The organism is Bradyrhizobium sp. SZCCHNR1051, assembly GCF_032489615.1.
Lineage (GTDB): Bacteria > Pseudomonadota > Alphaproteobacteria > Rhizobiales > Xanthobacteraceae > Bradyrhizobium.
Window position 1 is genome coordinate 57,121 of record NZ_JAUEYJ010000005.1, and the last position, 56,888, is coordinate 114,008.

Here is a 56,888-nt window from a genome sequence, read left to right on the forward strand (position 1 = left end):
CCCTCGGCCGGAGCCGTCCCGGCAGGCGCCTGCCCGCCGCCGGCACCCTGCCCGCGCTCGTGCTGCGGACGGTTGGGCCGGCCGCGATGATGATGGTCGTGGCGCGGCCTGCGCTCCTCCGAGCGCCCGCCCGGCCGCCAGACCTCGACCAGGACGGGCTCGGCGGCAGCAGCGGCCTCGGCCGGAGAAGCCGCGGTCGCGGTAGATCCAGCAGCAGCTTCAGTCCCGGCAGCTTCAGCCGAAGCATCGCCGATGCTTGCTGCAACGGCGGCTTCCGCCTCGGCGACGACGCTTTCGGCAACCGTCTCGGCCACGGACGCCTCGTCCGCCGCATCCGGCGTGACGAAATCGACGGTCGGCAGCGATGCCAGGGCCGACACCGACGCGGTTTCCGCCTGTTCCTCGCCGACCGCCGCGGGCACGGCGACGGCCTGCTCGGTCACCGGAGCGACGGCGGCCTCCGCGACGGTGGGAACCTGCTCGTCGGCCGGCTCGCCGGCGACAAGCGCGAGGTCCTCGCCCGGCACGGCCTGCGCTTCTGCCGGCTCAGCCGGGGCGGTCTCCACAGCAGCGGCCTCGGCAGCAGCAGCCTCGACGGGCTTCTCAGCCGGCTTGGGCGGCAGGGGCGGACGCTTCTCCATGCGATAGCCAAGCGCGCGCAGGATCGAGGCGAAGTCCTCGCCGGCCGAACCGGTGAGCGAGGTCATCGCCTGCGTCACTACGAAGCCGCGGCCGTCGAAGGCGCCGGCGGGCTTTTCGCCCGGTGCATTGTCGCGCCAGGCCAGGGCGGGACGAATCAGGTCGGCCAGCCGCTCCAGGATGTCGACGCGCACCGCGCGCTCGCCCGCCTGCTTGTAGCCGAGCACGCGATAGGCATCGCGCGGCAGCGCCTTGTCGACCGGGAACGAGGTCCGGCCCGAGCTCGCCAGATGCTGCGCGCCGGTCAGCGCGGACATGTCGACATTGCCCTGCTTCTCGGCCCACAGCAGCGCAGCGAGCGCGCGCGCCGCCGGCTTGAGCAGCGCCGGGACGTAGATGTGATAGGCGCCGAAGCGCACGCCATATTTGCGCAACGTGGCGCGCGACGGCTGGTCGAGATCCTTCATCTCGGCCGCGATCTTGGCGCGCTCGATGACGCCGAGCGCCTCCACCAGTTGGAACGCGATGCCGCGGCCGATACCGGTGATGTCCTCGGCCTTGGACAATTCGAACAGCGGGCCGAGCAGCTTCTCGATATGCGTCTTCAGCCAGAGATCGAGCCGCGCCTGCACCTTGTCGCGCGCAGCACCCGTCAGCCGCTCGTCGGCGATGATGCGCAGGCGCGGATGCAGAGCGTCGTCGGCCGCGACCAGCTTCGCGACCGCGTCGCCGGTCCAGCGCACCGTGCCGTCGGCGGTGAGCACGATGTGCTCGTCGGGCGCGCTGGACAGCTTCTCGGCGCGCGCCTCGATCTCGCCGGCCAGCGCCTTCTGGGCAGCAGCCTGCAAGGCCTTGGCCTCCGAGCCGGCTTCGGCGGCGTCGGGCGCGAAGGTGAATCCATCCAGACGGCCGATCGCGTGCCCTTCAACGATCACTTCGCCGGTCTTGCCGATTTCCGTATTCAAAACACTGTTCTCCCGCAGGCGCCGCATCAATACACTGGTACGACGATCAACGAAACGCTCCGTGAGCCGTTCATGAAGGGCGTCTGACAATTTATTTTCGAGCTCGCGGGTAATCCCCTGCCAATAATCAGGGTCGCGCAGCCAGTCTGGCCGGTTGGCCACGAAGGTCCAGGTACGAATCTGTGCAATCCGCCCCGACAGCGTGTCGATGTCGCCATCGACGCGGTCGGCCTGATCGACCTGTGCGGCGTACCAGGCGTCCGGAATACGCCCCTTCTGCATCAGGAAGCCAAACACGGTGGTCACCAGCTCCGCATGGGCGGCCGGCGACAGCCTGCGATAATCGGGGATCTGGCAGGTTTCCCAGAGACGCTCGACCGCGGCCGCGCCATGCGCCATGTCGCGCACCTCGGCGTCGCGCGCGGCATGATCGAGCACGCGCAGATCCTCCGCGATCGGCGCGCGCGTCAGCGCCTCATGCCCCGGCGCGATCGCCAATGAGACCTGAAGCGCGCTCAAGGACGCGAAATCAAGCCTGGAGTTCCGCCATTGCAGCACCTTCACGGTATCGAAGGTGTGGTTCTGGAGCGCATTGACCAGCTCGGGCTCGAACGGCGCACAACGCCCGGTGGTGCCGAACGTGCCGTTGCGCGTCGCCCGTCCGGCACGGCCCGCGATCTGGGCAAACTCCGACGGCGTGAGCCGGCGGAACTGATAGCCGTCATACTTGCGGTCGGACGCGAAGGCGACGTGGTCGACATCGAGGTTGAGCCCCATGCCGATCGCGTCGGTGGCGACGAGATAGTCGACGTCGCCGTTCTGGAACATCGCCACCTGCGCGTTGCGGGTTCGCGGCGACAGCGATCCCAGGACCACAGCGGCGCCGCCATGCTGACGGCGGATCAGCTCGGCGATGGCGTAGACCTCGTCGGCCGAGAAGGCCACGATGGCAGTCCGGCGCGGCTGTCGCGTGATCTTGCGGTCGCCGGCGAATTCGAGCTGCGACAGCCGCGGCCGCGTCACGGTCGATACGCCCGGCAGCAGCCGCTCGATGATGGGGCGCATCGTCGCAGCCCCGAGCAGCAGCGTCTCGTCGCGGCCCCGCCGGTTGAGGATGCGGTCGGTGAAGACGTGGCCGCGCTCGAGATCGGCGGCGATCTGGATCTCGTCGACGGCGAGGAACGACACGTCGAGATCCCTGGGCATCGCCTCGACGGTCGACACCCAGTAGCGCGGGTTCTTCGGCTTGATCTTCTCCTCGCCGGTGATCAGCGCAACGGCCTCGCTGCCGACGCGATCGGCGATCTTGTTGTAGACCTCGCGCGCGAGCAGCCGCAGCGGCAGTCCGATGATGCCGGAGGAATGCGCGAGCATGCGCTCGATCGCCAGATGCGTCTTGCCGGTGTTGGTGGGGCCGAGCACGGCGGTGACGCCGCTTCCGGGAGCACGGTCGGACGCGCGCTCGAAAGGCGAGGCTGCCGAAGAAGACGAAAAAGCCATTCGTTAAATTGGGTCTCGAGGCCGGCGTTGCAGGCGCGCGGGTCAGGCGCGATGGATGCTGGAATTATCGTCGTTCTGAGAGGCTGCGATCCTCACACCTGTGTCACATTGCTACGCATATAGGGACGCAGCTTAAGCTTCGGAACGCCTTGAGAACGAATCACGCCCGAATCGCTGACTCCAGCGCCTTTCCGGCTTCGTTCACCGCAACATCTCGCGCCGCGCGATCAAGGCAGCACTAGATCAAGTTTTCACAGTCTCGACAAGCAACGCTTTCGCGAGGGAACTGGCGCTGTTTTCGAGCAGACCCGAGTCGAATCAGAATCGGCGAAGAGTCAAACGGATTCACGCGAGCCGTCGTTCAGGCCGCGCGCCGGATCACACATGCTGGCTTTCCGGACGGCCTCGCAATGACGGCGCCGGCCGGACAACGAGGATTCCGCCGCGCGCTACTGCGTTTTCGCGACGTGCGGCGAAGCCTGGGTGATGAAGGAGGTCGCCTCGAGCATCGCCTTGCCGAAAGAGGTCGGAATCACGACCCGGAACGGCACCAGGATGCGCGTGCCCGCGAGCGGCACGAAGAAGATCTCCATGTTGCGGGCCTGGGCGAGATATTTGATCACCGGCCGGTCCGGGATGTAGCCCGCAACCGGCGTGAAGTAGACCGCGCAGACCAGCGCCGGACCACGATAGCCTTTGTCCGCCTTGACGTTCTCCATGCGCTTGTAGTCGAGCTTGAGCTCGTAGCGCATGCGGCCGTCGAACACGGGCGCAGCGCCGCGGCACGAGTCCGGCGACAGCAGCTCGCCATTGCCCGGCACCCGCACCAGCGAGGCCGTCATCGGATCGAGCACGCCGCGCTTGTGGGCATCCGTTACCGGAATGCGGTCGGGATCGACCGGCGGCGTCGGCTCGATTGCGAAATCCTTCACGGTGCCGTTCTGCAGATTGATGCGGATCTGCTCGGACTTCTTTCCCGTGGTGGTCGAGGCCTGGTAGCTCTGCCCGACCAGGGCGCCGTTGACGACGCGCCCCTGCACCGACCCGGTGCCCGATCCTTGGGAGAAGCTCTTGAGCAGGCCCGCGGTGCCGCCCTGAGCTGCGGCGCCGTACTGATCATCCCCGATCTCGACCGCCCAGGTGCCCTTGCCGACGGGGATGCCAGCCAGCGAAGCCTCATATTGGGCGTCCAGCCGGGCCTGTGCCCAGGCGCCGTGGGGGGCCAGCAGCAGGAGCGCCGCGATGGAGCCGGCCACCGCCAGGCGCCGGAAACGGAAGAAGGCCGTGCTGTTGGTCACGTCGAAATGGTCCTGCCGATCCGCTTGTCGGGCCCCGGCCCCTGTGCCGCGCCACTGCTGTTACTTACGCCAAAAACGCTCCTGAACAACGCGAACCGGTCACATCCTGGCCGATTGTCCAGCGCTTTACGTCCGGCTCCGCTTCCGGCGAAGCCGCATCGGGCGGCCCAACTCCCCGTGAGCCCCTGCAATCCGCCGGGCTCGACAGGCCGGTTTGACGCGCCATCGCGCGAACGTCCACTCATCACGCCCGAATGCGCCCTTTATGTGGTCTCCGGCGATCGGCTATGATGTTGATTGTACGACGTCTTTCGGAGAAAAACGGCCATGCGGACGCCTATGGCCGGACGCCGTGCCGCGGGCGCAAATACCGCCGCCGTGAAGCGAGGCAGCCCTGCGATTCGGCGCGTGGCTAAGGGGCCACCGGCCCCATCCCTCAAAACCTTGACGAAAAGCCGCATCCCCCCTATAGGACCGCATCTCCCAGAGACGAGCTGGACGAGTTTTGGACCCCCGCGGCCCGCCGACACAGGCGGACGAAGGGTGCGGGGATGAGAGAGGATTTACTGCCATGTCGCGGCGCTGTGAACTGACGGCCAAGGGCCCCCAGGTTGGCCACAAGGTCAGCCACTCCAACATCAAGACCAAGCGGCGCTTCCTGCCGAACCTGTGCAACGTGACCTTCATCTCGGATGTACTCGGCCGCAACGTGCGCCTGCGCGTCTCGACCAACGCGCTCAAGAGCGTCGACCACAATGGCGGCCTCGACGCCTATTTGCTCAAGGCTAACGCTGCGGCGCTGTCGCCGCGCGCGCTGGAGCTGAAGCGCGCCATCGAGAAGAAAGCGGCGGACGCTGCCCCGGTCGCCAAGGCGAGCTGAGAGAGCAAGCCGAAATCCACGATTGATGCAGAAGCCGGACGCGTCACAGGCGGGGCTTCGAGCGAAGCGAGATATCGAAACGGCCGGATCGAGAGATCCGGCCGTTTTGCTTGCGGATGCCGTGACCAGCCGACAACTCTGGACACGGCAGCCGGCGCGGGGCGACCGGACACGTCGAGTGACCATCCGTTCGTACGGCGGCGCCATTCGATCACTTCGCTATGTCCGTCGCGCGGCGCGCAACAGCGACCCAGACGAAGTGCCATAGGAACCGACCTCCCCAACACCAGCCCGATGCTCTACACTCGTTGCGGTAGCATTATCGCGGACATTCCTTTGTCATGAAGAATATTGTCATCTGCTGCGACGGCACCGGCAACGAGATCAGCGAAAACATCTCGAACGTGCTCAAGCTCTATCGCTGCCTGCGCAAGACCGACAAGACGACGCCGCTCCAGGCCGTGTTCTACGATCCCGGCGTCGGCACCCTGACACAGCCGGACAGCTGGCATCGCTTCAGGGCCAATTTCAACATGGTGCTGGGGCTCGCCACCGGGTACGGCCTCGACGACAACATCATCAGGGCCTACTGCTTCCTCGCCACGCATTACCAGCAAGGCGACCGCATCTTCCTGTTCGGCTTCTCACGCGGCGCCTACACCGTGCGCGTGCTTGCCGGACTGATCCACAAGGTCGGGCTGATCTCGCCCGATCAGATCAATCTCGCCGGCTCGGGCGTGATCGCCTACAAGAAGTACTCCTCCGACAATCCGAAGGCCGGACGCGGCATCACCACCGAGGTCGAGAGCACCGAGGACGAAGGGCCGATTCCCGAGAGCCGCGACGATCAGGCCGCGCAATTCGCGCGCATCACCTCGACACGCTGGCCAACGATCCATTTCGTCGGCGTGTGGGACACGGTGGCCAGCGTCATCGTGCCGCGCACCGACCGGTTCCTCGCCCTCCCCAGCCTTGAGGAACTCGCCTTCTCGATCGAGAACCCGAGCGTGAAGATTTTCCGGCAGGCCGCTGCGATCGACGAACGGCGCTGCATGTTCCGGCTGAAGCCGTGGAACATGCCACAGACCTTCACGCCGAACCGCTTCAACAAGGCGCATGCGGGACCGCAGGACGCCAAGCAGGTGTGGTTCGCCGGCGTACATTGCGACGTCGGCGGCGGTTATCCCGAGGCGCAGTCGGCGGTCTCGAAGTATCCGCTGCTGTGGATGATCGACGAGGCGGTTGAGGCGGGGCTGGCGGTCAATCCGCGCACGGTGAACCAGCTCGCCTGGGGCGTGCAGCGCAAGAACAGCCCGTTCTCCTATGTGGCGCCGAGCATCCAGGGCCCCCTGCACGATTCGATGAGGCCGGCCTGGCGGCTGCTCGAATGGCTGCCGAAGAGCGCGACGTACAAGGAGTGGCCGGAGCGCAAGGCGCGTTTCGGATTCTACATTCCGAATTGCGAGCCGCGCTTCATTCCCGAGGGCGCGTTCATCCACGAGAGCGTGCTGATGCGGATCGCGGAATCGCAGGACTACCGGCCCGTCAATCTGCCCGCGTCCTATGAGCGCGTACCGCTTCCGGTCAAACAGAAGGCGGAGTAGCAGCAACAGCGCGTTGCGGGTCGAGCAGCGTCTTCGGAGGCTCGCGCGTGGCGGATCGCCTCAGATCATGCGCAGATGGATGACGCCGTCGGTCACCTCGCCACGGGCGAACTGCTCGCGCGCCATCTGCTCGAACGCCGTGCGGTTTCGCTGCAGATAAGCGAACGCCTGATTGCGTGTGCCGAAGCAGGTCTCGAGATGACAGACCTGCCGCGTAGCGCCGATTGCAAGCGCAAATGCGATCGTCTGGCCTCCACGCTGCGTCTCGTCCTTTGCAATGCGAACGTCTGTAGCTGTCGACTTGGCCACGTCAGCCTCCTCGGTACGAAGGTCGGGTCTGTACGCGGGACGCGGTTGAGGCGTAATGATCAGGCATGGATCGCCCGTCTGTTCGAGCACCAGCAACGGATCTGAAGTTCCGATAGTTCCACCGGGCAACCGACGTCGGAAGGCGAGATGAAGCGGCCCTAGCGAGCGACCTTCTTCCGCCGCTTCGGCGCAGGCGCCGCATCAGAACCCGCTTGCGCAGCTTCCGCTTCCTTGGCGAGCCGCAACACGCGTAGCCGCTCCATGTTCTTGCGGACCGCCGTCGCGCGCTGATCCCATTCGGCGCGCGCCTTCGCCCCGTCCTCGGTGGCGACGCGCTGGCGCTCTGACCGCGCAATGCTTTCGGGGGAGCGTTCTGACATCTTCTTGGTGGCCATCGACTGATCCTTCCGGAGATGCGGGTTACCGTCGAGACGCAGAAAGCCCGCTCAATACAGGATCGAGCGGGCAAACCAGCCATTTCAGTACATCCGTGAAATGGCCCAAGACGTCAGATCAGTACGATCAGACCAGCGCGAGATTTTCTGCGCTGGTTTTACCGCGCATCTTGTCCGTCTTGACCTCAAAACTGACTTTCTGGCCTTCAGCCAAGCCAGCGAGACCAGCGCGTTCAACCGCGCTGATGTGAACGAACACGTCGTTCCCGCCATCCTCCGGCTGAATGAAACCAAAGCCCTTCTGGCCGTTGAACCACTTTACGGTACCCTGCATGTCTATCTCCAAATCATTAATCGCGCGACCATCACGCGATCCTCATTCAACTGAGCGATGACTTTTGGAAATAGCCCACAGGCACATTCAGAAAGGCACAGCGGCTAATCGAACTACCTCAAGGTAGAGATTTTCTGGGGGAATACAAGGCCACGGGGCAAATATAGTTTGCCGAGAGCCGGAACCGTGAGTCGGCTCACGCTGGCAATATCAGCAAATTGCCCTTATCTTCACTGGACCATCGGTAACGGCCTGGCCATCGATGGCTGAGAGACACTCGTGCTCCCGCCTTCCGACGAAGGGGATCATCGTGTCTCGCACGTATTGTGCTCATCACATTGTGAGCAACACGTTTCATTGACGCCGCTCTGCTGAGCGCGCCGCTCCCCCGCCGCAGCGCTGATCGGCTTCGCCAACCTAATTTCATCGATAGAGATGAAGACAAGGAGGACACTTTTGCAGGTTCTTGTTCGTGACAACGACGTCGAGAAGGCGTTGCGCATCCTGAAGCGGAAGATGCAGCGCGAAGGCGTATTCCGCGAGATGAAGCGCCGCAGATCCTACGAGAAGCCATCGGAACGCAAGACGCGCGAGAAATCCGATGCGATCAGGCGCCAACGCAAAGTCGCGCGCAAGCTGGCCATCCGCGAAGGCTTGCTGCCTGCGCCGGTCAAGAAGGTACCTGCGTCGCGGCCGGGCGTGCTGCCCTCCACGACCTCGACGCGCCCCGATCGTGATCGGCCGCGGGATTCACTCACCTCTGCAACGCCGCGCAGCTGAGCGAACGACGGCATGTCCGCCGAAAACGACGGACCCGACGGAAAGAGGCTGGCGTTCACGCCAGCTTTTTCGGTTGTTTACCGGCGTTGTCGGCCGCTTCGCGCGCCAGGCGCTCGGCCTTCAGTCGCTCGCGGTTCTGATCGAACGCGGTCTGAGCCTTTTCATAGTCGCTCCTCGGCGGCTCGGCCGGCTTGAAGGCCTTGTGAGCCTCGCGCACGGCGGCCGTTGGCTTGCGCTCCGACATGATGACAGTCCTCGTTGGAATGGTGAACGCCGCTGCGACATCCTGTCGAGACTGGCATAGCATGGGCACGGTTCAATGACGGCCTCGGGTAGGCGGAGCCCGCTGTCTTGGCGCGGACCGGCTTGGACGACCACCCTGCGGCCTCATCGGGGCCCTTGCTATTATAATCCAAATACGCCGAAGATGTTGCAAGGAATTGAACCCGACCCGGCGCTCCATCGTTCCGACCGGCCGACGGCTTACGCACAATCACGCCATCCCGTGCCTGCGGCCGGGCACGGCAGCGAGCAGCTCGCGCGTATAGGCGTGTTCGGGATTGGCGAACAGCGCCGCGGTCGGCTTCAGCTCGACGATCTCGCCCTTCTGCATGACGGCGATCCGATCGCAGATCTGCGCGGCCACCCGCAGGTCATGCGTGATGAACAGCATCGACAGACCAAGGCGCGCCTTCAAATCTTCCAGCAGCCGCAGCACCTGCGCCTGGACGGACACGTCGAGCGCCGACACCGCTTCATCCGCGACGATGATCTCCGGATCGAGAGCGAGCGCGCGCGCAATGCCGATGCGCTGACGCTGGCCGCCGGAGAATTCGTGCGGGTAGCGGCCGATGGCGCCGGCGTCGAGCCCGACCATGCCGAGCAGTTCCTGCGCGCGTTTCAGCGCTGCGTCGAGCGCGGTGCCGCGGGCGACCATGCCGTCGGCGATGATGCGGCCGACCTTGCGGCGCGGGTTGAGCGAGGCGAACGGATCCTGGAAGATCATCTGGATGCGATGACGCTGCGCGCGCAATGCGCGGCCGTCCAGCGCCGTGAGATCGACATCGCCGATCCGCACCGTGCCGCGATCGGCCTCGATCAGCCGCATCACCAGACGCGCAACGGATGACTTCCCCGAGCCGGACTCGCCGACGAGTCCGAGCGTCTCGCCCTGGTGGATTGCGAAATTGACCGCATGCGCCGCGCGCGTCTCGCGCTTCGGACGGAACCAGCCGGTCAGCGTCACATATGTCTTGTCGAGGCCGATCACCTCCACCGCCCGAGGCGCATCCTCGCGTGATTGCCGTGGCGGCGGATCGAACGACGGCACGGCCGCGAGCAGCGCCTTGGTGTAGTCATGCTGCGGATGACCGAGCACGGCGTCGTCCGTGCCCTCCTCCACCACCTTGCCATGGCGCAGCACCACGACCTGGTCGGCGATATCGGCGACGACGCCGAAATCATGGGTAATGAACATCACCGCCATGTCGTGGCTGGCCTGCAGGTTGCGGATCAGCTTGAGGATCTGCGCCTGGGTCGTGACGTCGAGCGCGGTGGTCGGCTCGTCCGCGACGAGCACGGCCGGCTCGAGCGCGAGTGCCATCGCGATCATCGCCCGCTGGCGCTGGCCGCCGGAGAGCTGATGAGGATAGGCGCGGATGATCCGCTCCGGATCTGGCAGCCCGACCTCACGCGCCAGCTCCAGCACCTTGGCGCGGCGCTCCCGGGGGCTCAGCAGATCATGCGCCTCGAACACCTCCATCAGTTGCTCGCCGATCCGCATCAGCGGATTGAGCGCGGTCATCGGCTCCTGGAACACCATGGCGATGCGGCGGCCGCGCAGATCGCGCCAGCCTTCGGCATCGACGGCAAGCAGGTCGCGTCCCTCGAAGCGGATCTCGCCGCTTTCGACTCTGACAGTATCCGGCAGCAGGCCGAGCAGCGCATGCGCGCACATCGACTTGCCCGAGCCGGATTCGCCGACCACGCAGACGATTTTGCCGGCGGTGAGATCGAACGAGACGCCGTCGACCGCATGGGCGCGCTCTGCGCCCGTCGGCAACGAGATGCGGAGGTTCCTGATGGCAACGACGGGATCGGCCATCTTCTCACCTGCCCTCGCGCGACAGGCGCGGGTTGAGCGCATCGTTCAGCCCCTCGCCGATCAGATTGAGGCCGAGCACCGACAGCAGGATCGCGACGCCAGGAAACACCGTGATCCACCACGCCTGACGAATGACGGTGCGACCGGCGCCGACCATGTAGCCCCAGGAGATCAGGTTGGGATCGCCGAGGCCGAGGAACGACAGCGAGGATTCCAGGAGGATCGCGGTCGCGACCATCAGCGAGGCCAGCACGATCACCGGCGACAGCGCGTTGGGCAGGATCTCGCGCCAGATGATCCAGGCATTGCTCTGTCCGGTGACGATGGCCGCCTGGACATATTCGCGGGTCCGCAAGGACAGCACCTCGCCACGCACCAGCCGCGCCACCGGCGGCCAGCTGACGAGGCCGATGGCGGCGACGATCGAATAGATCGACGGCTGCAGGATCGCGACCAGCACGATGGCGAGCGCGAAGCTCGGGATGGTCTGGAAGAACTCGGTGAAGCGCATCAGCGCATCATCGACGCGGCCGCCGAAATACCCGGCGATGGCGCCGAGCGGCACGCCGACGATCAGCGCAACGAGTGTCGAGACGAGACCGACCAGCAGTGAGACGCGGGCGCCGAAGATCAAGCCGGCGAGCACGTCGCGTCCGAGCGCATCGGTGCCGAGTGGGACCTTCGACAGCGTGAACGGCGGGACGAACGGCCGCTGCACCATGCGCCATGGTGAATTGGGGAAGTACACCGGCCCGGCCACCGCGATCACGATCGCCAGAACGAGAATGATCAGCCCGATGATGCCGCTCGGGCTGCGCAGCATGGTGCGCCAGAACTGCCTCATGAGGCGTACTCGATGCGCGGATCGACCAGTCGGTAGACGAGGTCGGTGACGAGATTGAAGATCAGCACCATGGCGGAGGAGACCACGAACACGCCGAGCAGCAGGTTGTAGTCGCGCTGGATCAGCGCGTCGTACATCAGCCGGCCGATGCCCGGCCAGGCGAAGACCGTCTCGGTCAGCACCGCGCCGCCAACCAGGGTGCCGGCGTGGACGCCGGCGAGAGTCACCACCGGCAGCAGCGCGTTGCGCAGCACGTGGCGGCGCAGGATGACGCCATCGCGCAGGCCCTTGGCGCGCGCGGTCTTGACGAAGTCGAGCCGCTTGACCTCGAGCATCGAAGCGCGGGTCATGCGGGTGTAGGTCGCCATGAAGAACAGGCCGAGCGTGGCAGCCGGCATGGCGAGATGCGCGGCGACGTCGAGCGCGTGGCGGACTCCCGTATAGCCGGCACCGACCGTTTCATAGCCGAAGCTCGGCAACCAATCGACCCAGACCGAGAACAGCAGAATCGCGATCAGCGCGATCCAGAACAGCGGCGTCGCGTAGAAGATCAGCGCGAGCACGGTAATTGCAGTATCGAGGATCGTGCCGGCGAAGCGCGCGGCGAGCGCGCCGAACAGGATGCCGAGACCGAGCGAGATCGCGAACGCGGTGAGCGTCAGCAGCAGGGTCGCTGGCAGCCGCTCGGCGATCAGCCTGGCGACTGGCGCCTGCTGGCGGAACGAGAAGCCGAGATCGAGGCTGGCAATGCCCTTGACGTAGATGAGGAGCTGTTCCGGCAGCGGACGGTCGAGGCCGAATCTTTCGCGCAACTGCGCCACAAAAATCTGGTCGGAGGCGCCGGCTTCGCCGGCCATCACCACGGCCGGATCGCCCGGCGCCAGCCGGATCAGGAAGAAATTCAGCACAATGATGGCGAGAAGGACGATGACGCCCTTCACGACGCGCTGGGCGATGAAGGAGAGCATGAAAGCCCCGTGGAAGTCAGCTCGGCAGAACAGCGAAACACTGGAGTGCGGGGATCATGGCCGCGCCCCGGAGTGCACCGCTATTTGTCGAGCCAGGCATCGCGAAAGCCGTCGTTGACGCCGATGCCAGTGGTGATGAGGTTCTTCACCTTGCACTTGGTGATGGTCGGAAACTGCAGCTCGAGCAGCCAGGCCACGGGCACGTCCTCAGCCAGGATCTTCTGCACCTTGTCGTAGGCCTCCTTGCGCCTGGCATCGGTCGGCGCCGTGGCGCCCTCGGCGAACAGCTTGTCGACCTCCGGGTTCGAATAGCCCTCGACGTTGTTGAACAGCTGGCCCTTGGCGATCGCCGAGGTGATGTAGTTGCGGGAGACGCCGAGCGCGGGATCGCCGTACTGATAGAGATAGGTGAAGGCGATGTCGTAGTCCCACTCCATGATCTTCTGGTTGCCGCCTGGGACGTCGGTCGCGATCGTCTCGATGTTCATGCCGACATCCTGCAAGTTCTGCTTCACCGCCTCGCCCCAGCGCTGCCAGGTCTCGCCATAGGCCAGCGGCAGCATGCGGATCTTCTCGTCCTTGTAGCCGGCCTCCTTGAGCAGCGCCTTCGCCTTGGCCGGGTCATACGGATATTTCGGCACGTCGTCGCTGTAGAACTTGATGGTCGACGCCGACGGGCCGGTGGCCACCTTGCCGAGGCCGTTCCAGATCACGTCCTTGGCGAAGTCGCGGTCGATGGCGTACATGATCGCCTGACGCACCTTCTTGTTGGCCAGGATCGGATTGCGGTTGTTGAGCCACATCCAGGCCAGCGGCGAGAAGAACTCCCAGCCGGCGCCGGTGACGCAGGCGCCGGGCAGCTTGGAGACGCGCGGCACGTCGAAATTCTCGATCGAGCCGCCCGGCAGCACGTCCACCTTGCCGGTCTCGAAGGCGACCGCGCGCGCGGCAGCGTCGGGAATGATCTGCCAGTAGACCTCGTCGAGATAGGGCTTGCTCTTCTCATGGTAGTTCGGATTTTTCACCATCCGGATGAAGGAGCCCTTCTGCCATTCCTTGAACATGAAGGGGCCGGTGCCGACAGGCGCGTTGTTGTTCGGATTGGTCTTGTAGTCGGTGCCCTCATACAGGTGCTTCGGCACCATCGGCATCGAGCCGACCTCGAAGATGCCGATGAAGGGACCGAACGGCTCCTTCAGCGTGAACACCACCGTGAGATCATCCGGCGCCTCGACTTTCTCGACCATCACGAGGTTGTTGCGGGCGCGCGCATGCGTCTGCTTCAGCATCTCGATCGAGAACAGCACGTCGGCCGAGGTGAACGGCTTGCCGTCGTGCCAGGTCACGCCGGGCTTCAGCTTGAAAGTGTAGACCTTGGCATCCGGGCTGATGGTCCAGCTCTCGGCGAGGCCGGGCAGCGGTTCGAGCTTGGGGCTGTAGCGCAGCAGGCCTTCGAAGATGTTGCCGGCGACCATCTGCGTCGGGCCGTTCTGGACCATCGCCAGCATCAGGCCCGGCGGCTCGGGCTGAATCACCGCATTGACCACGCCGCCGACCTTCGGCTCCTCCGCTTGCGCCGCGGACAGTCCGCAGCCAATGACTACACCCAGCAGCACCCGTTTCAACATGATGAACTTCCCAAATGTCATTGCGGGCCGCGATGCATCAAGCGCGCCAAGGTGCGCGATATCGCCATGCGGCTTCTGATGTGATGCCTGCTCTGGGCGCATGGGCTGTTGGATCGTCCGCGCGCAGCGCCGTAGAACGGGCTCCAATACGACCGCGAGCAACGCTTTGGAAACGTCGCCAGGACCTGTGTCAGTCGCGCAATGCGCCCCCGGACGACGCGGCTCACAGGTCGAGCCCCTTGATGCAAAGGCTCACACGATCGCAATCGCGGCCGCAAGATGAAACTCGCGACAGCGTTAGCCCAAAAATTGAACAGGGAAAATCAGCGCCGCAGACGCGCGATCGCGCCGGAAACGATCTGCATGATCACGCCGATGATCCAGCCGACCATGATCAGCGACGTCCAGACGATGTGCGGATCTTCGCGCAGGATGATGATGGCGACGGCGAAGAACGCCGTCAGGGTCGCAAGGAAGGTCCCGACGGCGCTCAGGAATTCGGCCGTATCGATCTTCGTCTCCGCAGGTGAGTCCTCGTCATGCGGATGAAAAGGGAGTTGCGGCGTGTCGATGCCGAGATAGAAGCCCAATGCGCCGGACAGCATCATCACGATCAGGAAGCCCTGCGTGGTCAGCAACGGAACGCTGGAGCCGACATGCGCCCCGACGAAGACGCCGCAGGCGGCCCCCGCCAGAGCCAAACCCGAGCGTTCGAGGATATGGGCAAACTTCCTGACGCGAAACCGCATGACCTGCCCCCAAATGTCAGACCCGCCACGCGCATGCAGCGGATTCGACGCCTGGACCGTCCTAACGGCAAGACCGTCACCCAAACGTCAAATCTGAAGCTGCACTCGCGCGAAAATTTTAGCTACATTTCTTTTGATGCCAGCACTGCCCGAAAGGGAGGGCGAATGCTGGCGCCAACATACTAGGCGGCCCTGGTCAGGTCGGCATTGAGGTGGCTCAACCTCGGCATGACCTCCTGCTTCAAGAGGCGCAGCGAGTTGTGCCAGGCTTCCGGCCTGTGCTTGTAGTCGAAGCCGAACACGCACAGCGTGCCGAAGCCGCCGACCTCATGCCAGATCTTCTCGATCTTCTCGGTCACCGTGGCCGGCGAGCCGACGATCCAGTTGCGCTTGGCGCAATAATCCACCGTCACGTCGGAATCGGGCACATCGGGTGAGTGCTTCAGATAGTCCTTGAAGCCGAAATGACCGAGCAGGGGCAGGAAGTATTCGCCCATCATCCGTCCCATCATGTCGCCAGAGGACAAGCGCCAGGCTTCCTCGTCCGTATCGGCGACGAATACCTCGCGCACCAGCCGCCAATCGCTGCGGCTGGGCTTGCGGCCGGACTTGGCGGCGCCGGCCTCGACCGAGTCCCAGTGCGACGACACATAGGCGGGGTTGAGGTTGAGGCTCATCGGGATGAAGCCGCGCTCGCCGGCGAGCTTCAGCGTGTCGGAGTTCTTCGACAGGCCGGCGACGCCGATCGGCGGATGCGGCGTCTGGATCGGCTTGATGTGTGGCTTGAGGAAGTCGAACATCACATCGGGCTTGGTCACCGTCCAGTACTTGCCCTTGTACGTCCATGGCGCGTCCTCGGACCACATCTTCAGGATGATCTCCAGCGCCTCGCGCGTCATCTCGCGGTTCTGGCCGCTCATGCCGTCGACGTTGAACATCGCCCAGTCGCTCGGCAGGCCGGATGCGGCAATGCCGAAATTGAGGCGGCCGTCGGAGAGGTGATCGAGCATCGCGACGCGATTGGCGAGCTCGGCCGGGTGATGATAGGGCAGCAGGAAGCCGCCGGGCCCGAGCCGGATGTTCTTGGTTTCGCGGAAGGCCTGCGCCAGAATCAGGTCGGGCGCCGGATGCGGCTCCCAGGGCGCGGTGTGATGCTCGCCGATCCAGGCTTCCTGATAGCCGAGCTCGTCGAGCCACCGCAGGACCTGCAGGTCCCACTCCTGCCCCTCCTTCAATCCGCACTCCGGCGGATGCGAGGGCATCGTGAAATATCCGATTTCCATGGCGCTTTCCTCTCGCGTTTATATTGCGGCGCATCTTTGCGATGCGCTCATCGTCACGCGAGACGAAACACGACCAGACGAGTCGGCATCGCCGCACGTGGTCTGCGAAGTCTAGCACTTCGTCCGACAGCGACAATCGTCAGCCGTGTCGCGGGCGGAATGATGACCGCAGAATTTTGCAACGCTGATGCGCAACATTGCGGTCATCAATTGCACGTCAGCGTGCGCCGAACGTCGTCCTGCCGAACAGCTCCTTCTGCGTCGACGGCTGCGAGCGCCAGTATTGCGGAGGTGCTGCGACTTGTCCGCCGAGCTCCGCTGCGGCGTGCCAGCCCCAGCGCGGGTCATAGAGCATGCCGCGGGCCAGCGCGACCATGTCGGCCTTGCCCGAGGCCACGATCTCCTCGGCTTGCTGCGCCTGCGTGATGAGACCGACCGCAATGGTGGGAAGCGCCGTCGCCTGTTTCACGGCCGCGGCGAACGGCACCTGATAGCCGGGTCCGAGCGTGATCTTCTGCAACGGCGACACGCCGCCCGAGGAGACGTCGATCCAATCGGCGCCGCGGCGCTTCAGCTCTTGCGCAAACGTGATGGTCTGATCGAGATCCCAGCCGCCGTCGACCCAATCGGTCGCCGAGACGCGCACGCCGACCGGTCTGTCCGCCGGAAATACCGCCCGCACCGCATCGAACACGTCGAGCGGAAACCGCATGCGGTTTTCGAGCGAGCCGCCATAGGCGTCGCTGCGCTGGTTGGCGATCGGCGACAGAAACTGATGCAGCAGATAGCCATGCGCGCCGTGGAGCTCGATCGCGTCGATGCCGAGGCGCGCGGTTCGTTGGGCTGCGGAAACGAACGCATCGCACACCCGCTTCAGTCCGGCTGCATCGAGCTCCTGCGGCGCGAGCTCGCCATCCTTGTGCGGCAGGGCCGAGGGCGCGACCGTCTGCCATCCGCCGTCCGCGAGCGGAATCTGCTGTCCGCCATCCCACGGCTTGTGGCTGGAGCCCTTGCGGCCGGCATGGGCGAGCTGCATCGCAACCGCAGCCTTCGCATGTTTGCGAACCGAGGCCAGGATCGGCTTCAGCGCAGCTTCCGTCGCATCGTCCCACAGCCCGAGGCAGCCGGGGGTGATGCGCCCGATCGGCTCGACATGCGTCGCCTCGATGCAGAACATCGCCGCGCCCGACAGCGCCAGCGTGTTGATGTGGGTGAAGTGCCAGTCGTTGGCCGCACCATTCTCGGCCGAGTACTGGCACATCGGCGACACCATGATGCGGTTGGCGAGTTCGAGACTGCGCAGCTTGATCGGAGTGAACAGGGCGCTCATGCTGAGTTCCAGGTTGCGACGGTTGACGCGATGATCTGATGGCGGCGAGTGTCGATCATGGACGAGGCGCGGTCAACGCGAGCGGCCGCAGCGGCGCCGCGGCTCACTCCACCAGCGTGAACTGCAGCAGCAGCGTGCGCTGGATCATCGAGAAATTGTCGTCGGACACCAGCGTCAGCACGGTCTCGCCCTCCGGCGTGACATGCGCATCGATGCCCTCGAGATTGTCGATCTCCTGCCCGAGATCAGCGGAGAAGATCGCCGGACCATCGACCAGCGCGCCCGGCGCGATCTGCGCAAGCATCAGCCGGCGGATTCGAATGCCGACCCCGTTGAACAGCGAGAACTTGCGTTCGAGCACCAGCAGATCGCCCGACGGCAGCAGCACGGCATCGCTGACATCGAACTCGTTGCTGCGGACGATGCTGAACTGTCCCGCCGCGGGTCCGCCGATCAGGAAGGCGAGCAGATTGCCGTTCGGGTCCAGACCGCGCTCGGAGAGCGCGATCAGGGCGCCGGCGAGCGGCAGACCCTTCGGCACGACTACCAACGCTTCCAGTCCCTTGTTGTGGGGTAGCCGCTTGGCGGCCGGCGGCAGCGGCACGATCTCGCCGCGCGCGCCGGTTCCGCCCTTGGCGAAATCGTAGCGCAGGAGCTGGTTGACGCGCTCGAGGCCGACATAGACGATGTCGCCATCGCGAGCGAGCGACTCGGAATCATACCAGCCGCGATCGGTGATGGGCCGTCCGTCCGGACCGAGCAGCGGCGCCGCTTCGACATCGGCGAGCCCGGCGATTTCGCGGCCGGAATAGGCAATGCGGCCGGTGAACCAGCCGCCCTTGTCGCTGACCGCGAGGAAGCGTTCACCCTTGGCATCGAGCCGGATGCCGGACAGGCCGCCGAAGCCGGGATAGGACGAGGTCAGCGCCACGCCGCTGCGATACTGCAGCATCCCGAAGCGCAGATGGGTCCTATCGCGGAGGTCGAACGCAGGCAGCGGTCGCGCATTGACCTCGATCTTCACCGGCGACGTGACGGAGTGCTCGTCGGAAGCTGCGCGTCTGCGGACAGGCGTCGGCGCGAGTTGCGCACGAGCCGTCGTGGACCATGCGAATGCCGACACTCCGCCGATGGTCAGCGCGAGAAAGCGCCTGCGGTCGGCAATCGCCTGCAGCGACATCGTCAGCGGAGCCCCCTCCCCCACCTCCTCCGAGGCGGGACGCAGCCGGCCGACGGCCGGTTACGAATGCAGCCTGCGCTTTTGCCCCGGCGCAGGCTGCGGCGCCGCGTGGGTCTCCGTGAACAATTCGGCGAGCTTCTCGGTGATGGCGCCACCGAGCTCCTCGGCGTCGACGATGGTCACCGCGCGACGGTAGTAGCGCGTGACGTCGTGGCCGATGCCGATCGCGATCAGCTCGACCGGCGAGCGAGTCTCGATCTCCTCGATGATGTGGCGCAGATGCCGCTCCAGATAGTTGCCCGGATTGACCGACAGCGTGGAGTCATCGACCGGCGCACCGTCCGAGATCATCATCAGGATCTTGCGCTGCTCGGTACGCCCGAGCAGGCGCTTGTGCGCCCAGTCGAGCGCCTCGCCGTCGATGTTCTCCTTCAGCAGCCCCTCGCGCATCATCAGGCCGAGATTCTTGCGCGCCCGCCGCCACGGCGCATCGGCCGACTTGTAGATGATGTGGCGGAGATCGTTGAGGCGGCCGGGATTGGCCGGCTTGCCGGCGGCGAGCCACGCCTCGCGCGACTGCCCGCCCTTCCAGGCCCGCGTCGTGAAGCCGAGGATCTCGACCTTGACGCCGCAGCGCTCGAGCGTGCGGGCGAGAATGTCGGCGCAGGTCGCGGCCACCGTGATCGGGCGTCCGCGCATCGAGCCGGAATTGTCGAGCAGCAGCGTGACGACCGTATCGCGGAAGGTCGCCTCCTTCTCGCGCATGAACGACAGCGGCTGATAGGGATCGATGACCACGCGCGACAGCCGCGCCGGATCGAGGACGCCTTCCTCGAGATCGAACTCCCAGGCGCGGTTCTGCTGCGCCATCAGCCGGCGCTGCAGCCGGTTGGCGAGCCGCGCCACGATGCCTTGCAGGTGCGCAAGCTGCTTGTCGAGATAGGAGCGCAGGCGCTCCAGCTCGTCGTGGTCGCACAGGTCCTCCGCCGCGATGATCTCGTCGAACTTCGGCGCGAAGGCGTGATATTCGGGGCCGCGCGGCTCGTTGGCACCGCCGCGGTTCGGACGCGTCGCCTCGCCCGGCGTCTCGTCGTCGCCGAGTTCGCCGTCATCGAGCGTGTCGGACGCCGAGGCCTGTGCCGCCTCCATGGCGCTCTCCGACATCTCGTCCGACGTCGTCTGCGCCTGGTCTGCGCTCATCTCCTGCGCAGCGTCGGATTCGGGCGAGCCCTCGGCGCCGGACTGCTCATTGTCGCCGTCGCGGTTGTCGTCGTTGTCCTCGTCCTCTTCCGAATCGGCGTTGCGTTCATCGCCGAGATCGAGCGCCGACAAGAGATCGTGGACGAGGTCGCCGAATTTGGCCTGATCCTCGGTGAAGCGGCCGAGCTCATCAAGACGCTGGCCGATCCTGTCCTCCAGGAACGGACGCCAGAGATCGACCACCTTGCGCGCCGCATTCGGCGGCGCCATGCCGGTGAGGCGCTCGCGCACCATCATGGCCAGCGCATCCGACAGCGGCGCGTCGGCGCGGTCGGTGATCTCGTCATATTTGCCGCGATGGAAGTGATCATCGAGCATCGCCGTGAGATTCCTGGCGACGCCGGCCATGCGTTTTGCACCGATCGCCTCGACGCGGGCCTGCTCGACCGCCTCGAACACGCCGCGCGCCTGCGGATTGCCCGGGATCAGCTTGCGATGGATTTTCGGATCATGACAGGCGAGCTTCAGCGCGATCGAGTCGGCATGGCCGCGCACCACGGCGGCGTCGCGCTTGGTCATCTTGCGCGCCGGCTCCGGCAGCCGGGCCTTGCCCGGCGCAAGGCCGGGACGCTCGGCCGCGAAGGAGACTTCGAGCTCGGGCGCCCTGGCGATCGCGCGCAGGCACCCCGTGACCGACCTCTTGAAAGGTTCGGTTGGTGCTTCCTTGACGCCAGGACGGGGCTTGTTGCTCGGTGTGGTCATCTGATTCCTGCGGCTATCGTCCCGGCGAACGCCAGGCCCGATAACCACCGGCGTTCGTTTGTTCGCACTCGCTCTCCCGCATCACCCGACGAGAGAGGCCGCGGCGTATGGGTCCCGGCCCGAGGCCAGGACGACGCCGGTGTGTCAGCTCAGCGCCACATTGATGGAGGATTCCGGCAGCTCCGCATTGAAGCAGCGCTGATAGAATTCCGCGACCAGCGGACGCTCGAGCTCGTCGCACTTGTTGAGGAACGTCACACGGAAGGCAAAGCCGATGTCGCCGAAGATCTCGGAGTTCTCGGCCCAGGTGATCACCGTGCGCGGGCTCATCACCGTCGACAGATCGCCATTGGCGAAGGCGTTGCGCGTGAGGTCGGCGAGCCGCACCATCTTGTTGACGGTGTCGCGGCCCTGTGCGTTCTGATAGTGCTTGGCCTTGGCCAGCACGATCTCGACCTCCTCGTCATGGGCGAGGTAGTTGAGCGTGGTGACGATCGACCAGCGGTCCATCTGGCCCTGGTTGATCTGCTGGGTGCCATGATAGAGGCCCGAAGTGTCGCCGAGCCCGATGGTATTGGCGGTCGCGAACAGACGGAACGCCGGGTGCGGCTTGATCACCTTGTTCTGGTCGAGCAGGGTCAGCCGGCCCGACACTTCGAGCACGCGCTGGATCACGAACATCACGTCCGGACGGCCGGCATCATATTCGTCGAACACCAGCGCGACGTTGTGCTGCAGCGCCCAGGGCAGGATGCCATCCCGAAACTCGGTGACCTGCTTGCCGTCTCTGACCACGATCGCGTCCTTGCCGACGAGGTCGATACGGCTGATGTGGCTGTCGAGGTTGACACGCACGCACGGCCAGTTGAGTCGCGCCGCGACCTGCTCGATATGGGTCGACTTGCCGGTGCCATGGTATCCGGTCACCATCACACGGCGATTCTTGGCGAAGCCGGCCAGGATCGCAAGCGTCGTGGCGCGGTCGAAGCGGTAGTCGGCGTCGACCTCGGGGACATGCGGGTCGCTTGCGGAAAAAGCCGGCACCTCAAGGTCGCTGTCGATCCCGAACACCTGCCGCACCGACACCTTCATGTCGGGCACACCGGTCATCTCCTGCGCATTGGTCGTAGCGGCGGTCGTCATTCATCCTCCGAGGTCCCGGGCATTCCCGAAACCAGATTTCATGTTTGGCTGCGGTTGAAGGGCTTCGACGCCAGCCTAGCAGAGAGCACGCGCGGGCAGAAGCCTAAGCCTTGATCAAAGTTCCGTCGTTATATCATCGAGATAGGCATGAGTGGCCGTTTTCGAAAGGCTGCCCTGCGAATCGTGCCACCTTTTCGCCCACCGGCTCTTCCCAGGATCTCGACGTGGCACCCGGAGCCGGGGTTCCTACTTATCGAGGAGCTCCCGCCCACCCTCTCCACCGACAGGAACCGCGTGGCCCATCTGTTCGATCCCCTCATTGCCTTCGTCTCAGCGCATGCGGGACTGGCCTATTTCACCCTGTTTCTGGCCGCCCTGCTGGAGGCGATCCCGATCGTGGGCTCGGTGGTTCCAGGCACGACCATCATCCTGGCGCTGAGCGCGTTGATTCCGGGCGGCGAGCTGACCCTGCAATGGGTGCTGGCGGCGGCCATCCTGGGCGCGGTGCTGGGGGACGGCGGGGCGTTCTGGGTCGGCCATCGCAGGCAGCGCGAGATCCTGACGAGTTGGCCGTTCTCGAACTATCCGCGCCTGGTGGCGCAGAGCGAGGCCTTCTTCCACCGTTTCGGCACCCTGGCGATCTTCTTCGCCCGCTTTGTCGCGCCGATCCGCGCCGTCGTGCCGATCACGGCCGGCGCGCTCGACATCCCCCCGCCGCGCTTCTACGCCGTGAACATCCCTGCCATCGTGCTGTGGGCCTGCGCCCATGTCCTGCCCGGAGTATTCGCCGTGCAGCTGGTGCACCGCTATGGCGGCATTCCGCATCATAGCCATATCGCCAAATCCACCTGGATCATCGCGGCGATCGCGGGCACGATCGTGGTCTGGCTGGTCCTCAAATTGACGCGGAAGCGGCGCGAGACGCAGCTGGCGGCCGGCGCCGCGGATTAGAACGGCTACAGCGAATCCAACATGGCGCCGCGGCCGGGTGCGGGTCCGATATAGCGGGCGCGCGGGCGGATCAGGCGGCCATGCTGCAGCTGCTCGCAGGCGTGGGCGATCCAGCCGACGCAGCGGGCCATCGCGAACAGCGCCAGCTCGCTGCCGGCGGGCAGACGCAGACTATGCACCAGCACCGCAAGCGCGTAGTCGATGTTCACGAACTCGCCGGTCGCCTCTGCGATCCGCTCCGGCACCTCGCGGGTGAATTTGCGCGGCGCGCCGGCCCGCGTCAGCGCCTCCAGCAGCGAGATCGCGCGCGGATCACCGCGCTTGTAGACGCCATGCCCGAACCCGGCGAAGCGCTCGCCCAGCGCCACCCGCTCGCGGATCAGCGGCGCGACATCGCGATCGATGAGTGCCTTCACCAGTTGCGACGCCAGCACGCCGGCACCGCCGTGCTGCGGCCCTTTGAGCGCCGCAAGACCCGCGATGACGGCATCGTAGAGGCTGAGGCCCGTCGACGCCGCACAGCGGACAGTGAAGGTCGACGCGTTCAGCTCATGATCGGCAAGCAGCACCAAGGTGCGGCGGATCAGGTCCGGCGCATGTTCGTGTCCGGGCGCCCAGCTCCGCGCTACCTGAACATGGAGCGGATCGGCTGACGCGGGCTGGTTCAGCATGGTTGCGACCACAAGCCGAACGATGCGGGCGCCGACCAGCGCCCGACCGTCGGGTGCGCGGTTGAAGGCCGCGGGATCAGCATGTGTCGCCAGCGCCAGCACCGCGATGGCGCGGTCGATCGGCGCCGCGCGCCGCGCGGCATCGGCGATGAGACTCATCTCCTCCGACACGGCCGGAAGGTTGTCTGGCGCAAACGGATCGAGCGCGGTCACGTCCCACAACAGTGTCGCGGCATGCTCCAGCGTGTCGCGCGCGGCCAGGTCGACGCAATTGACGCCGCGATAGATCGGACCGGCTTCGGTGATCGTCGACACGGCGGAATCGAACACGGGGAGATCCGCATCGAAGCTGCGGAAAGCGCGCGGCTCGGGGGCCGGCGCACGACGCTCCTTCAGGGCGCGGATGTCCTCGGCGCGATAGCGGCTGCTGCGCGAGTTCGGCGACGGCTCGGAGCGGACCAGGCCGCGGCTGACATAGGCGTAGAGGGTGGCCGGCGAGATCGCGAGCTCGGCCGAAGCTTCACGGGCAGATAGGTAAAGTCCACTGTCTTTTTTCATATTGATCAGCTTAATCAAGATTGATCAAGTTGTCGACTGGGCGGATCTTGCCGGCGTGACCACTCGTGAAGGAGACCCGCCATGACCATCCACCTCGGCAAGACCCCGATCGGCCTCGACGGCATCGCCGCCGCCGAGACCGTGCTCAGCCACGTCGACGGCCAGCAGGGAGAGCTCATCATCGCCGGCGCCCGTGTGGCCGATCTCGCCGCCGCCAACGGCTTCGAGGGCGTGACCGCCCGGCTATGGAGCGCGGCCACGAAGCGCACCGTCGGCGAGGCCGAGGTCCGCGCCAGCCTTGGTCGTGCCCGCGAGCGTGCCTTTGCCCGGCTGCCCGAGCTGCTCGCCGCGACCTCCGGCCTGTCGATCATCGACGGCTTCCGCGCCGCGGTCGCGGCGCTGCGCCCCCAACCCGGGCTCGACGACGAAGCCACGATCGTCGGCGCCTGCTCGGTGATCGCCGGCGCCTTGGTCCAGCGCGCACAGGAAGCGCAGCCGATTGCCCCCGACCCTGATGCCAGCCACGCCGCCGATACGTTGCGGATGGTGCGTGGCGATAGGCCCGAGAGCGGGGAGGTGGCGGCCTTGGACACCTATCTCGTCACCGTCAGCGATCACGGCATGAACGCCTCGACATTCGCCGCGCGGGTCGTTGCGTCGACCCAGGCCGACCTGTTCGCGTCGGTGACCGCCGGCTATTGCGCGCTCACCGGCCCGCTGCATGGCGGGGCGCCGGAGCCGGTGCTGGAGATGCTCAATGCGATCGGGACGCGCGACCACATCAAGCCGTGGGTCGATGCGGCGCTCGGCCGCGGCGAGCGGCTGATGGGCTTCGGGCATCGGATCTATCGCGTGCGCGATCCGCGCGCCGACGTGCTCAAGGGCGCGATCGAGCGGCTGGCGGGCAGCGGGGCTGATCTGCCGTTTGCGAGCGAGGTGGAGGCCTACATCCGCCAAGCGCTGCGGCAGAAGAATCCGGAGCGCGTGCTCGACACCAATGTGGAGTTCTTCACCGCCATCCTGCTCGATGCACTGAAGATTCCGCGGCAGGCGTTCACGCCGATCTTCGCGGTGGCGCGTGCGGCGGGCTGGACGGCGCATGCCCGCGAGCAGCAGCGGACGGGGCGGCTGATCCGGCCCAGCTCGGCCTATATCGGGCCGAGGCCCTGAACTGTCGAGCGCGACGCGCGGCAGCCTCGAGCGCTGTCGCGCATCAGCCCTTCACCACCGTCTTCAGATAGTTGTAGGCCTTGATGATCTCGATCAGGCGATCCTCGGTGGAGCGGTCGCCGCCATTGGCGTCGGGATGGTGCTGCTTCACCAGCGCCTTGTACTTGACCTTGACGTCTTCGAGCGTCGCATCGGGACCAAGGCCCATCACCTGCAGCGCCTTGCGCTCGGCGTTGAAGACCTTGCGCGTCTCGGCCTTGGGGGCCGACTGGGGATCCGGACGCCAGCTGCCGCGGCCGTTGATCTCGGCGAAGACGCTGAACGGATCGGCGGCATCGCCGAGATCGCCCTCGGCGCTGCCGGTGCCGCGCTTGGCCGACGTGTTGGCACCCATCTTCCAGGTCGGGCGATGTCCGGTCAGCGCATCCTTCTGATAGCGCGCGACCGCCTCGGCGTTCATCCCCGAGAAGAAATTATAGGACTGGTTGTACTCGCGCACGTGGTCGAGGCAGAAGTGCCAATACTCGCGCACGTTCTCGCGTCCCTTGGGCGCGCGGTGCGAGCCCTTGTTCTTGCAGTCCGGCCACTGACAGGGCTGGGCCTCCTCGCGCACCACCGGCTGCCGCGCAGCCTGCTTCTTGGGCTTGATGCGGATGGAGTCGAAGAATTTGTTTGAATCGATCGCCATGGCGGACTTTGACTACGCAACGCGAAAAGCTTCAAGTCTTGACATTGCGAATACCTCTGGCGGGGACCGCCGATTGACGAAAAATAATTTGATGCGTATTTCCAGAGACCATGCGGACCCGAGATGCTATCATCGAAAAGTTGCGCGAAGCTTTCTCGCCGGAAAGCCTCGATGTTCAGGACGAATCACATCTGCACGAAGGCCATATGGGCCATCAGCCGAGCGGTGAGACCCATTTCCGCGTGTATATTGTGTCGCAGGCCTTCGTCGGCAAGAGCCGTGTCGATCGCCACCGCCTGATCAACGCCGCATTGGCAGCGGAACTTGCCGGCTCGGTGCACGCGCTCGCGCTGCATGCGAAGGCGCCGGGCGAGGCTTGATCCCCAATTAGAACGCCGTGCCTGCACGGCGCGGCCGCGTCTCCTCGGTTTCGCCGCGGGGCACCGGTACGATGCGCAGCGCGGTGATGCGATTGCGCTCCCGGCGCAGCACGCGAAAGCGGAAGCCGTAGAACGTGAAGCTCTGGCCGCGCTCGGGGATCGAGCGCGCCTCGTGAATCACGAGACCTGCGACAGTGGTCGCCTCCTCGTCCGGCAGCGTCCAGTCCATCGCGCGATTGAGATCACGGATCGGCACCGATCCATCGACGACGACGGATCCGTCCGGCTGCACGCGCACGCCGGCGACCTGCACGTCCTGCTCGTCGGAGATGTCGCCGACGATTTCTTCCAGGATGTCCTCGAGCGTGACGATGCCTTCGACCTCGCCATACTCGTCGACCACGAGCGCGAAATGCGTCTTGCGGCGGCGGAACGCTTTCAGCTGTTCCGACACCGAACGCATCTCCGGCACGAACCAGGGCGGCAGCGCCAGCGAGGCGACGTCGATGTGCGACACGTCGCCCTCGGCGGCCCGGATCGCACGCAGCAGGTCCTTCGCATGCAGCACGCCGATGATGTTCTCCGGCGTGCCGCGCCATAGCGGGATGCGGGTATACTCGGTGGCGAGCACCTCGCGCACCAGTTCCTCCTGCGGCAGGTCCGCATTCACCATCACCATCTCGGTGCGGTGGACCATCACGTCGGACACCTGCAATTCGCGCAGATCGAGCAGGCCGCCGAGCATGTCGCGGTCCTGCTTCTCCACCTTGCCTTCATGATGCAGGAGATCGACGGCGCCGCGCAGGCGTTCGGTCGGCGACAGGATCGGCTGATTGGCCCCGACCTTGAAGCCGATCAACCGCATCAGCCCGCGCACGATCGCTTCGATCACGGCCAGCACGGGACCGAGCACGATCACGGCGGCCCGCATTGGTCTGGCAACCGTGAGCGAGACGCGATCGGGCGCATTGATCGCGATCGTCTTCGGCAGCACCTCGGCGAAGATCACCACCAGCGCGGTCATCACGCCGGTCGCATAGAGCACGCCGACCTCGCCGAACCAGGCGGTGAAGATGCCGGTCGCCAATGCGGACGCGGCGATATTGGCGATGTTGTTGCCGAGCAGCAGCGCGCCGATCAACCGCTCGCGCATGTCGAACAGGCTCGACACCACATCGGCGTCGCGATTGCCCTGCTTCGACAGCCGCAGCATCGAGGCGCGGGAGGCACCGGTCAGCGCGGTCTCGCTCAGCGCAAAGAAGGCGGAGGCGGCGAGGAGGATGATGACGACGGAGAGTGTGATCCAGTCCATGACGCCGATGTCGCTCTGTAGGGAGGCCGCCGATGATCCGTTGGCACTGCTCAACACGGCGTAAAGCCCGGGATCAGCTTCTGCTGCGCAATTTGGCCTGCAGAAAGTCGCGAACGCGCGCCGGATCGACGTCCTTCGCGATGACGGCGCGGCCGATGGCTTCCATCAGGATGAAGGTGAGCTTGCCCCGCTTGACCTTCTTGTCCTGCGCCATCAAGGCCAAAAGCCGGTCGGCGTCGCCGATCCCCTCCTGGGCGAAGCCGGCGATATCCTGCAGATGGGTCGGCAGACCGGCCGCGGCAAGGTGACGCTCGATGCGTGTGACGTCGTCGGGCGGCAGCATGCCGAGCTCGGCCGAGAACTGCGCCGCCAGCACCATGCCGACCGCGACGCCCTCGCCGTGGAACAGCCGGTCGGAGAAGCCGGTCACGGCCTCCAGCGCATGGCCGAACGTGTGGCCGAGATTGAGCAGCGCCCGATCACCGGTCTCGCGCTCGTCGCGGGCGACGATCGCCGCCTTGGCGCGGCAGGAGGTTGCAACCGCGTGCTCGCGCGCCGCACCGCCCTTGACGACGTCGGCGTGGTTGGCTTCCAGCCAGGCGAAGAAGCTGGCATCGCCGAGCAGGCCGTATTTGGCGACCTCGGCATAGCCGGCGCGGAACTGGCGCGGCGACAGCGTGTCGAGCACCGCGGTGTCGGCGATCACCAGCACCGGCTGGTGGAAGGCGCCGAGCAGGTTCTTGCCCTGCGGCGAGTTGATGCCGGTCTTGCCGCCGACGGAGGAATCGACCTGCGCCAGCAGCGAGGTCGGGACCTGCACGAAGTCGACCCCGCGGCGCAGGATGGCGGCCGCGAAGCCGGCGAGATCGCCGACCACGCCGCCGCCGAGCGCGACGACGAGGTCGTTGCGCTCGATCTTGGCGGCGATCAGTGCCTCGCTGACCTTCTCGAGGCCGGCATAGGTCTTGGAGCCCTCGCCCTCCTCGACCACGATCGTGGACGACGGGATTCCCGCCTCCGCCAGGATCGCCTCGGTCGGCTTCAGCCAGTGCGCGGCCACGGTGCGGTCGGTGACGATGGCCGTCCGGACACCCGGCCGCAGCGCCGAGATGCGCTGGCCAAGCGAGGCGAGCACGCCACGGCCGATGACGATGTCATAGGCGCGCTCGCCGAGCGCGACGTCGACGATCATCGGATCGGAATGCTTCAGTGGTGCCGTCATCGGAGCGCGCCCATCGCCTGCGGAGGATCGGATTGAACTGGATCGGGTTGTGGTCCGGTGGGCTTCGCCGCGGTCTCCGGTGGAGAGAAGAACGCCTGCAGCGCCTCCAGGCAATCCTCGACGACCCGGTCGTGCGGCACGTCGCGCGAGAAGATCGTGAGGTCGGCGAGCTGGTAGACCGGCTCACGCTCGGTCAGGAGCCGCGCGACCGTGCCTTCGGGATCAGCCGTCTGCAGCAGCGGGCGGTCGGCCCGCCGCCGGACGCGGCGCATGATCACGTCGGCATCGGCCTTCAGCCACACTGAGACCGCCTTCTCCTGGATGCGCCGCCGCGTCTCCTCGCGCATGAAGGCGCCGCCACCGGTTGCCAGCACCGCCGGACCATTTTCGAGCAGGCGGGCGATCACCCTCGCCTCGCCGTTGCGGAAATAGTCCTCGCCGCGCGACTCGAAGATTTCCGGTATGGTCATGCCGGCTGCGGTCTCGATCTCGGTATCCGCATCGACGAACGGCAGCCGGAGCCGCGCCGCGAGCCGCCGGCCCACGGTCGACTTGCCGACCCCCATCATGCCGACCAGCACGATCAGCCGCTTGCCGAGGCCTGCGAGAATCGCGGCCTCCTGGGCGACAGGTCCAGATGCTGGTTGCGTCGGTTCGGTCATTTCTCCGCTTCTAACCCAGGCCCTGCTGCTTTCAAAGGCATCCTGTTCCGCTCCCCGAGCCAAGGCGAGCTGCCCGGTCTGCCCGACGGGCTTGCAAGGCCGATGCGAACATGTTGGATGAAACCATTCCCTTTCTGGTGGCCTGCGCGACCGACATGCCCAGCCTGTTCCGCTTCCTGACCGTCATCGCCATCATCGTCGGCGTGGTCTATGGCGCGATCTACGCGCTGGCGAATTTCGTCAACCCGAAGCCGCGCGAGATGACGGTGACGATCCCGCCGGACAGGTTCCAGAAGAGATGATCGGCAACGCTGCGGCGAACCGAAAAGCCACAGGGCATTGATTAAGAATTTTACGATTGTCTGAGGCGGCCGGGCGCCGCGATATCGGCCAGATTTGCAGTCACCGCTCGACGTGCCGGCACGAATACCTCGTAGTGATTCGATCGCCTCGGACGCAGCGGATTTCACGACATGAAGGTCAAGGCCTCCGACGCCAGGCTGATGAGCCTGTTCCTCGACATGATGGCCGCCGAGCAGGGCGCCGGTCAGAACACGCTGGACGCCTATCGCCGCGACCTCACCGATCTCTCCGACTTTCTCGGCGGCAAGGCCAACGGCTTCGCCACGGCCGACACCCAGGCATTGCGCGACTATCTCGCCGATCTCGACACCAGGGGCTTCAAGTCCTCCAGCGTGGCGCGGCGGTTGTCGGCGATGCGACACCTGTTTCGCTTCCTGCTGAGCGAGCGCATCCGCAGCGACGATCCCGCCGCGATCCTGTCCGGCCCGAAACGCGGCCGGCCGCTGCCCAAGGTACTGTCGATCGGCGATGTCGACCGGATGCTGACCCGCGCGAAGGAGCTGAGCGAGGGCACGGACGCTTCGCCGGCGCAGCGGCTGCGCGCGCTGCGGCTGTATTGCCTGCTCGAGGTGCTCTACGCGACCGGCTTGCGCGTCTCCGAGCTGGTGGCGCTGCCGCGGACGGCCGCCCGCAACGATGCCCGCATGATCGTGGTGCGCGGCAAGGGCAACAAGGAGCGGCTGGTGCCGCTGAACCAGGCCTCGCGCCAGGCGATGGCCGACTATCTCGCCGCCCTGGATGCGCTGAAGCCCGAGAAGAAGGCCAGTGCGACATTCGGCAAATGGCTGTTTCCCTCGTTCGGCGAGAGCGGCCACCTCACCCGCCAGCACTTCGCCCGCGACCTCAAGGAGCTGGCGGTGGCGAGCGGCCTGCCGGCCCGGCTGGTGTCGCCGCACGTGCTGCGCCACGCCTTCGCCAGCCATCTGCTGCACAACGGCGCCGACCTGCGCATCGTCCAGACCCTGCTCGGCCACACCGACATCTCGACCACCCAGATCTACACCCATGTGGTCGAGGAGCGGCTCAAGAGCCTGGTGCGCGACCTGCACCCGCTGGCCGAGACCTGACGTCGCTTCACACCTTCCCGAAACCAAATCCGCCGGCGTGACGCCCGGCCGGCTTGACTTCGCGCCCGTCTGCCCCGAAAGAGCGCCATCCTGCCCGCGATCCCGGCGCGATGCCGGGAGGCTGGGCACCGATCGTACCCTAAGCTCCTGAAGCCCTTCGGCTTCAGGTCCGAAGGCCGAACCGATTTCGTCTCCCAGCGCTCTTCCTTCAGCTCTTCCATGCCGGATCCCATGCGCAGCTACCTCGATTTCGAAAAGCCTGTTGCCGAGCTCGATTCCAAGGTCGACGAACTCCGCGCGATGGCCGCCTCCGGCACCGATATCGGCGAGGAGGTCAGCCGGATCGAGGAGAAGGCCGGCCAGGCGCTGGCCGAGCTCTACGCCACGCTCACGCCGTGGCAGAAGACCATGGTGGCCCGCCATCCGCAGCGGCCGCACTTCACGGACTTCGTGGGCGGGCTGATCACCGAGTTCACCCCGCTCGCCGGCGACCGCAAGTTCGGTGAGGACGCCGCTTTGCTCGGCGGCTTCGGCCGCTTCCGCGGCGAGCCGATCTGCGTCATGGGCCAGGAAAAGGGCGCCACCACCGAGTCCCGCCTCAAGCACAATTTCGGCATGGCCCGTCCGGAAGGCTACCGCAAGGCGGTCCGCCTGATGGAGATGGCCGAGCGCTTCGGCATCCCGGTGCTGTCGCTGGTGGATTCCGCCGGCGCTTATCCCGGCATCGGCGCCGAGGAGCGCGGCCAGGCCGAGGCCATCGCGCGCTCGACCGATGCCTGCCTGGCACTCGGCGTGCCCAACGTTGCGATCATCACCGGCGAGGGCATGTCGGGCGGCGCCATCGCGCTGACCACCGCCAATCGCGTGCTGATGCTGGAGCATGCGATCTACAGCGTGATCTCGCCGGAAGCCGCCTCCTCGATCCTCTGGCGCGACGGCACCAAGGCGCAGGAAGCCGCCAACAGCATGAAGATCACCGCCCAGGACATGCTGCGCTTCGGCGTGGTCGACACCATCCTGAAGGAGCCGGTCGGCGGCGCCCACCGCGATCCCGCGGCGATGATCGCGGCCACCGGCGAGGCGATCGCCCAGGCGCTTGACGAGCTGAAGGGCCTCGACGCCGACGCCATCCGCAAGCAGCGCCGGCAGAAGTTCATCGAGATCGGCCGCAAGCTCGGCTGAGCGGGCGGGAGCCGAGCGCTCGGCGCTCGCGGTTTTGTGAGTCTTTCCAGCCGTTTGGCCGCATTTCGGCCCCGCCGGCGGGCTCTGCTGTTTAGAAGTTGTTGACCAAAGCGGCCAGGGCCTCGCGGCTCCACCGGAGCGCGGGTTGCGGGTCGTGGGGTCAAAGGCTACAATTTTAATCAATGGTTTGACGGCATGACGCAGGGTCGACCCGTGATTTATCCAGCTTTCGGGCCGATCGGGTGAGATGAGACTGGGGTGTTGCAGCATGCCGGGTTTGCGGGGAGCATTGTCTTGATCAACCGCGCTTTCGTCCGGGTTCTCCTGACCTCGGCGGCGTTGGCCGCCGGTGCGCTGCTGACGGGTTGCAACAGCGATCAGGTCGCGCTCGCCACCAACGCCAAGGCCAACCAGCCGGTGCCGCCGAAGCTCGTCGCGACAATGGGCGAGAAGGACATGGATCTGCAGTCGCCGATCCTGGTTCGCGTGTTCAAGCAGGAGGCCGAGCTCGAGGTCTGGAAGCAGGACCGCTCCGGCAAGTTCGGGCTGCTCAAGACCTATCCGATCTGCCGCTGGTCGGGCGATCTCGGGCCGAAGGTGCGCGAGGGCGACCGCCAGGCGCCGGAGGGTTTCTACTCGATCAATCCGAGCCAGATGAATCCGCAGTCGGCCTACTACCTGTCCTTCAACACCGGCTATCCGAACGCCTTCGACAAGGCGCTGGGCCGCAGCGGTTCGCAGCTGATGGTGCATGGCGACTGCTCCTCGCGCGGCTGCTTCGCCATGACCGACGAGCAGATCGCCGAGATCTATGCGCTTGGGCGCGAGTCGTTCTTCGGCGGCCAGCGGGCCTTCCAGTTCCAGGCCTATCCGTTCCGGATGACGCCGGTGAACATGGCCAGGCACCGCAACAATCCGAACATGCCGTTCTGGCGCATGATCAAGGAAGGCTACGACCATTTCGAAGTCACCCGGCAGGAGCCGAAGGTCGACTTCTGCGAAAAGAAGTACGTCTTCGACGCCCAGAAGCCGCCGGGCGCGACGCATGATCCGGTGTTCGACGCCGCCGCCAAGTGCCCGGCCTATGTCGTTCCCGACGAGATCACCGCCGCCGTGCGCGACAAGCAGCAGGCGGACGAGGTGGAATACGCCAAGCTCGTCGCCAAGGGCACGCCGGTCGCCAAGCTCAACACCGGCATCGATGGCGGCATGAATCCGATCTTCGCCAGCCGCGTGCCGGGCGCCTCCACCGGCCTGTCCGATGCCGGCGAAGCGCCAGGCCTGTCGCTCGCCAACTTCTCGCCGGCGCCAGGCACGATCCCCGGTCATGTCAACCCGCCGCGCGCGCCCGGCGCCGACGAGGTTGCCGCGATGCCGGCCAGTGCGGCTCCGGCTCCCGCAGCGGCGCCCTCCACCCGCGTGGCGGCCGTCAGTGCGCCGGAGAAGCCGAGCTTCATGTCGAGCCTCGCCCGCAAGGTTGGGATCGGCGGCAATGCGGCGGCCGACACCAAGGCTGCGACGGCGAAGCCCGAGACCAGGACCGCGGAGGCCAGGCCCTCGGAGATCAAGCCCGCCGAGATCAAACCTGCGCCCAAGCCGGTCGCGGCCAAGCCGGCCGAGGCCAGGCAGGCTGCCGCGCGGCCGCCGTTCAAGCCCGCCAGCAGCGACGCGCCTACCACCACGGCGCCGGCACAGACCCAGACCGCACTGGTCTCCGGCGCCGTCCCGATGCTGCAGTCGAACTCGTTCGACAGCCGGTTCGCCGGGTTCAAGTAAGCCCGACTATCGAAGCCGTCGTCAGTCGCGCGGCCAGGCGTGACCGATTTGAGTGGCCAATTGCCTGCCCGGCCGTCATTGCGAGCGCAGCGAAGCAATCCAGAGTCCCACCCGAGCCCTGGATTGCTTCGCTGCGCTCGCAATGACGAAGACATGCGTTCCTGTTCTCGCGGCGCCCCTGGCGTCCGAGTGATCCATCGATCTCACCCTCTCGAAGCGAGGGTGCAGGGAAGGCCGGACCTCGACTGAGGCCCGTGGCCCGCCTGCGAAAAAAAATGCAGGCGGCAGGTACCACAGGTCCAGCCGGACGACCCGGCCCTCCCTGCGCGATAGTTTTGACGGCTGCTTCGCGATCTCCCTGGGGACCGGGCTGTCTTGCCCCCATCACCGGCGAGATGCGCGGGGCATCATCAGCCGACTTGACCTCAGCATCGGGAGGCCAGGACCACGCGACTTGACCGTGCGAGCCGATGTTGTTCGTCCGCGCGAATGATCACGCTGCAAACCGGCCCGCCCATCGCATCCCGCACTCCACGCTTCGTGACGACCGCGCAGCGCCCCTCGTCGATGAGGCGGGACGGACGGAATAAATCACGAAATTCCGAAATTTGGAAGCGGCATATTTTTGCTGATGGGACTGGACAGCCCAAATCAGCTTGAACGCGCAGGAAAATTCAGTTTTTACGCGCAGCACGTTTCTCATCGCTGCGAGGCATGGACCCGCCCGCCGCACGCGGGACGCAGGACCGAATCGCCCGACGGGCAGAGGCGCCAGCGTCGTCGCCCAAGCCTTCATGATCGGGCCGGCCGGTTGACGGCTGGAATATCATGCCATATTAAAAGTTACATGAGACCCAACAGCCAGTTGTCCGGCATCCTGCACGTCCTGCTCCACATGGCGGAGCACGACGGTCCGGTCACGTCCGAGGCGCTCGCAGCGATGATGCAGACCAATCCGGTCGTGATCCGCAGGATCATGGCCGGCCTCCGGGACAGCGGCTATGTGCGCTCCGAGAAAGGCCATGGCGGCGGCTGGACGCTCGCCTGCGATCTGGCGACCGTCACCCTGCGCGACGTCTACGATTCACTCGGGCGCCCGTCGCTGTTCGCCATCGGCCATCGGAGCGAGACTCCCGACTGCCTCGTCGAGCAGGCGGTCAATGCGGCGCTCGACACCTCCATCCGGGCCGCCGAGACCTTGCTGCTGTCCCGTCTCGGCGCCATCACGCTGGCGGCGCTGAGCGCTGATTTCCACGACCGCCTCGAACGACGGAAGCGACCCCGCAAAGGAGACATTTGTCATGCCGGCTGACATCGCCGACGGCGCCCAGCAGTTCATCCGCGCGTTTTCCGATCCCGAGTTCGTCGCGCGCTACACGGATGGTCCGCGGCGCTTCGTGCCCGGTCTCGACGGGCTGCACCGGATGACGGCGGTCCTGCTGGCCGAGCGTGCGCCCGAACATGCGAGGGTGCTCGTGCTGGGCGCGGGCGGCGGGCTCGAGCTCAACGCGTTGGCGGAAGCGCAACCATCGTGGACCTTCGTCGGCGTCGATCCGGCGCCGCAGATGCTGCGACTCGCCGAACGCACGCTCGGCGCGCGGACGAGCCGGGTCGAACTGATCGAGGGCACCATCGACGATGCGCCGGCCGGCCCGTTTGACGCGGCGACATGCCTGCTGACGCTGCATTTTCTGGCAGCATCGGAACGTTTGCGGACAGTCCGCGCCGTGCACGACCGGCTCCACCCTGGGGCGCCTTTCGTGGTGGCCCATAGCTGCCTGCCCAACGAGCCAGTCGAGCGGTCGCTGTGGCTGGATCGGTACGCGGCCTATGCCGTTGCGTCCGGCACGGACCCCGAGAGGGCCAGGACGATGCGCGCGACCGTCGATGCCAGCGTCAACATGCTGAGCCCAGGGGAGGATGAAGCCATCCTGCGTGACGGCGGCTTTCGCGATGCTCGTCCATTCTTCACGGCGCTGACCTGGCATGGCTGGATCGGTCACGCCTGAACCGCCGCCGAGCATTACACCGATGCTCCCTGAACGATCGCGATCAGGGCCTGCTAATTAGTTGCCCGGCCTGCGCCGGCATCCACGCATGTCCCTCCCTGCGGCCCCCGAAGAGGTGGATGACGCGGCTTACGGACGGGCTTCGCGCCGGAGCCCTGCGACGTCTCAGCTTGCGTGATGTCGCGCACGGAGCGCCGGGACGCGATCTGCGACAAACGGCGCGTCACCCGAGGCGAGGTGACGCAACCGAGAGGAGCAGGTCATGAGCTTTTGGGATGATATCGGAGATGCCGTCAGTTCCGCCGTGGACGACGTGAAGGACGTCGCGAAGGATGTGGCGGGTGCGGTCGGTGGCGCGGCGGGCGCCGTGGTCCACACGGTCGAGCACGTCGCCGGCGATGCGGCCCATGCCGTGGGCAGCGTGGTGCATGGCATCGGCGCGCTCGGCGGCGAGGCCATCCATACCGTGGGCGGCGTGCTCGGCGCGATCGGGCACGGTGCCGAGGCGATCGGCGGCGGGCTGCTTCACACCGTCGGCGACGTGGCTTCGACCGTGGTCCATGTCGGCGGCGACGTCCTCCATACCGGGATCAACGTCGCTGGCGACGTGGCGTCCGGGGTCGGCCATCTGGTGCATGGTGACATCGACGGCGTCATCAACGACGTCAAGCATATCGGCGGCGACATCGTCGATGGCGGACTCAAGGTCGGGGGCGACGTGGCGCATGGCGCCCTCGACGTCGCCGGTGACCTCGCACACACCGCGGTCGGCCTCGGCGAGGCCGGGCTGGAGGCGGCCGGCGCAGTCGGCCACGGCGCGCTCGGCATGGCCGGCACCATCGTCGGAACGGCCGGCGAGGTCGGAATGGACGCACTGGACGCCGCAGGCGCGGTGGTGAAGGGCGGCTTCGACGCCGGCGTGGCGGTGGCCGACGGCGCAATCGGCGTGGTCACCGACACGGCGTCGGCGGCCGGCCACCTGATCGGCGGACCGATCGGTGAAGCGATCTCCGGCATCGCCCACGGCGCCGATGCGGTCGGCACCGGCATCGTCGATGGCGTCGGCCATTTCGTCGGCGAAGGCCTCAACGGGCTGGCACAGACCGCCGGCGAGCTGAGCCACTCGCTGGGTCAGCAGCTCGACGCGATCGGCCACGACCTGGGCTCGCTGGTCAACGACCTCAGCCATGGCGATCTCGGCGCGGCGATCGGCGACGTCTTCAAGCTGGCCCAGGACGGCCTGCGCAGCGACGGCAGCATCCAGATCGCTCATGCGGGACAGGACGGCGGCAGCCATGGCGGGTTCTGGGACTCGATCGCGCAGGCGATCCATCAGTCCGGCGACAACGTCCAGGGCGGCCAGGGCCCCGGCCCCGGCTTCCCCGGCCCGTTGCACGGCGAGGGCTCGTCGCACAACCCGATCATCGTCGACAATTTCGGCGACCATGGCCATGCGGGCAACACCGGCATCGTGCCGCCGAATTTCGACCACGCGCCGGTGGCCGTGCACGACGCGCCGCACGCCGACTACAGCCACATCGTCCAGATGGACGACGCGCATCACTTCGCGATGCATGGCTGAGACACCGGCGCTCAGCCGGCAGGCATCCCGCCGTGACCGTCACGGCGGAATGTCGCGTCAGGACCGATCGGCGTCGTGCTGGACGATGGCCGGCGGCGCACCGATCGCCTGCGCGCGATCATGCGGCTGATCGTTCATCGCCGAGAGCGCACACAGCGCCAGCGAGCCCCAGACAGCGGCGCTGAAATACAGCGACATCCAGGCGATCTCTTCCTTCCAGTGCTCGAACTCGTGGGTGACGGTCCAGCGCGTCGCGGAGTCGCGCAGGCCGACGAGCGGATGCAGCAGCGGCGTGCCGGCGGCGCGCTCGATGCGCCAGCGCTTCACATACATCGGGACATCGATCACGACCAGGAAGGCGAGATAGCAGGCGATGCCGACGAGGCCCGCGATCAGAAGGCCGCGCACCAGGCCGTCGAACTCCGGCAGCAGCCGGCCGAGGCCGATGCCGACGAACAGGAATGCCACCGCCCACAGCGAGTTCTCGATCGCGTTGTAGAGGAAATTCCTGGTGACGACCGCATACCAGGAACAGATCTCGGCAACGACGATCAGCGGCACGATGATGCGGGCCATGTTGACCGCGGTCTCGGCATCCGCGATCGCGCCGAGCTGCGCCAGAATGATGGCCCATTGCGCCGCGAAGGCGATCTCGGCGATGGTCGCCACGGTGCGGCCGACGAACACGCTCGACAGCCAGCTGTCGACCAGACAGATGCGCTGCACGTCGGCGCGCGGCAGCACCGAGCGGAAGGCGCAGCCGAACACATAGGCCGCCGATAGCGCCAGCATCGAACCGGTCTGGGAAGCCTGGCCCAGGGTATTGCTGCCGCCGTTGAGCTGGCGGTACAGGATGAACCAGAACACGATGTTGGCGAGGCTGACGAGCGTCAGCATCGCCCACCACAGACCGACCGGGTTCGACAGGGCTCGCGACTGCGCATGCATCCGGGCACTCCAACTTTCATGTGACTGACATCCGATCGTATTAATTCCGTCACGGAGCGGCAACCCGTTCCGGCCACGGAGGGTCGCAAAAGGCCGTGTGCCGGCGAGCCCTGCGGCCGGCGTTGGGAGTTTCGCCACGATGCCCGAGTTCCTTGCAGGAACCCGAAGGCGATCGGCGTCACCGTGGCGATGGACGATTTCGGCAAGCCGATGCCGCAGGAGGCCATCAGCAGGATGATTCGTTTGGTCGGAGGTACGCCGGCGGCTGCCGTCGACGTGCAGGCCAAGAAGGCTGCGGCCGCGTGACGGCAGATCTTGTCATCGTGATTGCCTTGCGGCTGAACTGAACAGGCGGCCGCGAATGTGATGGCTCACCCTCCCCGGGAGGGTGACCGCGGCACGCAGCCCGGCCAAGCTCGGCGCAGCGTTACTCAGAACGTGCGGATGATCTTGAAATCGAGCCCGTCAGCCGCGGCGAGATGCATCGCCATGCCGGCACGGCCCTGGCGGATCGTCACCTCGCCGCGCGCGCCGGAATAGACGATGTTGCGGCCGGCGGCGGCGAGCGGTCGCAGCGATAGCGAGCCGGCGCGCTCGGCGGCCGCCTTGAGAAAGCGCAGGCCCTCGTAGTTCGACTGGCCGACCGATCCGACCGGCGGCGCATCGGCTCCGAACATCGCGGTGTAGCGGCTCATGAACGCGTCATTGGCCTTGGAGCCGATGCAACTGAAATAGCCGGAGGCCGAATACAGGTTCTCGGTGTTGTCGGCGCCGATGCCGAGCAGCACCGTTTCGTCCACCGCGCCGGCGAGACGCAGGGTGGTCGCGGCGAGGCCGGACTCGCCGAAAGCGCGATTGAAGGTGATGCTGTCGGTGCCGATCAGCGAGATCAGCACGACATCGGGCCTGGCGGCGCGGATGCGCGCCAGATGCGCCTCGTGATCATCCTCGCCGACCGGCACGAACTCCTCGCCGACCACCTGGCCGCCGGCCTCGGTGATGTAGGTCTTGGTCTGAAGGTGGGACTGCCAGGGCCAGACATAGTCGCTGCCGATCAGATACCAGCGCCGGGCGCGCTTGTTCTCCGCCAGCCAGTGGATCGCGGGGCGGGTCTGGCTGTGCGGCGTCTCGCCGATCGCCATCACGCCGGGCGTGCGCTCGCCGCCTTCATAGACCGGCGTATACACATACGGGATGCGGCCACGCGTGAGCCGGCGCAGCGCCAGCCTGACGGCGCTGATATGCGAGCCCATGACGACGTCGATGTCGCCGAATTCGAGCGCGTCCCTGGCACGATCGGTCACCTCGTCCACCGGCCCGCCGGAATCGTAGAACGACAACTCGATCTCGCGACCGAGGATGCCGCCGCGGCGGTTGATCTCGGACACCGCGAGCAGCGCGCTGTTGGTCGCGGCCGGCCCCCAGATGCCGGGCGAGCCGGAGAAGGTAAGGAAATTGCCGATGCGCAGCCTGTTCTGGGAGCCGCGCCGCTGGATACGGTCAGGATCGAAGGGGGCGAGTGCGGGAAGGCCGGCCCGCCGGGGCGGGCTCCTGAACAGCAGGGATGGCGGCAGACTGAGACGCCCGGCCGTGACAGATCCTGTCGAGAGCACACCCACTCCTTGGCCGCAACCGTGTCTGGCCCATTGTGGACCGGCGGTCATACGCCGTCAAAATCAGCACGCGTTCGGCAAATATCCTATTCGAAAATGTTGAATGTTCAAGAATTGGGATGCATATAGATCGGGCAGCAACTGCCGGACATTCATTCAAGTCGGGACCGCAAGCGAAATTCACCGTGGCCAAACCGCCCCATCCCAACACCCCCCTCACCGAACATCTCGCCTACCTGCTCGCGCAAGCCAACCGGGAGATCAACCGGCAGCTGGAGTCGCGCCTGAGCACCGAGGGCGTGCCCGTCGAGCAGTGGCGCATCCTCAAGGTGCTCTCGGACGGCGAGGGGCACTCGATGGGCGATCTCGCCGACGCGGTGCTGCTGAACCACCCGACCCTGACCAAGATGATCGACCGCATGGTGTCGGACTCGCTGGTCTACCGGCGCCAGGACGCCCATGACCGCCGCAAGGTGCTGATGTTCATCAGCGATCATGGCAAGGCGCTGTGCAAGCGGCTGAACTCGCTCGCTGCCAGCCAGGAGGCGCACATCCTGGAGAATTACGGCGACAAGGCCACCGGCGAGCTGAAGCGGCTGCTGGAGAATCTGATCGACGCGGCGAGCTGACGGCACGCTGCGTTGCAGACATTGAGGGTTGAACTCCGTCCTCCCGTCATTGCGAGCGCAGCGAAGCAATCCAGGCTGGTCGGCGGGACTCTGGATTGCTTCGCTGCGCTCGCAATGACGCGGAGTTTGGAGCGTCCTTCGCGCCGCATCAAAAAGGCCGTGACCTTTCTCGCCTATTCACCTGCGGCAAATGCGTCGGCTTGCCCGGCAACGCCGGGATAGACGCAAGACGAATCCTCCCTCATCCTGTCCTGTGACGATCGCGACGAACGGGCCGCCAACAGAGCCCGCGCGCGATCCCGGTTGGACCCGTCGTCCGGCCGGACGAGGACACGCCAGAGGGAGGACAGGCCATGGGCATTCATTTGCTCGATCGCGCCATTGGCAGCGACTATCCGACATTCGCCAGCACGGCTGACATCCGCGCCTTCGAGCAGACGCCGTACAGCGAACGGATCGCGGCGCAGAGCACCTATGAGGCGCTCAAGTGTGGGGCGTCCGCCAATCCGGACGCGCCGGCGATCCAGTTTCTGCAGAATGCCGACCCGGCCGACGCGCCGGTCGTGATCTCCTATCGCGACTTCGTCGCCAGGGTGACGCAGGCCGCGAACATGTTTCATGCGCTCGGCGTCGGCCCCAACGATGTCGTCAGCTTCATGCTGCCCCTGGTGCCCGACGCCTTCGTGACGCTGTTCGGCGCGGAGGCCGCCGGGATCGCGAACCCGGTCAACCCGCTGCTGGAGCCGCACCAGATCGCCGAGATTCTCGATGCCGCCAAGACCAAGGTGCTGGTGGCGCTGGGCCCCCTGCCCGGCACCGACATCTGGCAGAAGGTCGAGAAGGTCCGAGGCAGCCTCAAACACCTCAAGGCGATCGTGCAGGTCCATGGCGGCGGCGGTGATCCGGCGAACGGCATCCACGCCTTCAACGACCTGATCAAGCCGCAGCCGGGCGATCACCTCGTCAGCGGCCGGCAGATCAAGGCCAGCGATACCGCGGCCTATTTCCACACCGGCGGCACCACCGGCACGCCGAAGCTGGTGCGGCACAGCCATGGCAACCAAGTCTACCAGGCCTGGGGCATCAACTTGGTCCTGAAAGCCAAGCCCGGCGGGACGCTGCTGTTCGGCATGCCGCTGTTTCACGTCGGCGGCTCGCTGACGCAGACCTTGCAGACGCTCTCGGCGGGCGGCAGCCTCGTCGTGCTCTCCGGTGCCGGCTGGCGCAACCCGAATGCGGTGCGCAACATCTGGGGCCTGGTCGAGCGCTTCAAGCCGGAGACGCTGTCGAGCGTGCCGACGGTGCTGGCGGCGACGCTGGCGGTGCCGCAAGGCGCGGCCGACATCTCCAGCCTGCGCTATGCCGCCGGCGGCGGCTCGGCGATTCCGGTCGCCGTGGGGCAGGCGATCATGGACAAGCTCAAGCTGCCGGTCGTCGAGGTCTACGGCATGACCGAGACCGCGAGCGTGCACACCATGGCCTATCCGGACCAGCCGATCCGGCTCGGCTCGGTCGGCCTGCCGCTGCCCTATGCGCAGGTGCGCATCGTCAAGCTCGATGCCGACGGGCGCTATGAGCGCGACTGCGCGGCGGACGAGATCGGCGTCGTCATCATGGCCGGGCCGGGCGTGTTCTCAGGGTATCTCGACGACACCCACAACAAGGGCGCCTTCGTCGACGGCCATTGGGTCAATTCCGGCGATCTCGGCCGGCTCGACGCTGACGGCTTCCTGTGGATCACCGGCCGCGCCAAGGACCTCGTGATCCGCGGCGGCCACAACATCGATCCGGCGCCGATCGAGGAGATTTTGTTTCAGCATCCCTCGGTCGGCTTCGCCGCCGTGGTCGGCCAACCCGACGCCTATGCCGGCGAGCTGCCGATCGGCTACGTCCAGCTCAAGCCGGGGGCTGCCGTGCAGCCGGGCGAGCTGGAGGACTGGGTGCGCGCCCGCACGCCCGAGCGCGCCGCCGTGCCGGTGCAGATCATCCCGATCGACCCGATGCCGGTCACGGGTGTCGGCAAGGTGTTCAAGCCGCAATTGCGCTGGGACGCCGCGACGCGCGTGTTCACCAAGGTGCTGTCGCAGCTCACCGACCGCGGCATCGATTGCAGCGTGAAGGTCGGCCCGCACGGCAGCCACGGCAGCATCGCGACGGTGACGTTGCGCGACGTGCCTGCGGAGACCCGCGAGGCGGTCGAGAACGAGGTGCACACCTTGCTGGCGCCGTTCGTGATCCGGCACGAGGTGGTGATGGGGTGAGCCGCGATTGCGCGTGAGACAGCCGTCTCGGCATTTGATCGGGACGGTGGTGCTCTGGCACGATGCTGACGCGTTTCGTCACGTTTGCCAGGCCGGAGACGATGAACCCAACCGACATCACCATCGCGATCGAAGATGCCAGACAGGCTGATGTCGCCGACCTCATCGCGGAGGCCAATGCCTATCTGCGGACGCTATACCCTGCTGAAAGCAATCATCCCGTCGATGCCCACGCGCTCTCGGTGCCCGGAGCCGCATTTTTTGCCGCCCGCCGTGACGGGACGCTGCTCGGATCGATCGCCCTTCGGCTCATTGGCCCAGGACATGCCGAGATCAAGCGATTGTTCGTCCGCGAAACCGCCCGCGGCTGTGGGCTCGGACGCAGGCTCCTCATGACATTGGAAGACGAGGCCCAAGGTCGCGGGCTTGGCCGCGTAAGCCTCGAAGTGGGCATCAGACAGCCGCAGGCGATCCAGCTCTATCGCAGCTCCGGCTATGGGGACTGCGGCCCCTTCGGCACCTACCGCCTCGACCCGCTCAGCCTGTTCATGACCAAACGGCTGGTGGCTTGACCAGGCTGACCCGAATGGTGCTTGGGTGTCCGGATGCATCGAACGTGCAGTCAGGGGGAGTGACGAAAGGTCGGACAACAAAGTCTCCCCCGCGCGGCGGCGCCTCACCCCGACGCGTGAGAACTCTCGGCTCCGCTACTCCGGATGCGCCTTTGGCTTCGTCGATTGCAGCCGCAGCTCACCTGTCGGATTTGCCACCCCCTTGTCGGCAGCAACCTTGCGCAGCACATCCGGCCGGTCGGAGATGATGCCGTCGACGCCGTCATCGATCAGTTGCGCCATGTCCGCGGGCTTATTGACCGTCCAGACCACGACCTCCAGGCCAAGCGCATGCGCCTCGGCAATCAGCTCCGGCGTGACATCGGCAAAAAAGGGCGACCACACCTTGCCGCCGGCCGCGTGAATCGTCCGCGGCAGCGAGCCGCCGTGATCGGCGGGGTTGAAGCCCGCGGTCCAGCGCGTCGCCTCGGTCGGCGACACCGTGGGCGTCTTGCCGCTTTGCCGTGACAGATAGACGGTGGAGATCCTTGGCGCGCGCTGCTGCACCAGTTGCAAGGTGCGCCAGTCGAACGACTGGATCATGACCCGGTCGGTGAAGTGCTCGGCCTCGATCAGGCCGAGCAGCAGGGATACGAACCGATCGGGGTCCGGCGCTTCATTCGGGAGCGCTGGATCGAGCTTGGTCTCGATGTTGAGGCGCACACGATCCTTGCCCGAGCCCCTGACGAGATCGATGACCTGCTTCAGGGTCGGAATGCGCGGCGGCGGGACGTCCCCAGAGATCACCTGCTGCTCCGGAAACTGCCTGGCGTAGTCGCTGCCCGGACGGATCTGGCCGACGTCGTAGGACTGCACCTCCGCAAGCGGCAGATCAATCAGCAGCGGCCCGGGCGGCGCAACGTAGTTGCCATCGGGGGCGCGGGCGAGATCGGGATTAAGCCGTCGCTCATGCGAGACCACCAGCACGCCGTCCCTCGTGACGCCGACGTCGAGCTCGAGCGTGTCGACATGAAAGGCCAGAGACATCTTGAAGGCCTGCAGCGTGTTCTCCGGATACAGCGCGCGCCCGCCGCGATGGGCTTCGATGTCAAAGGCCATGACAGGGCTCGCAAGCCCGAGCAGCGACAGAGCGGCGGTGAGGAACAGGGTGGGACGGTGCATGGCACCAGCCTACCACGGCAGCGCGGAATGCCCATTCCCCTTGTCTCCGCCGGGCATCTGAACTAGGCCTTTCACCATCGGACCAGCCGACAACGCTGGCCAAGGACGGATCGAAGGGAGACGATCCGCACGCGCAGCAGCGCCGTGCCTGCATCCCTTTGCCCCTCCTTTCGCGTTCTGCTTTCGAGTTCACGTGCGACGGACCATGCCCATGACCGATCTTCCTGTCCTCATCGCCGGCGGCGGCATCGGCGGCCTCGCGACCGCACTCACGTTGCAACAGATCGGCGTGCCCTGCATCGTCTACGAAAGCGTGCGCGAGATGCGGCCGCTCGGGGTCGGCATTAACCTGCAGCCCAACGCGGTGCGGGAATTGTACGACCTTGGCATCTCGGCCGACGATCTCGACCAGGTCGGCGTGCCCGCCAAGGAGTGGGCGCTGGTCGGGCTGAATGGCAACGACATCTATTCCGAGCCGCGCGGCCTGCTCGCGGGCTACGGCTGGCCGCAATATGCGGTGCATCGCGGCAAGCTGCACATGCTGCTGTACAGCCGGCTGGTCGAGCGCGCGGGCGCTGCGGCCGTGCGGCTCGGCAGCCGCGTCACGGGCTACGAGAAGAATCCCGATGGCACAGTAACGGCCCGCATCGAGCATGCCGATGGATCGCGCATCGAGACGCGCGGGCGGCTGCTGATCGGCGCCGACGGCATCCACTCGGCGGTGCGCGCGCAGATGCACCTCACACAGCCGCCGATTCATTGGGGCGGCGCCGTGATGTGGCGCGGCGTGACCTGGGCGAAGCCGATGCGCACCGGCTCGTCCTTCGTCGGCCTCGGCACCCATCGCCACCGCGTCGTGGTCTATCCGATCTCGCATCCCGACCCGAAGACGGGGCTGGCGCTGATCAACTGGATCGCGGAAGTGACGATGGACAACACCGAGGGCTGGAAGCAGACTGGCTGGTTCCGCCAGGTACCGGTGACGGAGTTCGCGCATCATTTTGCCGGCTGGACCTATGACTGGCTCGACGTGCCCGCGCTGATCGCCGGCGCCGACGGCGCCTATGAGAACCCGATGATCGACCGCGATCCAGTACCGACCTGGGTCGACGGCCCGGTGGCGCTGATGGGCGACGCCGCGCATGCGATGTATCCGACCGGCTCCAACGGCGCCAGCCAGGCCATCGTCGACGCCCGCGTGCTCGGCGCCTGCCTGCTGGCGCACGGCGTGACGCCGGCGGCACTCGCCGCCTACGACGAGAGACTGTGCGGCCCGATCTCGCAAGTCATCCTGCGCAACCGCGGCGCCGGGCCGTTCGGATTGCTCAACCTGGTCGACGAGCGCTGCGGCGGGACGTTCACGAACATTGATGACGTGATCCCGCCGGCCGAGCGCGACGCATTCATGGCCGGTTACAAGAAGGCCGCGGGGTTCGCCATCGAGCAGTTGAACGCGGCGCCGCGGACGATTGCGGAAGGCGCGCAAGTCGGTAAGGCCAAGGCTGCCTGATCCAAACTCGCTGTCGTCCCGGGACCCCCAGAAATTAGCAAGCACGCTGGAGCGACCAGCCCGTGTCACCACGTCATCCTGTGGTTATGGATCCCGGCGCTCGCCGGGATGACAGTGGTGGTGTGGCAGGCAGCTCGACCAACAGCGTCATTGCGAGCGCAAGCGAAGCAATCCAGAGTCGTGCGCGGGGCCCTGGATTGCTTCGCTTGCGCTCGCAATGACGATGGAGAGACGGCCTCAGTCCGCGCTTAAGCGTACTTGCCGTGGCAGTGCTTGTACTTCTTCCCCGAGCCGCAGGGGCAGTCCTCGTTGCGGCCGATCTTGCCCCAGGTGGTGGGGTCGTTCGGGTTGCGCGCATCGGCCGGGACCGGAGCGACGCCGGAGGACGGCACCACGGAGACGTTGGCGAAGGCCATTTCGTCCTCACCGGTGTTCGGATCGACGTGGTGCGCCTGCATCGGCGGCAGCACCGGCTGCTGCTCCTCCGGCGGCACGATCTCGACCCGCATCAGCTGCGCGGTGACCGCCTCGCGCAGATGCGCGATCATGGCCTCGAACAGCGTGAAGGCTTCCGACTTGTACTCCTGCAGCGGATCGCGCTGGCCGTAGCCGCGCAGGCCGATGACTTGGCGCAAATGGTCGAGCATCACCAGGTGCTCGCGCCAGAGGTGGTCGAGCGTCTGCAGCAGGATGGTCTTCTCGACATAGCGCATCACGTCGGGGCCCCATTGCGCGACCTTGGCGGCCATGCGCTCGTCGGCATGGGTCTCGATGCGCTTGAGCAGCTCCTCGTCGGCGATGCCCTCTTCCTTCGCCCATTCGTCGACCGGCAGGTCGATGTCGAGCACACGCTTCAGCTCCTCCTTCAGGCCGGCGACGTCCCACTGCTCGGCATAGGCATGCTCGGGCACGTGCTTGGCGACGAGGTCGTCGATGAAGGCGTGACGCATGTCGGTGATGGTCTCGACCACGCTCTCGTCCTGCATCAGCTCGACGCGCTGGTCGAAGATCACCTTGCGCTGGTCGTTCTGGACGTTGTCGAACTTCAGGAGGTTCTTGCGGATGTCGAAGTTGCGCGCCTCGACCTTCTGCTGCGCCTTCTCCAGCGCCTTGTTGATCCAGGGGTGGATGATGGCCTCGCCTTCCTTGAGGCCGAGGCGGGTCAGCATGCTGTCGAGCCGGTCGGAGCCGAAGATCCGCATCAGATCGTCTTCCAGCGACAGGAAGAACTTCGAGCGGCCGGGATCGCCCTGGCGGCCGGAGCGGCCGCGCAGCTGGTTGTCGATGCGGCGGGATTCGTGGCGCTCGGAGCCGATGATGTAGAGGCCGCCGGGCTTGGTCACGGTCTTGGCCGGCTTGGAGCCCTTGGCGGGCTCGATCTCGACGGTCTCCTCGGCCTTCAGCACGATCTCGCGGAAGCGGGCGATGTCGGCCTTGATCTGCTCGATCTTGGCGGCCTTCTCGGCCTCGTCGGTGATCCCGGCGGTCTCCTGCTGCAGGCGCATCTCGAGCGAGCCGCCGAGCTTGATGTCGGTGCCGCGGCCGGCCATGTTGGTCGCGATCGTGATCGCGCCGGGCACGCCGGCTTCGGCCACGATATAGGCTTCCTGCTCGTGGAAGCGCGCATTCAGCACCGCGAACAGCTTGGCCGGCTTGCCGGCGCGGGCCGCCGCATAGAGCTTGTCGAGCGCCCGCTCGCTGCCGAAGTCGATCTGCTTGTAGCCATGCTGCTTGAGATAGGCGGCCAGCACTTCCGACTTCTCGATCGAGGCGGTGCCGACCAGCACCGGCTGCAACCGGGAGTTCGCCCGCTCGATCTCGGCCAGGATCGCGGCGTATTTCTCCTGCTGGGTGCGGTAGACCTCGTCGTCCTCGTCGAGACGTGCGACCGGCAGGTTGGTCGGGATCTCCAGCACCTCGAGCTTGTAGATGTCGAACAGCTCGTCGGCCTCGGTGGCGGCCGTGCCGGTCATGCCGGCGAGCTTGGCATACATGCGGAAGTAGTTCTGGAAGGTGATCGAGGCCAGCGTCTGGTTCTCGGGCTGCACCGGCTGGTGCTCCTTGGCCTCGAGCGCCTGGTGCAGGCCTTCGGAATAGCGCCGGCCCGGCATCATGCGGCCGGTGAACTCGTCGATGATCACGACCTCGCCGTCGCGGACGATGTAGTCCTTGTCGCGCGTGAACAGCGTGTGCGCGCGCAGCGCCTGGTTGATGTGGTGGACGACGGAGACGTTCTCGACGTCGTAGAGCGACTCGCCCTTGAGCTGGCCGGCATCGCGCAGCAGGGTCTCGATCTTCTCCATGCCGGCTTCGGTGAGCGTCACCGTGCGCTGCTTCTCGTCGACCTCGTAGTCGGTCTTGTCGAGCTTCGGCACGAAGGTGTCGATGGTGTTGTAGAACTCCGAGCGGTCGTCGAGCGGGCCGGAGATGATCAGCGGCGTGCGCGCTTCATCGATCAGGATGGAGTCCACCTCGTCGACGATCGCGAAGAAGTGTCCGCGCTGGACCATGTCCTCCAGGCGGTACTTCATGTTGTCGCGCAGATAGTCGAAGCCGTATTCGTTGTTGGTGCCGTAGGTGATGTCGCAGGCATAGGCCGCCTTGCGCTCGGCATCGTCGAGGCCGTGCACGATCACACCTGTGGTCAGGCCGAGGAAGCCGTAGATCTGGCTCATCCAGCCGGCGTCGCGGCGGGCAAGGTAGTCGTTCACCGTCACGACGTGGACGCCCTTGCCGGCCAGCGCGTTCAGGTAGACCGCGAGCGTCGCCACCAGCGTCTTGCCTTCGCCGGTCTTCATCTCGGCGATGTCGCCCTCGTGAAGCACCATGCCGCCGATCAGCTGGACGTCGAAATGGCGCTGGCCGAGGGTGCGCTTGGAGGCCTCGCGGACGGTGGCGAAGGCCGGGACCAGGATGTCGTCGAGCGTCTTGCCGTCGGCGAGCTGCTTCTTGAACTCCTCGGTGCGCGCCTTGAGCTGCTCGTCGGTCAGGTTTGCGAGCTCCGGCTCCAGCGCATTGATGGCGTTGACACGGGACTGATAGCCCTTGACGCGACGGTCGTTGGCGGAGCCGAATAGCTTACGGGCGAGCGCGCCGATCATTGCTGAAATCCTGCCTCTATGGGTCTGCGTTGCAGCCGCAACTCATGGTTTGGGTTTGCTGTTCCCGACGTGATGCACCGCAGCACCCGCGCCAGCCTCGACCTTCGGCGCCGGGCGGCGTCCGCCAGATGAGTGGGAGACAGGCAAACCAGGGTTCAACGGCCAAAAACGCAGCAAAATAAGCGCTATCGCCCTTGAAGCGACCGGGGAGAGATATGGCTGGGGGGGAACGTTGTCAACGGCGCCCGACAGCCGGGCCGTCGCCGCCCACCTGTCGCCGATTTCACGAAATTGACAGACTTTTCGCGTTGCCAAGGCACGGCGATTGGGCGAGTGTCCCGGCCGCCCTGAGGCCTCCCCCCTCGAGCCCCCTCTTCTCAACAAGGATTTTCCATGACCACGTCGTTCCCGGTTACGAAAACCGGCCTGCGCCTCGGCCTTGCCACCGCTCTCGCCGGAAGTCTCGCGTTGTCCCTGCTTGCCGCGCCCGCACGCGCCGCCGACGATGCCAACCCGGTGCTGGCCAAGGTGAACGGCGCCGAGATCCGCAAGAGCGACGTGACGCTCGCCGAAGAGGAGCTCGGACAGAGCCTCGCGCAGATGGATCCGGCGACCAAGGACGAGAACGTCCTGTCGTTCCTGATCGACATGAAGCTGGTCGCCAAGGCGGCCGAGGACAAGAAGGTCGCCGACAGCGAGGAGTTCAAGAAGCGCCTCGCCTTCACCCGCAACCGGCTGCTGATGGACAGCCTGCTTGCCAGCGAGGGCAAGGCCGCGACCACGCCGGACGCGATGAAGAAGGTCTACGAGGAGGCCGCCAAGCAGATCGGCGGCGAGCAGGAGGTGCACGCCCGCCACATCCTGGTCGAGACCGAGGACGAGGCCAAGGCCGTCAAGGCCGAGCTCGCCAAGGGTGCCGATTTTGCCGAGCTCGCCAAGAAGAAGTCCAAGGACCCCGGCGCCTCGGACGGCGGCGACCTCGGCTTCTTCACCAAGGAGCAGATGGTGCCGGAGTTCGCCAACGTCGCCTTCTCGCTCGAGCCGGGCAAGATCTCCGATCCGGTGAAGACCCAGTTCGGCTGGCACATCATCAAGGTCGAGGAAAAGCGCAGCCGCAAGCCGCCGGAGTTCGACCAGGTCAAGAGCCAGATCGAGACCTACGTGACCCGCAAGGCCCAGGCCGACTATGTCGGCAAGCTGCGCGAATCCGCCAAGATCGAGCGCCTGGACAAGCCGGCCGCCGACGCCGCCAAGCCGGCGGAGGCGAAGCCCGCTGATGCCAAGGCCGCCGAGCCGGCGAAGAAGTAAGCGGCTCGGCTACTTGGCTTGAGGCGCGACATGGTCGCGTCATAAATGGTGTCGTCCCGGCGAAAGCCGGGACCCATACCGCGTGATGTTTGAAACAGGCACGCGGCCGATACCGGGCTCCCAACTGGACCCTGTGGTTATGGATCCCCGCTTTCGCGGGGATGACAGCTGGGGCGTGGGCGCATCCACTCCCACAACGACGACCGAGGTGATACAGAGCGCTTCCCGCTCATTCCTGCCGGAAGCCCTCGATGTCCTCAGCCGTCTCCCCGCTCGCCCCGACCGATGTCCCCGACATGCCCGCCGTTGCGGGCGTCAAGCTCGCGACCGCGGCGGCCGGCATCCGCTACAAGAACCGCACCGACGTGCTGCTGGCGCTGCTCGACCCCGGCACCACCGTTGCCGGCGTGTTCACGCTGTCGAAATGCCCGTCGGCGCCGGTCGAATGGTGCCGGACCAAGCTGAAGGGCGGCAAGGCGCGCGCGCTGGTGGTCAACTCCGGCAACGCCAACGCCTTCACCGGCAAGACCGGCAAGCAGTCGACCGCGCTCACGGCCGCGATTGCCGCGAAGGCCGTCGGCTGCAAGCAGGACGAGATCTTTCTCGCCTCGACCGGCGTGATCGGCGAGCCGCTGGATGCGACCAAGTTCGACGGCGTGCTCGAGGGGCTCGCCGGCACCGCCAGCCCAGAGGACTGGATGGGCGCGGCGCGCGCCATCATGACCACCGACACCTTCCCGAAGGTCGCGACCGCGACCGTCAAGCTCGGCAAGGCCAAGGTGACGATCAACGGCATGGCCAAGGGCGCCGGCATGATCGCGCCCGACATGGCGACGATGTTGTCGTTCATCTTCACCGATGCGCCGATTTCGGCACCCGCGCTGCAGGCCCTGCTCAAGGCCGGCGTCGAGGACACCTTCAACGCGGTGACGATCGACGGCGACACCTCGACATCCGACACGCTGCTCGCCTTCGCCACCGGGACCGCCGCGGCGAAGGGCGCACCGAAGATCAGCCGCGCCAGCGATCCGCGCGCGAAAGCGTTCGTGAAGGCGTTCAATGCCGTGCTGGCCGACCTCGCCGAGCAGGTCGCGCGCGACGGCGAGGGCGCCCGCAAGCTGGTCGAGATCATCGTCGAGGGCGCCAAGAGCAAGCCGTCGGCGCGCAGAATCGCGATGTCGATCGCCAACTCGCCGCTGGTCAAGACCGCGATCGCCGGCGAGGACGCGAATTGGGGCCGCGTCGTGATGGCGGTCGGCAAGGCCGGCGAGCCGGCCGACCGCGACAAGCTCTCGATCTCCTTCAACGGCATCCGCGTCGCATCGAAGGGCGCGCGCGATCCGTCCTATGACGAGACGGAAGTCTCCGAGGCGATGAAGGCGCAGAAGGTGCAGATCAAGGTGGCGCTCGGCCTCGGCAAGGGCCGCGACCGCGTGCTGACCTGCGACCTGACCAAGGAGTATGTCGCGATCAACGGCGACTACCGGTCCTGATTCCGCAACCGACCGCGGCGGGGAAGCGCGCAAGGCCGGCGCGCTTCCGGGCCGAGTCGATCAGCTCGCGATCCGTGCGTCGGCGACCGCCCTCTGGAACAGCGCCTTCATCGCCTCCGCGATGCCCTGCGTCGGCGACACCTCGAAATAGAACCCGTCCGATGCGCAGGCCTGCATCTTCTGCGCGATCTCGCTGTTCGGCGACGGGCCGAACGGCCCCTTGTTGAAGGGATCGATCCAGCTCATGTACCAGCTGTTGGTCGGCAGCTGCAGATAGGTGGTGTAGAGCACCGCGATCTTGATGCCGCGGTTCTTGAGCGTGGTGCAGAGCGCCGGATTGATCGGCGACTGGCAGCGGTTGCCGCTGGCCTTTGGCTTCAGGCAGGCGGCGTTGCTCTCGTCCGCGACGCCATCGGAGACGAAGAACAGGTATTTCAACGGCGAGCCGGTGGTGCCGTCGCCGGGCGTCGAGATCTCGTTGCTGATGGCGGGGAACACCGTGGTGAACGGCGTATCCTTGTCGGCCGTGTAGGAGTCGTTGTTGCCGTAGACGCCCATCAGGTCGATGTTGCCTGCGGCGCTCTTGGCGCTGGACAGGCTCGACGACAGCGAGAAAAGCGCCCGCAATCCGATCGTCTTCGACGCCGCGCCGAAATCGTAGATCGCCATGCGGAACTGGTTCGTATAGGTCTGCGTCTGCTGCGCCGTGTCCATCAGCTGCTGGGTGGCGCTGCGCAGCACGTCGATCCGGGTGGTCACGCCGAGCGTCTTGGCGAGATTATAGTAGTTGTTGGAGTCGTTGTAGTCGTGGCATGCGAAGGCGCATTTGTCCGAAGTCGCATTGACCATCTTGGTCACGTCCGCCGGCGTCGCCGCCACACCCATCGACGGCGAATTGTCGAGCAGCAGGTAGAAATCGATGTATCGCGGCATCGAGGCCTTCGCCGTCGACGAGCCGTTCAGGGTCATGGTCTTGAACCCGACGATGTTCATGAACATCATGGGCACGGTGGCCGAGAACGACACGGTGGCGCTCAGCACCGAGCCGGCCTTCTTCACCTCCGGCGTCAGGCTGGTCAGCGTATAGCCCGATGTGCCGGACATGTTGCCGTTGAAGATCTTCGCCGCGTCGTCATTGCCGGCGGCGATCACCCCGTCCGAGGTCATCGCGCCCGCGGCGATGAAGGCCGGCGCCGTCCGGGACACCGCGCCGACCGATGCGGCGTCGACCGCCGCCTGCAGCTTGGCGCGCATCTGGTTGGCGCGGCTGTAGTCGACGCCGCAGCCGACCGCCGTGATCAGCGGAACGCAGACGATGGCGAACGTCACCGCGACGTTGCCGCTGACGTCGCGGCGAAGGCGGGCAAGCAGGCTGGATACAATTCGCATGAATGATGCCTAACGAACCATGAGGGGGTCACGGCGTTCACCCGTGAAAATACGCGGGCGGCCATTAAGGTTGGCTTATTTCAACCGTGGAAACGGGGCTCAAAACGGCCTAGGTTAAAACTCCCTCAACAGGCGCGCCTGGTTCTCGGACCGGCCCATCCCTCTCGAAACCCGATCGGACCATGCCCGACCTGAAACTCACGCTCGTGGTCGCCTGCGCGCTCGTCGACGCCGACAATCGCGTGCTGCTGGCGCAGCGGCCGCCCGGCAAGGCGCTCGCGGGCCTCTGGGAATTTCCCGGCGGCAAGCTCGAGCCCGGCGAGCGCCCGGAAGCCAGCCTGATCCGCGAGCTCGACGAGGAGCTCGGCATCACCGTGCGCGAGGCCTGTCTCGCGCCGCTGACCTTCGCCAGCCACGCCTATGAGACGTTCCATCTGTTGATGCCGCTCTACATCTGCCGGCGCTGGGAAGGCCTGGTGACCGCGCGCGAGGGCCAGCAACTGGCCTGGGTGCGGCCCAACAAGCTGCGCGACTACCCGATGCCGCCCGCGGACATCCCGCTGCTGCCGCATCTGATCGACTTGTTGATGTGAGCCGCGGCGACAGCCTCACGCTCACGCGTCATGCGCGGGCCTGACCCGCGCATCCATCTACATTTCGGACTCTTCAAGAGGGATGGATCGCCGGGTCAAGCCCGGCGATGACGAGAGTGGCTATTCATCCGCTCCCGCGCGAGGGCTCCGCTTCACTGCCGCCTCTAGGCTCGCCGTCGCCGAACCCGGCTTCAGCGGCTTCTGCTGGCTCTCATGCGGGGCCCAGCCTGACAACCAGATGATGTCGAAGGTGGCGCGGATGCGGCCGTCGGGATCGGCGAAGCGCTCGGCATAGATCTCGGCCATGCGCAGCAAGGTCGCGCGGCGCGTCGGCGTGCGACGGCGCTCGACCAGGCTGTTTGTCGCGCCCATGCGGCGGAGATCCTGCATCAGGCCGAACGCGCTGGCATAGCGGACCACGACCCGGTCGACATCCGTCACCGGCAACGCGAAGCCTGCACGCTGCAGCAGGCCGCCGACGTCGCGCAGATCGGCGAACGGCGCGACGCGCGGTGATACGCCGCCCTCGCACTCTGCCTCGGCGGCGGCGAAGGATTGCCGGAGCTCGGTCAGCGTATCGCCGCCGATCATGGCCGCCAGCAGCAGACCATCGGGGTGCAAGGCCCGGCGAATCTGCACCAGCAGTCCGGGCAGATCGTTGACGAATTGAAAGGCCAGCGCCGACAGCGCGAGATCGAGCGATTGCGCGGCCAGCGGCAGCCGCTCATCCGCCGTTTCGGGCGCAGCGATATGTGCGAGCTGCGAGAGGCGTCCCGAAAGATACGGCTTCAAGCCCGCGGCCGGCGTCCAGACGTCGGCAGCCGCGGTGAAGGACCGGTTCACTGCCGCAAGCCGATCCTCGATGTCCTCCGCAACGCGCTCCAACAGGAAGGTCTCCGGCGCTGCCGCAGCCCGCCGCTGCCTGAGCGCGAGCAGGCTGCGATCGAACAGAACGGGAGCGGTGACGGACTGGATCATTGGGGCTGGTTACGCCGATCCTCGCGGCCGGGCAATGCACCGCTTGAGCAGCGTGGGTTGCGGCGCTAGCCTCAATACATGGGTGTGACGTTTGCTCCAATCGGCGTCGGACGACTTCGTGCAGCCGTAGGCGCGCTGCACGGCGGTCTCGCGCATGTCGCGAAGCTCGCGCTCGACGTCGCGCTGCCGACGCTGTGCATCGCCTGCCGCGAGCCGGTCGACGGCGAGGGCGTCTGCGCGGCCTGCTGGGGCAAATTGTCGTTCATCGAGCGGCCGTATTGCCCGAAGCTCGGCATCCCCTTCGTCTACGATCCCGGCCCCGAGCTGCTGTCGATGGAGGCGATCGCGGCGCCGCCGGCCTATGCCCGGGCGCGCGCCGCCGTGCGCTATGACGAGGTCGCGCGCACCCTGGTGCATCAGCTGAAATATCAGGACCGCACCGATTTGGCGCCGATCATGGGCCGCTGGATGGCTCGCGCCGGCCGCGAGCTGCTGGCCGAGGCCGACCTCGTGGTGCCCGTGCCGCTGCACTGGCGGCGCGGCTTCAGCCGCCGCTACAACCAGTCCGGCGCGCTGGCGCGGGTGATCGCCCGGTCCAGCGGCGTCCGAATGCAGGGCGATGCGTTGCGCCGCGTGCGGGCGACCGAGCAGCAGGTCGGCCTGTCGCGCGCCCAGCGCGCCAGCAATGTGCAGGGCGCATTCCAGGTATCTTCAGACCGCCTGCATGACGTGCAGGGGCGCCGCATCGTGATCGTCGACGACGTGCTGACCACCGGCGCGACGGTGGATGCCTGCGCCCGCGCTCTGCTGCGCGCCAAGGCGGCCGAGGTCAGCGTGCTGGTTTTCGCCCGGGTTGTCGATGCCCCCCGCGCTCCCATATAATCTGTCGTTCCGTAACAGCTGAGCGCGACATGACCGCTGCGATCGAAATCTATACCCGTCCGGGGTGCGGCTACTGCACGGCCGCCAAATCGCTTCTGACCCGCAAGAACGTTCCCTTCACCGAGCATGACGCGGGCAAGGATCCGACGATCCGGCAGAAGATGTATGATCGTGTCGGCCCGGGCTCGACCTTTCCGCAGATCTTCATCGGCCACACCCATGTCGGCGGCTGCGACGATCTCTATGCGCTCGATCGCGAGGGCAGACTCGACGCCATGCTGGCGGGAGACAAGGCGACATCATGAGCAACGACCGCAGCTTTACCGCCGCCATGGTGCAGATGCGCACCTCGCTCCTGCCCGAGCCGAGCCTCGAGCAGGGCACCAGGCTGATCCGGGAAGCGGTCGCGCAGGGCGCGGAGTACGTCCAGACGCCGGAAGTGAGCAACATGATGCAGCTCAACCGGACGGCGCTGTTCGAGCAGCTCAAGAGCGAGGCGGACGATCCCTCTCTCAAAGCCTATCAGGCGCTCGCCAAGGAGCTGAGCATCCATCTGCACATCGGATCGCTGGCGCTGCGCTTCTCGGCAGACAAGGCCGTGAACCGCTCGTTCCTGATCGGCCCCGAGGGCAACGTGCTGGCGAGCTACGACAAGATCCACATGTTCGACATCGACCTGCCGGGCGGTGAGAGCTATCGCGAGTCGGCCAACTATCAGCCGGGCGAGACGGCCGTGATCTCGGATCTGCCCTGGGGTCGTCTGGGGCTGACGATCTGCTACGACGTGCGCTTCCCGGCGCTGTATCGCGCGCTGGCCGAGAGCGGCGCCTCGTTCATCAGCGTGCCCTCCGCCTTCACGCGCAAGACCGGCGAGGCGCACTGGCACACGCTGCTGCGCGCCCGCGCCATCGAGACCGGCTGCTTCGTGTTCGCCGCCGCCCAATGCGGCCTGCACGAGAACA

The 56,888-nt window shown here is 66.2% G+C and carries 51 protein-coding genes (2 of these 51 only partly in view); 24 read left to right on the forward strand and 27 right to left on the reverse strand.

The genetic code is table 11. The features are described from left to right. Positions 1–3,104 carry the 5' portion of a helicase-related protein gene (locus QW868_RS07240; protein WP_316230239.1) on the reverse strand. Its footprint begins 406 nt before the window's first position, so the window shows 3,104 of its 3,510 coding nt (coding positions 1–3,104); it begins with the start codon at positions 3,102–3,104; its stop codon lies beyond the left edge, outside the window. Between the two features lie 449 nt (positions 3,105–3,553). Further along, positions 3,554–4,333, reverse strand: a complete 780-nt coding sequence (locus QW868_RS07245; protein WP_315735736.1) for a DUF3108 domain-containing protein — start codon at positions 4,331–4,333, stop codon at positions 3,554–3,556. A gap of 640 nt (positions 4,334–4,973) precedes the next feature. On the opposite strand from QW868_RS07245, the gene rpmB reads away from it, so the two are divergent. After that, positions 4,974–5,282, forward strand: a complete 309-nt coding sequence (gene rpmB, locus QW868_RS07250; protein WP_315735146.1) for a 50S ribosomal protein L28 — start codon at positions 4,974–4,976, stop codon at positions 5,280–5,282. 341 nt (positions 5,283–5,623) lie between these two features. Beyond that, entirely contained in the window at positions 5,624–6,886 is a 1,263-nt protein-coding gene (locus QW868_RS07255) for a DUF2235 domain-containing protein (RefSeq protein WP_315773201.1), read from the forward strand. Between the two features lie 60 nt (positions 6,887–6,946). Here the strand turns inward: QW868_RS07255 and QW868_RS07260 are convergent, their stop codons facing one another. The 3 genes from QW868_RS07260 to QW868_RS07270 all read right to left on the reverse strand — a co-directional run bounded on the left by QW868_RS07260 (position 6,947) and on the right by QW868_RS07270 (position 7,924). After that, positions 6,947–7,291, reverse strand: a complete 345-nt coding sequence (locus tag QW868_RS07260) for a hypothetical protein (protein WP_316230240.1) — start codon at positions 7,289–7,291, stop codon at positions 6,947–6,949. A gap of 62 nt (positions 7,292–7,353) precedes the next feature. After that, the gene (locus QW868_RS07265) at positions 7,354–7,590 is read right to left on the reverse strand and encodes a transcriptional regulator (RefSeq protein ID WP_316230241.1); all 237 of its coding nucleotides are present in this window, start codon (positions 7,588–7,590) and stop codon (positions 7,354–7,356) included. Between the two features lie 127 nt (positions 7,591–7,717). Continuing rightward, entirely contained in the window at positions 7,718–7,924 is a 207-nt protein-coding gene (locus QW868_RS07270) for a cold-shock protein (protein ID WP_315735153.1), read from the reverse strand. A gap of 456 nt (positions 7,925–8,380) precedes the next feature. On the opposite strand from QW868_RS07270, the gene rpsU reads away from it, so the two are divergent. Next, on the forward strand, positions 8,381–8,704 hold the full coding sequence (rpsU, locus tag QW868_RS07275) for a 30S ribosomal protein S21 (protein WP_315773200.1): 324 nt from the start codon (positions 8,381–8,383) through the stop codon (positions 8,702–8,704). Between the two features lie 55 nt (positions 8,705–8,759). Here rpsU and QW868_RS07280 read toward each other — a convergent pair whose 3' ends face one another. The 11 genes from QW868_RS07280 to cobS all read right to left on the reverse strand — a co-directional run bounded on the left by QW868_RS07280 (position 8,760) and on the right by cobS (position 21,895). Then, positions 8,760–8,948 (reverse strand): hypothetical protein, encoded by a 189-nt coding sequence (locus QW868_RS07280; protein ID WP_315735157.1) that lies wholly within the window; start codon positions 8,946–8,948, stop codon positions 8,760–8,762. Positions 8,949–9,197: 249 nt separating this feature from the next. Continuing rightward, complete coding sequence (locus QW868_RS07285; RefSeq protein ID WP_316230242.1) at positions 9,198–10,808, reverse strand: ABC transporter ATP-binding protein; 1,611 nt, start codon at positions 10,806–10,808, stop codon at positions 9,198–9,200. A gap of 4 nt (positions 10,809–10,812) precedes the next feature. Beyond that, positions 10,813–11,652, reverse strand: a complete 840-nt coding sequence (locus tag QW868_RS07290; RefSeq protein ID WP_315773198.1) for an ABC transporter permease — start codon at positions 11,650–11,652, stop codon at positions 10,813–10,815. Further along, complete coding sequence (locus QW868_RS07295) at positions 11,649–12,620, reverse strand: ABC transporter permease (protein ID WP_316230243.1); 972 nt, start codon at positions 12,618–12,620, stop codon at positions 11,649–11,651. Before QW868_RS07295 ends, QW868_RS07290 begins: the two co-directional genes overlap by 4 nt. Before the next feature lie 80 nt (positions 12,621–12,700). Beyond that, the gene (locus tag QW868_RS07300; RefSeq protein WP_316230244.1) at positions 12,701–14,248 is read right to left on the reverse strand and encodes an ABC transporter substrate-binding protein; all 1,548 of its coding nucleotides are present in this window, start codon (positions 14,246–14,248) and stop codon (positions 12,701–12,703) included. Positions 14,249–14,571: 323 nt separating this feature from the next. Beyond that, positions 14,572–14,997 (reverse strand): hypothetical protein, encoded by a 426-nt coding sequence (locus QW868_RS07305; protein ID WP_315735167.1) that lies wholly within the window; start codon positions 14,995–14,997, stop codon positions 14,572–14,574. Positions 14,998–15,179: 182 nt separating this feature from the next. After that, complete coding sequence (locus QW868_RS07310; protein ID WP_315735169.1) at positions 15,180–16,280, reverse strand: LLM class flavin-dependent oxidoreductase; 1,101 nt, start codon at positions 16,278–16,280, stop codon at positions 15,180–15,182. Positions 16,281–16,497: 217 nt separating this feature from the next. Then, entirely contained in the window at positions 16,498–17,610 is a 1,113-nt protein-coding gene (locus QW868_RS07315) for an NADH:flavin oxidoreductase/NADH oxidase (RefSeq protein ID WP_316230245.1), read from the reverse strand. 103 nt (positions 17,611–17,713) lie between these two features. Beyond that, a complete protein-coding gene (locus QW868_RS07320) occupies positions 17,714–18,790 on the reverse strand; it encodes an esterase-like activity of phytase family protein (protein ID WP_315797297.1) in 1,077 nt (358 codons plus the stop codon). A 60-nt stretch (positions 18,791–18,850) separates the two neighbouring features. Then, on the reverse strand, positions 18,851–20,752 hold the full coding sequence (gene cobT, locus QW868_RS07325; RefSeq protein WP_315735175.1) for a cobaltochelatase subunit CobT: 1,902 nt from the start codon (positions 20,750–20,752) through the stop codon (positions 18,851–18,853). A 144-nt stretch (positions 20,753–20,896) separates the two neighbouring features. Then, complete coding sequence (gene cobS, locus QW868_RS07330) at positions 20,897–21,895, reverse strand: cobaltochelatase subunit CobS (protein ID WP_315735178.1); 999 nt, start codon at positions 21,893–21,895, stop codon at positions 20,897–20,899. 294 nt (positions 21,896–22,189) lie between these two features. On the opposite strand from cobS, the gene QW868_RS07335 reads away from it, so the two are divergent. Further along, a complete protein-coding gene (locus QW868_RS07335) occupies positions 22,190–22,846 on the forward strand; it encodes a DedA family protein (protein WP_316230246.1) in 657 nt (218 codons plus the stop codon). A gap of 5 nt (positions 22,847–22,851) precedes the next feature. Here the strand turns inward: QW868_RS07335 and QW868_RS07340 are convergent, their stop codons facing one another. Further along, positions 22,852–24,075 (reverse strand): citrate synthase family protein, encoded by a 1,224-nt coding sequence (locus QW868_RS07340; RefSeq protein WP_315775684.1) that lies wholly within the window; start codon positions 24,073–24,075, stop codon positions 22,852–22,854. Between the two features lie 81 nt (positions 24,076–24,156). Here QW868_RS07340 and QW868_RS07345 point away from each other — a divergent pair, with 81 nt between their 5' ends. Then, positions 24,157–25,245: a citrate synthase/methylcitrate synthase gene (locus tag QW868_RS07345; protein WP_316230247.1), complete on the forward strand. Its 1,089-nt coding sequence runs from the start codon at positions 24,157–24,159 to the stop codon at positions 25,243–25,245. A 43-nt stretch (positions 25,246–25,288) separates the two neighbouring features. On the opposite strand, the gene QW868_RS07350 is transcribed toward QW868_RS07345, so the two are convergent. Then, positions 25,289–25,933, reverse strand: coding sequence for a J domain-containing protein (locus QW868_RS07350; RefSeq protein WP_315756912.1), 645 nt, complete (start codon positions 25,931–25,933; stop codon positions 25,289–25,291). Positions 25,934–26,043: 110 nt separating this feature from the next. Here QW868_RS07350 and QW868_RS07355 point away from each other — a divergent pair, with 110 nt between their 5' ends. After that, positions 26,044–26,313, forward strand: coding sequence for a BolA family protein (locus QW868_RS07355; protein ID WP_316230248.1), 270 nt, complete (start codon positions 26,044–26,046; stop codon positions 26,311–26,313). 7 nt (positions 26,314–26,320) lie between these two features. On the opposite strand, the gene QW868_RS07360 is transcribed toward QW868_RS07355, so the two are convergent. From QW868_RS07360 to QW868_RS07370, 3 genes are all read right to left on the reverse strand, one after another. Further along, positions 26,321–27,625: an HlyC/CorC family transporter gene (locus QW868_RS07360; protein WP_315735190.1), complete on the reverse strand. Its 1,305-nt coding sequence runs from the start codon at positions 27,623–27,625 to the stop codon at positions 26,321–26,323. A gap of 73 nt (positions 27,626–27,698) precedes the next feature. Then, positions 27,699–28,847 (reverse strand): 3-dehydroquinate synthase, encoded by a 1,149-nt coding sequence (gene aroB / locus QW868_RS07365; RefSeq protein WP_316230249.1) that lies wholly within the window; start codon positions 28,845–28,847, stop codon positions 27,699–27,701. Then, a complete protein-coding gene (locus QW868_RS07370; protein WP_316230250.1) occupies positions 28,844–29,509 on the reverse strand; it encodes a shikimate kinase in 666 nt (221 codons plus the stop codon). The genes aroB and QW868_RS07370 overlap by 4 nt, the downstream gene beginning before the upstream one ends. A 155-nt stretch (positions 29,510–29,664) precedes the next feature. Between QW868_RS07370 and QW868_RS07375 the strand changes: the two genes are divergently transcribed. The 7 genes from QW868_RS07375 (at position 29,665) to QW868_RS07405 (ending at position 37,488) form a co-directional block, all read left to right on the forward strand. Beyond that, positions 29,665–29,811 (forward strand): histidine kinase, encoded by a 147-nt coding sequence (locus tag QW868_RS07375; RefSeq protein WP_315735738.1) that lies wholly within the window; start codon positions 29,665–29,667, stop codon positions 29,809–29,811. Between the two features lie 171 nt (positions 29,812–29,982). Then, positions 29,983–30,939 carry a site-specific tyrosine recombinase XerD gene (xerD, locus tag QW868_RS07380; protein ID WP_315735196.1) on the forward strand — a complete coding sequence of 319 codons (957 nt, stop codon included), beginning with the start codon at positions 29,983–29,985 and terminating at the stop codon, positions 30,937–30,939. Positions 30,940–31,158: 219 nt separating this feature from the next. Then, a complete protein-coding gene (locus QW868_RS07385) occupies positions 31,159–32,121 on the forward strand; it encodes an acetyl-CoA carboxylase carboxyltransferase subunit alpha (protein WP_315756907.1) in 963 nt (320 codons plus the stop codon). Between the two features lie 294 nt (positions 32,122–32,415). Further along, positions 32,416–33,897, forward strand: coding sequence for a L,D-transpeptidase family protein (locus tag QW868_RS07390; protein ID WP_316230251.1), 1,482 nt, complete (start codon positions 32,416–32,418; stop codon positions 33,895–33,897). A gap of 847 nt (positions 33,898–34,744) precedes the next feature. After that, positions 34,745–35,209 carry an Rrf2 family transcriptional regulator gene (locus QW868_RS07395; protein WP_315735202.1) on the forward strand — a complete coding sequence of 155 codons (465 nt, stop codon included), beginning with the start codon at positions 34,745–34,747 and terminating at the stop codon, positions 35,207–35,209. Continuing rightward, positions 35,199–35,906 carry a class I SAM-dependent methyltransferase gene (locus QW868_RS07400; RefSeq protein ID WP_316230252.1) on the forward strand — a complete coding sequence of 236 codons (708 nt, stop codon included), beginning with the start codon at positions 35,199–35,201 and terminating at the stop codon, positions 35,904–35,906. The genes QW868_RS07395 and QW868_RS07400 overlap by 11 nt, the downstream gene beginning before the upstream one ends. A 262-nt stretch (positions 35,907–36,168) precedes the next feature. Continuing rightward, on the forward strand, positions 36,169–37,488 hold the full coding sequence (locus QW868_RS07405; RefSeq protein WP_316230253.1) for a hypothetical protein: 1,320 nt from the start codon (positions 36,169–36,171) through the stop codon (positions 37,486–37,488). A gap of 57 nt (positions 37,489–37,545) precedes the next feature. Here the strand turns inward: QW868_RS07405 and QW868_RS07410 are convergent, their stop codons facing one another. Beyond that, the gene (locus tag QW868_RS07410; protein ID WP_316230254.1) at positions 37,546–38,436 is read right to left on the reverse strand and encodes a hypothetical protein; all 891 of its coding nucleotides are present in this window, start codon (positions 38,434–38,436) and stop codon (positions 37,546–37,548) included. 183 nt (positions 38,437–38,619) lie between these two features. On the opposite strand from QW868_RS07410, the gene QW868_RS07415 reads away from it, so the two are divergent. After that, positions 38,620–38,742 carry a hypothetical protein gene (locus QW868_RS07415; protein WP_316230255.1) on the forward strand — a complete coding sequence of 41 codons (123 nt, stop codon included), beginning with the start codon at positions 38,620–38,622 and terminating at the stop codon, positions 38,740–38,742. A gap of 125 nt (positions 38,743–38,867) precedes the next feature. On the opposite strand, the gene QW868_RS07420 is transcribed toward QW868_RS07415, so the two are convergent. Continuing rightward, positions 38,868–40,049 (reverse strand): substrate-binding domain-containing protein, encoded by a 1,182-nt coding sequence (locus QW868_RS07420; protein WP_316230256.1) that lies wholly within the window; start codon positions 40,047–40,049, stop codon positions 38,868–38,870. A 185-nt stretch (positions 40,050–40,234) separates the two neighbouring features. Here QW868_RS07420 and QW868_RS07425 point away from each other — a divergent pair, with 185 nt between their 5' ends. The 3 genes from QW868_RS07425 to QW868_RS07435 all read left to right on the forward strand — a co-directional run bounded on the left by QW868_RS07425 (position 40,235) and on the right by QW868_RS07435 (position 43,511). Further along, entirely contained in the window at positions 40,235–40,678 is a 444-nt protein-coding gene (locus QW868_RS07425) for a MarR family winged helix-turn-helix transcriptional regulator (protein ID WP_315735215.1), read from the forward strand. A gap of 353 nt (positions 40,679–41,031) precedes the next feature. Further along, a complete protein-coding gene (locus QW868_RS07430; RefSeq protein WP_316230257.1) occupies positions 41,032–42,939 on the forward strand; it encodes an acyl-CoA synthetase in 1,908 nt (635 codons plus the stop codon). 62 nt (positions 42,940–43,001) lie between these two features. Next, positions 43,002–43,511 carry a GNAT family N-acetyltransferase gene (locus QW868_RS07435; protein ID WP_316177614.1) on the forward strand — a complete coding sequence of 170 codons (510 nt, stop codon included), beginning with the start codon at positions 43,002–43,004 and terminating at the stop codon, positions 43,509–43,511. Between the two features lie 135 nt (positions 43,512–43,646). Here the strand turns inward: QW868_RS07435 and QW868_RS07440 are convergent, their stop codons facing one another. Then, the gene (locus tag QW868_RS07440; RefSeq protein ID WP_316177615.1) at positions 43,647–44,672 is read right to left on the reverse strand and encodes a glycerophosphodiester phosphodiesterase; all 1,026 of its coding nucleotides are present in this window, start codon (positions 44,670–44,672) and stop codon (positions 43,647–43,649) included. 211 nt (positions 44,673–44,883) lie between these two features. On the opposite strand from QW868_RS07440, the gene QW868_RS07445 reads away from it, so the two are divergent. Further along, positions 44,884–46,182, forward strand: a complete 1,299-nt coding sequence (locus tag QW868_RS07445) for a flavin-dependent oxidoreductase (RefSeq protein ID WP_316230258.1) — start codon at positions 44,884–44,886, stop codon at positions 46,180–46,182. A 248-nt stretch (positions 46,183–46,430) separates the two neighbouring features. Here QW868_RS07445 and secA read toward each other — a convergent pair whose 3' ends face one another. Next, positions 46,431–49,283, reverse strand: a complete 2,853-nt coding sequence (secA, locus tag QW868_RS07450) for a preprotein translocase subunit SecA (RefSeq protein WP_316230259.1) — start codon at positions 49,281–49,283, stop codon at positions 46,431–46,433. A 393-nt stretch (positions 49,284–49,676) separates the two neighbouring features. Here secA and QW868_RS07455 point away from each other — a divergent pair, with 393 nt between their 5' ends. After that, positions 49,677–50,591, forward strand: a complete 915-nt coding sequence (locus tag QW868_RS07455; protein ID WP_316230260.1) for a peptidylprolyl isomerase — start codon at positions 49,677–49,679, stop codon at positions 50,589–50,591. Positions 50,592–50,842: 251 nt separating this feature from the next. Continuing rightward, positions 50,843–52,084, forward strand: coding sequence for a bifunctional glutamate N-acetyltransferase/amino-acid acetyltransferase ArgJ (gene argJ / locus QW868_RS07460; RefSeq protein ID WP_316230261.1), 1,242 nt, complete (start codon positions 50,843–50,845; stop codon positions 52,082–52,084). 60 nt (positions 52,085–52,144) lie between these two features. On the opposite strand, the gene QW868_RS07465 is transcribed toward argJ, so the two are convergent. Further along, on the reverse strand, positions 52,145–53,473 hold the full coding sequence (locus QW868_RS07465; protein ID WP_316230262.1) for a TadE/TadG family type IV pilus assembly protein: 1,329 nt from the start codon (positions 53,471–53,473) through the stop codon (positions 52,145–52,147). 182 nt (positions 53,474–53,655) lie between these two features. Between QW868_RS07465 and QW868_RS07470 the strand changes: the two genes are divergently transcribed. Then, complete coding sequence (locus QW868_RS07470) at positions 53,656–54,066, forward strand: (deoxy)nucleoside triphosphate pyrophosphohydrolase (protein WP_315735232.1); 411 nt, start codon at positions 53,656–53,658, stop codon at positions 54,064–54,066. A 120-nt stretch (positions 54,067–54,186) separates the two neighbouring features. On the opposite strand, the gene QW868_RS07475 is transcribed toward QW868_RS07470, so the two are convergent. Continuing rightward, positions 54,187–55,044 (reverse strand): methyltransferase domain-containing protein, encoded by an 858-nt coding sequence (locus QW868_RS07475; protein ID WP_316230263.1) that lies wholly within the window; start codon positions 55,042–55,044, stop codon positions 54,187–54,189. 78 nt (positions 55,045–55,122) lie between these two features. On the opposite strand from QW868_RS07475, the gene QW868_RS07480 reads away from it, so the two are divergent. The 3 genes in view from QW868_RS07480 to QW868_RS07490 are tightly spaced (at most 29 nt apart) and all read left to right on the forward strand, a layout consistent with a single transcriptional unit that may run on beyond the window. Continuing rightward, a complete protein-coding gene (locus tag QW868_RS07480; RefSeq protein WP_315775703.1) occupies positions 55,123–55,926 on the forward strand; it encodes a ComF family protein in 804 nt (267 codons plus the stop codon). Between the two features lie 29 nt (positions 55,927–55,955). Beyond that, the gene (grxC, locus tag QW868_RS07485; RefSeq protein WP_315735238.1) at positions 55,956–56,231 is read left to right on the forward strand and encodes a glutaredoxin 3; all 276 of its coding nucleotides are present in this window, start codon (positions 55,956–55,958) and stop codon (positions 56,229–56,231) included. Next, a protein-coding gene (locus QW868_RS07490) for a carbon-nitrogen hydrolase family protein (protein ID WP_315735240.1) crosses the window boundary here: on the forward strand, positions 56,228–56,888 show its 5' portion. 218 nt of this gene lie beyond the right edge of the window; 661 of the gene's 879 nt are visible here — the first part of the coding sequence; it begins with the start codon at positions 56,228–56,230; its stop codon lies off the right edge, out of view. Before grxC ends, QW868_RS07490 begins: the two co-directional genes overlap by 4 nt.

Coding starts and splice junctions, on each gene's coding strand:
- xerD (WP_315735196.1), top strand. CDS start 29,983: ATGAAGGTCAAGGCCTCCGACGCCAGGCTGATGAGCCTGTTCCTCGAC.
- QW868_RS07410 (WP_316230254.1), bottom strand. CDS start 38,436: ATGCATGCGCAGTCGCGAGCCCTGTCGAACCCGGTCGGTCTGTGGTGG.
- QW868_RS07305 (WP_315735167.1), bottom strand. CDS start 14,997: ATGCGGTTTCGCGTCAGGAAGTTTGCCCATATCCTCGAACGCTCGGGT.
- QW868_RS07470 (WP_315735232.1), top strand. CDS start 53,656: ATGCCCGACCTGAAACTCACGCTCGTGGTCGCCTGCGCGCTCGTCGAC.
- argJ (WP_316230261.1), top strand. CDS start 50,843: ATGTCCTCAGCCGTCTCCCCGCTCGCCCCGACCGATGTCCCCGACATG.
- QW868_RS07465 (WP_316230262.1), bottom strand. CDS start 53,473: ATGCGAATTGTATCCAGCCTGCTTGCCCGCCTTCGCCGCGACGTCAGC.
- QW868_RS07280 (WP_315735157.1), bottom strand. CDS start 8,948: ATGTCGGAGCGCAAGCCAACGGCCGCCGTGCGCGAGGCTCACAAGGCC.
- QW868_RS07395 (WP_315735202.1), top strand. CDS start 34,745: ATGAGACCCAACAGCCAGTTGTCCGGCATCCTGCACGTCCTGCTCCAC.
- QW868_RS07435 (WP_316177614.1), top strand. CDS start 43,002: ATGCTGACGCGTTTCGTCACGTTTGCCAGGCCGGAGACGATGAACCCA.
- rpmB (WP_315735146.1), top strand. CDS start 4,974: ATGTCGCGGCGCTGTGAACTGACGGCCAAGGGCCCCCAGGTTGGCCAC.
- QW868_RS07340 (WP_315775684.1), bottom strand. CDS start 24,075: ATGAAAAAAGACAGTGGACTTTACCTATCTGCCCGTGAAGCTTCGGCC.
- QW868_RS07320 (WP_315797297.1), bottom strand. CDS start 18,790: ATGTCGCTGCAGGCGATTGCCGACCGCAGGCGCTTTCTCGCGCTGACC.
- QW868_RS07350 (WP_315756912.1), bottom strand. CDS start 25,933: ATGGCGATCGATTCAAACAAATTCTTCGACTCCATCCGCATCAAGCCC.
- QW868_RS07315 (WP_316230245.1), bottom strand. CDS start 17,610: ATGAGCGCCCTGTTCACTCCGATCAAGCTGCGCAGTCTCGAACTCGCC.
- QW868_RS07355 (WP_316230248.1), top strand. CDS start 26,044: ATGCGGACCCGAGATGCTATCATCGAAAAGTTGCGCGAAGCTTTCTCG.
- QW868_RS07310 (WP_315735169.1), bottom strand. CDS start 16,280: ATGGAAATCGGATATTTCACGATGCCCTCGCATCCGCCGGAGTGCGGA.
- QW868_RS07370 (WP_316230250.1), bottom strand. CDS start 29,509: ATGACCGAACCGACGCAACCAGCATCTGGACCTGTCGCCCAGGAGGCC.
- QW868_RS07430 (WP_316230257.1), top strand. CDS start 41,032: ATGGGCATTCATTTGCTCGATCGCGCCATTGGCAGCGACTATCCGACA.
- QW868_RS07405 (WP_316230253.1), top strand. CDS start 36,169: ATGAGCTTTTGGGATGATATCGGAGATGCCGTCAGTTCCGCCGTGGAC.
- QW868_RS07480 (WP_315775703.1), top strand. CDS start 55,123: ATGGGTGTGACGTTTGCTCCAATCGGCGTCGGACGACTTCGTGCAGCC.
- QW868_RS07270 (WP_315735153.1), bottom strand. CDS start 7,924: ATGCAGGGTACCGTAAAGTGGTTCAACGGCCAGAAGGGCTTTGGTTTC.
- QW868_RS07345 (WP_316230247.1), top strand. CDS start 24,157: ATGACCATCCACCTCGGCAAGACCCCGATCGGCCTCGACGGCATCGCC.
- cobT (WP_315735175.1), bottom strand. CDS start 20,752: ATGACCACACCGAGCAACAAGCCCCGTCCTGGCGTCAAGGAAGCACCA.
- QW868_RS07255 (WP_315773201.1), top strand. CDS start 5,624: ATGAAGAATATTGTCATCTGCTGCGACGGCACCGGCAACGAGATCAGC.
- QW868_RS07265 (WP_316230241.1), bottom strand. CDS start 7,590: ATGGCCACCAAGAAGATGTCAGAACGCTCCCCCGAAAGCATTGCGCGG.
- QW868_RS07385 (WP_315756907.1), top strand. CDS start 31,159: ATGCCGGATCCCATGCGCAGCTACCTCGATTTCGAAAAGCCTGTTGCC.
- QW868_RS07295 (WP_316230243.1), bottom strand. CDS start 12,620: ATGCTCTCCTTCATCGCCCAGCGCGTCGTGAAGGGCGTCATCGTCCTT.
- aroB (WP_316230249.1), bottom strand. CDS start 28,847: ATGACGGCACCACTGAAGCATTCCGATCCGATGATCGTCGACGTCGCG.
- QW868_RS07300 (WP_316230244.1), bottom strand. CDS start 14,248: ATGTTGAAACGGGTGCTGCTGGGTGTAGTCATTGGCTGCGGACTGTCC.
- QW868_RS07400 (WP_316230252.1), top strand. CDS start 35,199: ATGCCGGCTGACATCGCCGACGGCGCCCAGCAGTTCATCCGCGCGTTT.
- QW868_RS07475 (WP_316230263.1), bottom strand. CDS start 55,044: ATGATCCAGTCCGTCACCGCTCCCGTTCTGTTCGATCGCAGCCTGCTC.
- cobS (WP_315735178.1), bottom strand. CDS start 21,895: ATGACGACCGCCGCTACGACCAATGCGCAGGAGATGACCGGTGTGCCC.
- QW868_RS07285 (WP_316230242.1), bottom strand. CDS start 10,808: ATGGCCGATCCCGTCGTTGCCATCAGGAACCTCCGCATCTCGTTGCCG.
- QW868_RS07375 (WP_315735738.1), top strand. CDS start 29,665: ATGCCCAGCCTGTTCCGCTTCCTGACCGTCATCGCCATCATCGTCGGC.
- QW868_RS07360 (WP_315735190.1), bottom strand. CDS start 27,625: ATGGACTGGATCACACTCTCCGTCGTCATCATCCTCCTCGCCGCCTCC.
- QW868_RS07445 (WP_316230258.1), top strand. CDS start 44,884: ATGACCGATCTTCCTGTCCTCATCGCCGGCGGCGGCATCGGCGGCCTC.
- QW868_RS07455 (WP_316230260.1), top strand. CDS start 49,677: ATGACCACGTCGTTCCCGGTTACGAAAACCGGCCTGCGCCTCGGCCTT.
- QW868_RS07440 (WP_316177615.1), bottom strand. CDS start 44,672: ATGCACCGTCCCACCCTGTTCCTCACCGCCGCTCTGTCGCTGCTCGGG.
- secA (WP_316230259.1), bottom strand. CDS start 49,283: ATGATCGGCGCGCTCGCCCGTAAGCTATTCGGCTCCGCCAACGACCGT.
- QW868_RS07290 (WP_315773198.1), bottom strand. CDS start 11,652: ATGAGGCAGTTCTGGCGCACCATGCTGCGCAGCCCGAGCGGCATCATC.
- grxC (WP_315735238.1), top strand. CDS start 55,956: ATGACCGCTGCGATCGAAATCTATACCCGTCCGGGGTGCGGCTACTGC.